The 56,135-nt window shown below is 58.2% G+C and carries 58 protein-coding genes and 1 pseudogene (2 of these 59 cut by a window edge); 20 read left to right on the forward strand and 39 right to left on the reverse strand.

What is annotated here, in order from left to right; translation table 11 throughout:
• The 23 genes and pseudogenes from fliI to flgB all read right to left on the reverse strand — a co-directional run.
• Positions 1-526: the 5' end (the start) of a flagellar protein export ATPase FliI gene (gene fliI / locus G411_RS20570; RefSeq protein WP_022959820.1), read on the reverse strand. Its footprint begins 854 nt before the window's first position; only the first 526 of its 1,380 coding nucleotides appear in the window; it begins with the start codon at positions 524-526; its stop codon lies off the left edge, out of view.
• Positions 504-1,220: a FliH/SctL family protein gene (locus G411_RS0113905; RefSeq protein WP_022959821.1), complete on the reverse strand. Its 717-nt coding sequence runs from the start codon at positions 1,218-1,220 to the stop codon at positions 504-506. The genes fliI and G411_RS0113905 overlap by 23 nt, the downstream gene beginning before the upstream one ends.
• 24 nt (positions 1,221-1,244) lie before the next feature.
• On the reverse strand, positions 1,245-2,270 hold the full coding sequence (gene fliG / locus G411_RS0113910) for a flagellar motor switch protein FliG (RefSeq protein WP_022959822.1): 1,026 nt from the start codon (positions 2,268-2,270) through the stop codon (positions 1,245-1,247).
• A complete protein-coding gene (gene fliF / locus G411_RS0113915; RefSeq protein WP_022959823.1) occupies positions 2,263-3,897 on the reverse strand; it encodes a flagellar basal-body MS-ring/collar protein FliF in 1,635 nt (544 codons plus the stop codon). Before fliF ends, fliG begins: the two co-directional genes overlap by 8 nt.
• Before the next feature lie 36 nt (positions 3,898-3,933).
• Complete coding sequence (fliE, locus tag G411_RS0113920) at positions 3,934-4,272, reverse strand: flagellar hook-basal body complex protein FliE (RefSeq protein ID WP_022959824.1); 339 nt, start codon at positions 4,270-4,272, stop codon at positions 3,934-3,936.
• 12 nt (positions 4,273-4,284) lie between these two features.
• Positions 4,285-5,172: pseudogene (locus G411_RS20575) on the reverse strand (sigma-54 interaction domain-containing protein); the annotation flags it as partial.
• 427 nt (positions 5,173-5,599) lie between these two features.
• Complete coding sequence (locus tag G411_RS20580; protein ID WP_022959826.1) at positions 5,600-6,640, reverse strand: sigma-54 interaction domain-containing protein; 1,041 nt, start codon at positions 6,638-6,640, stop codon at positions 5,600-5,602.
• 268 nt (positions 6,641-6,908) lie between these two features.
• Positions 6,909-7,265 (reverse strand): flagellar protein FliT, encoded by a 357-nt coding sequence (gene fliT, locus G411_RS0113935; protein WP_022959827.1) that lies wholly within the window; start codon positions 7,263-7,265, stop codon positions 6,909-6,911.
• On the reverse strand, positions 7,266-7,712 hold the full coding sequence (fliS, locus tag G411_RS0113940; protein ID WP_022959828.1) for a flagellar export chaperone FliS: 447 nt from the start codon (positions 7,710-7,712) through the stop codon (positions 7,266-7,268).
• A gap of 112 nt (positions 7,713-7,824) precedes the next feature.
• On the reverse strand, positions 7,825-9,222 hold the full coding sequence (fliD, locus tag G411_RS0113945) for a flagellar filament capping protein FliD (RefSeq protein ID WP_022959829.1): 1,398 nt from the start codon (positions 9,220-9,222) through the stop codon (positions 7,825-7,827).
• A gap of 137 nt (positions 9,223-9,359) precedes the next feature.
• Positions 9,360-9,794, reverse strand: coding sequence for a flagellar protein FlaG (locus G411_RS20585; protein ID WP_169530709.1), 435 nt, complete (start codon positions 9,792-9,794; stop codon positions 9,360-9,362).
• Between the two features lie 121 nt (positions 9,795-9,915).
• On the reverse strand, positions 9,916-11,409 hold the full coding sequence (locus G411_RS22530; protein WP_022959831.1) for a flagellin N-terminal helical domain-containing protein: 1,494 nt from the start codon (positions 11,407-11,409) through the stop codon (positions 9,916-9,918).
• 247 nt (positions 11,410-11,656) lie between these two features.
• Entirely contained in the window at positions 11,657-12,850 is a 1,194-nt protein-coding gene (flgL, locus tag G411_RS0113960; protein WP_022959832.1) for a flagellar hook-associated protein FlgL, read from the reverse strand.
• 27 nt (positions 12,851-12,877) lie between these two features.
• Positions 12,878-14,764, reverse strand: coding sequence for a flagellar hook-associated protein FlgK (gene flgK, locus G411_RS0113965; protein ID WP_022959833.1), 1,887 nt, complete (start codon positions 14,762-14,764; stop codon positions 12,878-12,880).
• A gap of 10 nt (positions 14,765-14,774) precedes the next feature.
• On the reverse strand, positions 14,775-15,188 hold the full coding sequence (locus tag G411_RS20590; RefSeq protein WP_022959834.1) for a rod-binding protein: 414 nt from the start codon (positions 15,186-15,188) through the stop codon (positions 14,775-14,777).
• Positions 15,188-16,306 (reverse strand): flagellar basal body P-ring protein FlgI, encoded by a 1,119-nt coding sequence (locus G411_RS0113975; RefSeq protein ID WP_022959835.1) that lies wholly within the window; start codon positions 16,304-16,306, stop codon positions 15,188-15,190. The genes G411_RS20590 and G411_RS0113975 overlap by 1 nt, the downstream gene beginning before the upstream one ends.
• A gap of 10 nt (positions 16,307-16,316) precedes the next feature.
• The gene (gene flgH, locus G411_RS0113980) at positions 16,317-17,000 is read right to left on the reverse strand and encodes a flagellar basal body L-ring protein FlgH (protein ID WP_157581333.1); all 684 of its coding nucleotides are present in this window, start codon (positions 16,998-17,000) and stop codon (positions 16,317-16,319) included.
• A 13-nt stretch (positions 17,001-17,013) separates the two neighbouring features.
• Complete coding sequence (gene flgG, locus G411_RS0113985) at positions 17,014-17,799, reverse strand: flagellar basal-body rod protein FlgG (RefSeq protein ID WP_022959837.1); 786 nt, start codon at positions 17,797-17,799, stop codon at positions 17,014-17,016.
• 13 nt (positions 17,800-17,812) lie between these two features.
• Positions 17,813-18,553: a flagellar basal body rod protein FlgF gene (locus tag G411_RS0113990; RefSeq protein ID WP_022959838.1), complete on the reverse strand. Its 741-nt coding sequence runs from the start codon at positions 18,551-18,553 to the stop codon at positions 17,813-17,815.
• Positions 18,554-18,584: 31 nt separating this feature from the next.
• Complete coding sequence (gene flgE / locus G411_RS0113995) at positions 18,585-19,802, reverse strand: flagellar hook protein FlgE (protein ID WP_022959839.1); 1,218 nt, start codon at positions 19,800-19,802, stop codon at positions 18,585-18,587.
• Positions 19,803-19,853: 51 nt separating this feature from the next.
• On the reverse strand, positions 19,854-20,540 hold the full coding sequence (locus G411_RS0114000; protein ID WP_022959840.1) for a flagellar hook assembly protein FlgD: 687 nt from the start codon (positions 20,538-20,540) through the stop codon (positions 19,854-19,856).
• Between the two features lie 11 nt (positions 20,541-20,551).
• Positions 20,552-20,953: a flagellar basal body rod protein FlgC gene (gene flgC / locus G411_RS0114005; protein ID WP_022959841.1), complete on the reverse strand. Its 402-nt coding sequence runs from the start codon at positions 20,951-20,953 to the stop codon at positions 20,552-20,554.
• Between the two features lie 3 nt (positions 20,954-20,956).
• Entirely contained in the window at positions 20,957-21,361 is a 405-nt protein-coding gene (gene flgB, locus G411_RS0114010; RefSeq protein WP_022959842.1) for a flagellar basal body rod protein FlgB, read from the reverse strand.
• On the opposite strand from flgB, the gene G411_RS22160 reads away from it, so the two are divergent.
• From G411_RS22160 to G411_RS0114025, 4 genes are all read left to right on the forward strand, one after another.
• Entirely contained in the window at positions 21,326-21,646 is a 321-nt protein-coding gene (locus G411_RS22160; RefSeq protein WP_157581335.1) for a hypothetical protein, read from the forward strand. The genes flgB and G411_RS22160 overlap by 36 nt on opposite strands.
• A 73-nt stretch (positions 21,647-21,719) precedes the next feature.
• Positions 21,720-22,427, forward strand: coding sequence for a flagellar basal body P-ring formation chaperone FlgA (gene flgA, locus G411_RS0114015; protein ID WP_022959843.1), 708 nt, complete (start codon positions 21,720-21,722; stop codon positions 22,425-22,427).
• 79 nt (positions 22,428-22,506) lie between these two features.
• Entirely contained in the window at positions 22,507-22,800 is a 294-nt protein-coding gene (flgM, locus tag G411_RS0114020) for a flagellar biosynthesis anti-sigma factor FlgM (RefSeq protein WP_022959844.1), read from the forward strand.
• Positions 22,801-22,805: 5 nt separating this feature from the next.
• A complete protein-coding gene (locus G411_RS0114025; RefSeq protein ID WP_169530711.1) occupies positions 22,806-23,195 on the forward strand; it encodes a flagellar export chaperone FlgN in 390 nt (129 codons plus the stop codon).
• On the opposite strand, the gene dinB is transcribed toward G411_RS0114025, so the two are convergent.
• Complete coding sequence (gene dinB / locus G411_RS0114030; RefSeq protein ID WP_022959846.1) at positions 23,192-24,238, reverse strand: DNA polymerase IV; 1,047 nt, start codon at positions 24,236-24,238, stop codon at positions 23,192-23,194. The two genes, G411_RS0114025 and dinB, sit on opposite strands and share 4 nt — an antisense overlap.
• A 154-nt stretch (positions 24,239-24,392) precedes the next feature.
• Here dinB and G411_RS0114035 point away from each other — a divergent pair, with 154 nt between their 5' ends.
• A complete protein-coding gene (locus G411_RS0114035) occupies positions 24,393-24,794 on the forward strand; it encodes a hypothetical protein (RefSeq protein ID WP_022959847.1) in 402 nt (133 codons plus the stop codon).
• Positions 24,795-24,804: 10 nt separating this feature from the next.
• On the opposite strand, the gene G411_RS0114040 is transcribed toward G411_RS0114035, so the two are convergent.
• Positions 24,805-25,095, reverse strand: coding sequence for a DUF1244 domain-containing protein (locus tag G411_RS0114040; RefSeq protein WP_022959848.1), 291 nt, complete (start codon positions 25,093-25,095; stop codon positions 24,805-24,807).
• Between the two features lie 115 nt (positions 25,096-25,210).
• Between G411_RS0114040 and G411_RS22365 the strand changes: the two genes are divergently transcribed.
• A complete protein-coding gene (locus G411_RS22365) occupies positions 25,211-25,822 on the forward strand; it encodes a hypothetical protein (protein ID WP_022959849.1) in 612 nt (203 codons plus the stop codon).
• A 5-nt stretch (positions 25,823-25,827) separates the two neighbouring features.
• Here the strand turns inward: G411_RS22365 and G411_RS0114050 are convergent, their stop codons facing one another.
• The 3 genes from G411_RS0114050 to G411_RS0114060 form a co-directional block, all read right to left on the reverse strand.
• Positions 25,828-26,970 (reverse strand): helix-turn-helix transcriptional regulator, encoded by a 1,143-nt coding sequence (locus G411_RS0114050; RefSeq protein WP_169530713.1) that lies wholly within the window; start codon positions 26,968-26,970, stop codon positions 25,828-25,830.
• A gap of 104 nt (positions 26,971-27,074) precedes the next feature.
• Positions 27,075-27,863 (reverse strand): SDR family oxidoreductase, encoded by a 789-nt coding sequence (locus G411_RS0114055; protein ID WP_022959851.1) that lies wholly within the window; start codon positions 27,861-27,863, stop codon positions 27,075-27,077.
• Between the two features lie 138 nt (positions 27,864-28,001).
• Positions 28,002-29,534: an acyl-CoA synthetase gene (locus G411_RS0114060; protein WP_022959852.1), complete on the reverse strand. Its 1,533-nt coding sequence runs from the start codon at positions 29,532-29,534 to the stop codon at positions 28,002-28,004.
• Between the two features lie 176 nt (positions 29,535-29,710).
• Here G411_RS0114060 and G411_RS20595 point away from each other — a divergent pair, with 176 nt between their 5' ends.
• The gene (locus G411_RS20595) at positions 29,711-30,517 is read left to right on the forward strand and encodes an acyl-CoA thioesterase (RefSeq protein ID WP_022959853.1); all 807 of its coding nucleotides are present in this window, start codon (positions 29,711-29,713) and stop codon (positions 30,515-30,517) included.
• Between the two features lie 81 nt (positions 30,518-30,598).
• Here the strand turns inward: G411_RS20595 and G411_RS0114070 are convergent, their stop codons facing one another.
• The 3 genes from G411_RS0114070 to G411_RS0114080 all read right to left on the reverse strand — a co-directional run bounded on the left by G411_RS0114070 (position 30,599) and on the right by G411_RS0114080 (position 33,494).
• Entirely contained in the window at positions 30,599-31,039 is a 441-nt protein-coding gene (locus G411_RS0114070; RefSeq protein WP_022959854.1) for a hypothetical protein, read from the reverse strand.
• A gap of 90 nt (positions 31,040-31,129) precedes the next feature.
• Entirely contained in the window at positions 31,130-32,266 is a 1,137-nt protein-coding gene (locus G411_RS0114075) for an acyl-CoA dehydrogenase family protein (RefSeq protein WP_022959855.1), read from the reverse strand.
• Between the two features lie 40 nt (positions 32,267-32,306).
• Positions 32,307-33,494, reverse strand: a complete 1,188-nt coding sequence (locus tag G411_RS0114080; RefSeq protein ID WP_022959856.1) for an acyl-CoA dehydrogenase family protein — start codon at positions 33,492-33,494, stop codon at positions 32,307-32,309.
• Between the two features lie 283 nt (positions 33,495-33,777).
• Here G411_RS0114080 and G411_RS0114085 point away from each other — a divergent pair, with 283 nt between their 5' ends.
• Together G411_RS0114085 and G411_RS0114090 are read left to right on the forward strand one after the other, a co-directional pair.
• Positions 33,778-34,212 carry a Zn-ribbon domain-containing OB-fold protein gene (locus G411_RS0114085; RefSeq protein ID WP_022959857.1) on the forward strand — a complete coding sequence of 145 codons (435 nt, stop codon included), beginning with the start codon at positions 33,778-33,780 and terminating at the stop codon, positions 34,210-34,212.
• Positions 34,213-34,240: 28 nt separating this feature from the next.
• The gene (locus G411_RS0114090; protein ID WP_022959858.1) at positions 34,241-35,428 is read left to right on the forward strand and encodes a lipid-transfer protein; all 1,188 of its coding nucleotides are present in this window, start codon (positions 34,241-34,243) and stop codon (positions 35,426-35,428) included.
• Positions 35,429-35,511: 83 nt separating this feature from the next.
• On the opposite strand, the gene msrA is transcribed toward G411_RS0114090, so the two are convergent.
• Positions 35,512-36,159: a peptide-methionine (S)-S-oxide reductase MsrA gene (gene msrA, locus G411_RS0114095; protein ID WP_022959859.1), complete on the reverse strand. Its 648-nt coding sequence runs from the start codon at positions 36,157-36,159 to the stop codon at positions 35,512-35,514.
• A 204-nt stretch (positions 36,160-36,363) separates the two neighbouring features.
• On the opposite strand from msrA, the gene speD reads away from it, so the two are divergent.
• From speD to G411_RS0114120, 5 genes are all read left to right on the forward strand, one after another.
• Positions 36,364-36,819 (forward strand): adenosylmethionine decarboxylase, encoded by a 456-nt coding sequence (gene speD, locus G411_RS0114100; RefSeq protein WP_022959860.1) that lies wholly within the window; start codon positions 36,364-36,366, stop codon positions 36,817-36,819.
• A complete protein-coding gene (speE, locus tag G411_RS0114105) occupies positions 36,812-37,663 on the forward strand; it encodes a polyamine aminopropyltransferase (RefSeq protein ID WP_022959861.1) in 852 nt (283 codons plus the stop codon). Before speD ends, speE begins: the two co-directional genes overlap by 8 nt.
• A 142-nt stretch (positions 37,664-37,805) precedes the next feature.
• On the forward strand, positions 37,806-40,058 hold the full coding sequence (locus tag G411_RS0114110; RefSeq protein WP_022959862.1) for an arginine/lysine/ornithine decarboxylase: 2,253 nt from the start codon (positions 37,806-37,808) through the stop codon (positions 40,056-40,058).
• A 417-nt stretch (positions 40,059-40,475) separates the two neighbouring features.
• Positions 40,476-42,461 carry an OmpA family protein gene (locus G411_RS21590; RefSeq protein WP_022959863.1) on the forward strand — a complete coding sequence of 662 codons (1,986 nt, stop codon included), beginning with the start codon at positions 40,476-40,478 and terminating at the stop codon, positions 42,459-42,461.
• 57 nt (positions 42,462-42,518) lie between these two features.
• Complete coding sequence (locus tag G411_RS0114120) at positions 42,519-44,180, forward strand: ShlB/FhaC/HecB family hemolysin secretion/activation protein (RefSeq protein ID WP_022959864.1); 1,662 nt, start codon at positions 42,519-42,521, stop codon at positions 44,178-44,180.
• Between the two features lie 68 nt (positions 44,181-44,248).
• Here G411_RS0114120 and G411_RS0114125 read toward each other — a convergent pair whose 3' ends face one another.
• A complete protein-coding gene (locus G411_RS0114125; RefSeq protein ID WP_022959865.1) occupies positions 44,249-45,415 on the reverse strand; it encodes a type III PLP-dependent enzyme in 1,167 nt (388 codons plus the stop codon).
• Between the two features lie 179 nt (positions 45,416-45,594).
• On the opposite strand from G411_RS0114125, the gene G411_RS0114130 reads away from it, so the two are divergent.
• Complete coding sequence (locus G411_RS0114130; protein WP_022959866.1) at positions 45,595-45,777, forward strand: hypothetical protein; 183 nt, start codon at positions 45,595-45,597, stop codon at positions 45,775-45,777.
• On the opposite strand, the gene G411_RS0114135 is transcribed toward G411_RS0114130, so the two are convergent.
• Positions 45,752-46,690, reverse strand: a complete 939-nt coding sequence (locus tag G411_RS0114135) for a type II secretion system F family protein (protein WP_022959867.1) — start codon at positions 46,688-46,690, stop codon at positions 45,752-45,754. The genes G411_RS0114130 and G411_RS0114135 overlap by 26 nt on opposite strands.
• A 141-nt stretch (positions 46,691-46,831) precedes the next feature.
• On the opposite strand from G411_RS0114135, the gene G411_RS0114140 reads away from it, so the two are divergent.
• The 5 genes from G411_RS0114140 (at position 46,832) to G411_RS0114160 (ending at position 50,270) form a co-directional block, all read left to right on the forward strand.
• Positions 46,832-47,311: a J domain-containing protein gene (locus G411_RS0114140; RefSeq protein ID WP_022959868.1), complete on the forward strand. Its 480-nt coding sequence runs from the start codon at positions 46,832-46,834 to the stop codon at positions 47,309-47,311.
• 61 nt (positions 47,312-47,372) lie between these two features.
• Positions 47,373-47,669 (forward strand): hypothetical protein, encoded by a 297-nt coding sequence (locus tag G411_RS0114145; RefSeq protein WP_022959869.1) that lies wholly within the window; start codon positions 47,373-47,375, stop codon positions 47,667-47,669.
• A gap of 62 nt (positions 47,670-47,731) precedes the next feature.
• Complete coding sequence (gene htpX / locus G411_RS0114150) at positions 47,732-48,616, forward strand: protease HtpX (protein WP_349676062.1); 885 nt, start codon at positions 47,732-47,734, stop codon at positions 48,614-48,616.
• The gene (locus G411_RS0114155; protein WP_022959871.1) at positions 48,613-49,272 is read left to right on the forward strand and encodes a class II aldolase/adducin family protein; all 660 of its coding nucleotides are present in this window, start codon (positions 48,613-48,615) and stop codon (positions 49,270-49,272) included. The genes htpX and G411_RS0114155 overlap by 4 nt, the downstream gene beginning before the upstream one ends.
• A 218-nt stretch (positions 49,273-49,490) precedes the next feature.
• Positions 49,491-50,270, forward strand: a complete 780-nt coding sequence (locus G411_RS0114160; RefSeq protein ID WP_022959872.1) for a putative porin — start codon at positions 49,491-49,493, stop codon at positions 50,268-50,270.
• Positions 50,271-50,343: 73 nt separating this feature from the next.
• Here G411_RS0114160 and G411_RS0114165 read toward each other — a convergent pair whose 3' ends face one another.
• The 5 genes in view from G411_RS0114165 to G411_RS0114185 are tightly spaced (at most 25 nt apart) and all read right to left on the reverse strand, a layout consistent with a single transcriptional unit that may run on beyond the window.
• Positions 50,344-51,399 carry an alkene reductase gene (locus tag G411_RS0114165; protein WP_028968454.1) on the reverse strand — a complete coding sequence of 352 codons (1,056 nt, stop codon included), beginning with the start codon at positions 51,397-51,399 and terminating at the stop codon, positions 50,344-50,346.
• On the reverse strand, positions 51,399-52,019 hold the full coding sequence (locus G411_RS0114170; protein ID WP_022959874.1) for a nuclear transport factor 2 family protein: 621 nt from the start codon (positions 52,017-52,019) through the stop codon (positions 51,399-51,401). The genes G411_RS0114165 and G411_RS0114170 overlap by 1 nt, the downstream gene beginning before the upstream one ends.
• Positions 52,016-52,801: an SDR family NAD(P)-dependent oxidoreductase gene (locus tag G411_RS0114175; protein ID WP_022959875.1), complete on the reverse strand. Its 786-nt coding sequence runs from the start codon at positions 52,799-52,801 to the stop codon at positions 52,016-52,018. The genes G411_RS0114170 and G411_RS0114175 overlap by 4 nt, the downstream gene beginning before the upstream one ends.
• Before the next feature lie 13 nt (positions 52,802-52,814).
• The gene (locus tag G411_RS0114180) at positions 52,815-54,548 is read right to left on the reverse strand and encodes an amidohydrolase (RefSeq protein ID WP_022959876.1); all 1,734 of its coding nucleotides are present in this window, start codon (positions 54,546-54,548) and stop codon (positions 52,815-52,817) included.
• A gap of 25 nt (positions 54,549-54,573) precedes the next feature.
• Positions 54,574-56,135, reverse strand: the 3' portion of a protein-coding gene (locus G411_RS0114185) for an oxidoreductase (protein ID WP_022959877.1). Its footprint extends 577 nt past the window's final position; 1,562 of the gene's 2,139 nt are visible here — the last part of the coding sequence; its start codon lies beyond the right edge, outside the window — the gene reads right to left on this strand; the stop codon is at positions 54,574-54,576.

Genomic DNA, 56,135 nt, shown 5'->3' on the forward strand with positions numbered 1-56,135 from the left:
GCCGCTGACCCTGACCCACGGTCAGCAACGCGTTGATCGCACGAACGCCGACATCGAGCGGTTCCCGGATGGGACGGCGCGACAGCGGGTTCAGGGGAGCACCGTTCAACGGGCGGTAATCGTCGGTGCGCAAGGGGCCACGGTTATCCAGCGGCTGGCCGGCGGCATCGATCACGCGGCCCAGCAGGGCCTCGCCCACCGGCACGCTGGATCCCTTGCCGATAGGCCGAACTCTGGCGTGGGGCATGACACCGCGCAGCTCGCCGGTCGGCATCAGCAAAATACAATCACTGGCGAAACCCACAACCTCGGTTTCCAGCCAGTCACCGTCAATGGTTTCCACTTCGCAGTAGGCGCCGATCGCCGCCTTGCAGCCCTCAGCTTCGAGCAAGGTGCCTACAATGCGACGCAACTGACCTTCGGCGGGCACCGGCGGTTCGGCGGCACGTCGGGCGACCTGCTCACTGCGCTGCTGGAGCCGCGAGACCAGATGCCTGCGAGGATTAAATTCCGTGTTCTGGGGCATCCGCCGACTCCTGCGAGGAGGCCAACAGGCGGGCCAGTCGCGTTTCCAGGCGATGATCCACCTGAGACTGGGCATTTCTGATCAGGCTGCCGCCGCGCTGAATATCCGGGTCTTCATGCAGCGTCCAGGCGGGCTCCAGCGGTTCATCCTGCTCGGCCACCTGCCGCAGCAGCGCAGCATCCTCGGGATTCAGGTGCAGGTCGATCCGTCCCTCAGCCACGGGCAACAGCTTCACCGCGTCGTGCAGACGGCTGCGCAACCACTCCGGGTCGGCAGTCAATTCGCGCCCCAACAGGGCCTTCGCCACGGCACAGGCCAACACCTCAAGCTGTTCTGCAACCTCCCCCTCCAGCCAGGCCATGGGCTGACGCAGGGCGGCAATCGCCAACTGCAACTGCTGACTCTGCTGAGCCAGCAATGCCTGTGCGTCGGCTTCACCTTTGGCAAAACCCTGCTGCCGGGCTTCTTCACGCAGGGCGTCGAGTTCACTCTCCAACAGGGGATCGTCTGCTACACGCTCCACATCGCGCTCAGGGGTTTGATCAAAACGCATCAGCGACCCATCGCCGACGGGGCGGGATGTCCCCATACCGGGCGGCTGCCATGCGCGTGGGGACTCCTCCACCGCGTCGACGCTGTCCTGCGGCGGGTGGCCCAGGTCTCGCGGTGTGAAAGCATGAAATCCCTGCGTCATTGGCAATGCTCCCGTCGCCGCGCCTTAGATGTAGTCGTCGCCACCACGGCCGAGGTCAATCTGGCCACTTTCGGCAAGACTGCGGGCAATGGTAAGAATCTCTTTCTGGGCCTGCTCGACCTCGCTGATCTTAATCGGGCCGCGAGCATCCATATCGTCCAGCAGCATTTCGCGGGCACGCTTGGACATGTTCCTCAGGATCTTTTCTTTGACTTCTTCCCCAGCCCCCTTCAATGCAATGGGCAGCAGATCGGAAGAGACCTCACGAAGCAGCTGTTGAACGCCCTTGTCACTGATATTGATGAGGTTGCTGAAGACGAACATCAGGTCCTGAATGCGCGCAGAGAGTTCTTCGTTGTTTTTAGCGAGACTTTCCAGGATGCGGGTTTCTGCATCGCCACCAAGGCCATTGATCAAACCAGCGGCGGTAGCTGCGCCATCGATCTGGCGGTTTTTCAGCTTGGCGCTCACCGACAGCTTTTTCTTGAGAATGCCCTGCAACTGCCTCATTGCAGTATCGGGAATGGTCTTCATGTTCGCGATGCGATAGACCACATCGTTCTGCTGCGCCTCGGGCAGCTTCGCCAACACTTTGGCGGCCTGCTCCGGCTCGAGATGGGCAAGCGTGATAGCGATCATCTGGGGGTGCTCATCTTTTAGCATTTGTGCCAGCGCTTCGGGCTCCACCCAACGCAGCTCTTCCATCTCCTGTCCCGGCTGGTCACCCAGTACCCGTCTCGCCAGACTGCCGCCGGCCTGCTCGCCCAGCGCCGTGGTAAAGACCTTGCGCACGTAGGATTGCACACCTACGGCCAGTGAATTTTCTGACTGCGCGCTGTGCTGGAAATCCTGCACCACCGCCATCGCGCGACTGTTATCGACACGTTTGATACCCGCCATAGCGGTACCGATACGCTCGACATCCTCGGGTGCAACGTGCTGCAGCACTTTGGCGGCGTGGGTTTCTCCCATCATCAACAGCAGCAGTGCTGCCTTCTCACAGCCGGGGATACTGGCGACCGCGGCGTCGCTGCGTTCTGCGTTATCCATTGTCTTCTGTCACCCACTTGTTGACGACTTGTGCGACGCGGCGAGGATCTTCCTCAACCATGCCGCGCACATCACTGAGCTGCTGCTCAAATCCCGGCCTGGAACGACCTCCCCCTTGGGGCGCGCCCAGCGCCGCTACCGGCGGCTGCTGATATTCACCGCTCATCGCGCGGTCGATATCGCCTTGGGCATGCCCCGCATCAAGGGCGGCCGGGCGATGGCTGTGCAGCAGGCTGCGCATACCGGGACGCAGCACCGCAAACACAATCACAATCACCGCGACGCCAATCAGCAACTGCTTGATCAGATTGGCAAACCAGGGCTGTTCCCAGATCGCCGGCTCAACCGTTTGTTCGTCAAACAGGGCTTCATCGCGGAAGTCCGCCGCCATCACCGTCACCCGGTCGCCGCGATCCTGCTCAAAGCCGACGGCGTCTTTAACCAACAGCGTCATGCGCTCGATTTCCGGGTTACTCATCGGCTCGATAACCACTTCACCGCTTTCATTCACCCGGCGGTGGTTATCCACCAGCACCGCCACCGACAGTTTATTGACGCGGCCGCTGGGGTTGTTGCTGTGAGCCAAGACCCGTTCGATCTCATAGTTGCGAATGACCGAGCGATTGCCTAACGCCGCACTCTCCTCGTTGTCCTGCTGAGCCTGTGCACCCGGAGGCTGGTTACTCAACGCCCCCGGTACCCCTCTGGCGGCCGCGCCACCGTCTGCCTGCACCTGCTCGTTTATCTGTTCACTTCTCACCACCTGGCGATCCGGATTCCAGCTCTCGCGGCTTTCCTGCTCGCTGGAGAAATCCACATCGGCCGACACCGTCACCCGAACCCGGCCCGAGCCGGCGATCGGACTGATAAGCTCGGCAATACGATCCTCGTAGGCCTGCTCAATGCGGCGGCGGTAATTGAACTGACGGTCGCTAAGTTCAAGTTGATCATCCTCGCGGTGAGTCTCGCTGAGCTGTCGCCCCTGCTGATCAACGACCGTCACGTTCTCCGCCTGCAGATCACCAATGCTGCCCGCGACCAGATTGACGATTGCCGAGACGTTCTGTTTCGACACATCCCGTCCCGGGTAGATGTCCAGCATAATCGACGCACTTGAGGGCTTGCGATCCCGTACAAATACGGACTGCTTGGGAATCGCCAGGTGCACACGGGCTCGGCGAACCTGCTGCAGACTCTCTATGGTGCTGGCCAGTTCCTGCTCCAGCGCATAGTGATACTTCTTGGATTGCATGAACTCACTGACACCAAAGCCCTGCTCCTGCTCAAGCATGGCCATGCCGGAGCCATCGCGCTCCAGGCCCTGACCGGCGAGCCGGATACGGGCATCGTGTAGCTGCTCGGCCGGCACCAAAATCGCGCCGGTGCTGTCCTGAATCCGGTAGGGAATTTGCGAAGCATTTAAGGCATCGACGACCGCTGACGCGCGCTCGGGCGGCAAGGAGGTATACAGCGTCCGATAATCGCTGCCCTGCGACCACATCACGGCGGCGACGCCGACAGCAACACTGGCGGCAATGCTGACCAAAATCAGCAACTGGCGCAGCACGTCATTTTTTGCAGCGCTGGCCAGCAAAGTATTTACAGACACTGCGCGGGTTTCAGCCATGACAGATTGCCTCACTCAGAATCGGAAAGCCCTGCTTCACATCGACATCCTCATCACTTCCTGATAGGCGTCCACCAGCTTGTTGCGCACTTCCACGGCGGCTTTAAATGACACCTGCGCCTTTTGCATATTCACCATCACTTCAGTGATGCTCACATTCGGATCGCCGCGCTCAAAGGCCGTGGTCAGTTCACTGGCATTCTTCTGGCTGGCATTCACCCCATCCAGCGACTGCTGCAGTAACTGGGAGAAATCGACCCGCGGCGTGGATTCCAGCGCCGTCGACGAGCCGACTTCCTCCATCGACGGCAGCGGGCTCTGCTCACGCAGGGCGCGAATCTGTTGGAGGATCGAGTCCACTTTCATATCCGACATAACGCTCTCCCCTTAGCCTTGCAGGCAGCTTTGTTCACGCATCCGCGCCAGCTTGTAGCGCAGTGTGCGAGGACTGATGCCGAGCAGTTCGGCGGCTTCTTTCTTCGAGCGCCCCTGACGTAAGGCCGCCTGGATACGCTGACTTTCCTGGTCTCGCATAAAGCCTTCCAGCGGTGCCGCTTCTGCCGACACCGGTGCCGAGAACAGTTGCATGCCCTGCTCAAACTGAATGTCGACATCGTCGATTCGCGGCGCGGCGCGCAGAATCAGCGCACGTTGGATCACGTTATCGAGTTCCCGAACATTGCCGGGCCAGGGGTAGCTGAGCAGTTTGTCGGCGGCAGCGGAGCTGAGCACACTGGCTCCGTCGCTGACCGACTCGTCGCGCTCAAGAAAGTGAATGGCCAATGGCAGAATATCGTCGCGACGCTCACGCAGCGGTGCCAGACAAAGGGGGAATACATTGAGGCGATAGAACAGATCTTCACGAAAATCGCCATCGTTAACGGCCTGTCTCAGATCGCGGTTAGTCGTTGCCAGTACACGAACATCCAGCTTGATACTGCGGCGGCTGCCCAAGCGTTCAATTTCCTTTTCCTGCAGGACACGCAGCAGCTTGGCTTGCAAGCCGATATCCATTTCGGAGATTTCATCCAGCAGCAAGGTGCCGCCCTGTGCCTGCTCAAACTTACCGGCGTGACTGTTCACCGCTCCGGTGAAGGCCCCCTTCTCATAGCCGAAAAGCATGGCTTCCAGCATATTCTCGGGAATCGCTGCGCAGTTCAGCGCCACAAACGGGCCGTCTGCACGGCGCGATTGCTGATGGATATAGCGGGCATACACTTCTTTACCCACACCGCTTTCTCCACAAATCAGTACAGTGGCATCGGTGGCCGCTACCCGGGAGGCCAGCGTTTTCAGTGCGCGCGACGCGCGGTCTTCGGCGATCAGGCTCATTGCGACTTACCTCCGCGCAATGCCGTTGAGCGCAGTACACGCTGTTGTTGCTGCAACTGTTTTCTGGCCAGCACCAACTCTCTCTGGCAGCGATTCATTATCGCCACATCCAACGTTACGCTAGCGGAGTTAGAAAGAAGTATATCAGCCATTGTTAACAACCTTTTGTCACTGTTACGGCCTTCAATGCAACCGCCGTACCAATATATTTTTTATAAAAAATTCAATTACTTAATTAATAAAAAACGGGGAATGACAAACTTTTGGCGGCTGTTTTTAAACAAAATAGTCAGGCATAAAAAATGCGGCATAAGCCGCATGGTTAGAAACAATGAATCTGCTAGCTGAAATCAGATTGGGATAAGGCCATTCAAGCCATACCGAGTTTCTTCATTTTCTCGGCCAGCGTAGTCCGCTGCAGGCCAAGCAATTGTGCGGCCCGGGTAATAACACCGCCCTCACGCTCTAGCGCCTGACTGATATATTGCTGCTCCAATTCCTGCAGCAGCGATTTCAGGTCCACACCGTCTGCGGGCAGACTGGCTGGCGCAAGGCTGGCCTCCTCTGTGCTGTCTTCGTCAAATTCGCGGTCCAGCAGCACGGCCATCAGTGCGTCCTGATCCTCACGGCCCGATGGCTCGCTGTCGTCATCGACAACCAGTTCGAAACGGTATTTCGCGGGAAGGTCTTTAACACCGATACGCTGCCCGCCGTGGGTGATCGACAGGCGCTCGATGAGGTTTTCGAGTTCACGAACATTGCCCGGCCAGCCGTAACGCTGCAAAGCCCGCAGGGCATTGGGAGACAGATTCGGCGGCGTCATGCCCCGCTCTTTCAAGCGTGCTGAAAAGCCGCCAACCAGCGTTTCGATATCTTCGGGATGCTCGCGCAGGGAAGGCACTTCGATAGGAAAGACATCGAGACGAAAAAACAGGTCCTGGCGAAAACTGCCTTCGTCCACCATGTCCTCAAGGTTGCGGTGGGTCGCAGCCAGAATACGCACATTGCAACGGCGGGTTTCATTGCTGCCGACACGTTCGTAGCAACGTTCCTGAAGGACGCGCAGCAGTTTGACCTGCATCGGCAGGCTCATGTCACCGATCTCGTCGAGAAACAGCGTACCGCCCTCAGCCATTTCAAAACGGCCTTTGCGCGTTGCCACCGCACCGGTGAACGCGCCTTTTTCGTGGCCGAACAACTCGCTTTCCAGCAGATCAGCCGGAATGGCGCCGCAGTTCACCGGAATAAAGGGATTGCCAGCGCGGTCGGAGTACTCGTGAATTTTTCGGGCAACGACTTCCTTGCCGCTCCCAGACTCGCCGCGAATCAACACCAGCGTGTCGAAGCTGGCGACCTGCTGAATCAGTACATCCAGTGCCCGCATTTTGCGTGAGCAGGGGGCCATACCCATGACTGATTCGCCTTCCTTTGACCGCATCGCATTGCTCATTTTGTTTATACTTTCGTCACTTGAGAGGACATCCCACTCTCTCCCCAAGACCCCTGCAAGGCAAAGCCTTGGCAGCCCCACGACAATCATCAAGCGTGGAATCATTCTGAGAGATCAGCCCATGGCTTGTTAATACGTAGAATCGCTGAGCAGCGTTCGGTATTACCGGCCTGCACAGGGAGGGATAAGAAGAACGGGCAAGCGGGATACCTGCCCTAATGTCGACGGACTACGCGTGACGGAGATAACTACCCAGATTCTCGGCGTTGCGACGCTGCTGAGCATTGCTGTCGACCATGGCACCGCGCTGGCGATGCAGCAACTCGGTTACCCGGTCATCAATCTTCAGTATTTCTTCGATCACAGCGGAAACCAGTCCCGCTTCAGCCGGTGGACAGTCAACCGCAAAGAACTGGTCCATCGCCAGACGTCGCGTCTGCTGCATGGGCAGGGCCGCTGACCAGTCGCCCTGCGAAGCGCTGTCACAGATGCGCTCGCTCAGCGTCAGCAGCTCGCGAAGCTGCTGCTGACGGGGCGTGAGCAACTCTGCGTTTTTCAGCGCGGCTACATCCATCTCTTTCACCATTTACATTACCGCTTCAGCATGGCTTTCGCGTGCACGTTCCAGCGCATCAACACCGCGCAAGGTGTCGGGAATCGCATCCCAGGCTTCTTTCAGTTCCTGCAGCAGCGCCGCAACCTCTTCCAGTGCCGCGTCGTCGTTGTTGATATTGGCCAGCAACAGCCGACGGTTCATGTAGTCATAGAGATTCTCAAGGTTTTCACACAGGGGGTTTTCCACACTGTGATCGATGCTCATACGCAGTCCATCGATAATGGAGATGACCCTGCTGATCGTCGTCGACTTCTGGGCAATTTCCCGGCGCTGCATTTGGCCGCGAGCCACAGCGATACGATCCAGCGCACCATCCATCAGCAATTGAATGAGCCGGTGAGGGCTGGCGGCGTCGACCTGCGTCTGCGTTCCGACACTGGCGTAGGCCTGGCTGACACGACCTGCTGAATAGCTCATGATGAATCCTCTTTTTGTCGATGGTTACTTTATATATCGACGCTGTTCTGTATAGCTTTAGCTGTGTTTTTAACGCTTTCGCTGCGGAATCTACTTACCTGTTCCGCCAGCCTTATTTGTCGCTTTTCACCATGCCCGGCAGGTTCGCCAACTGCTCGGTGAGGAAATCGCCCGTGGTACTGAGTTCGCCCAACAGCGTATCCAGGGCGTTAAACTGCGCGGTATAGCGCGCCTCAATCGCGGCGATGCGCCGATCCAGCGCTTCCCGCTGCGACGTAATTCTGTCGATCTGGGTGTTGTAGCCTTCGGTGCGGATATCAATAATCCCGCCCGCCTCGGTGTAGCGGTTCAGTAGCGTGTCGAGGCGCACCGCGTAGCCATCCTCACTGGAGAAAATATCGGCAACGGCGGAGAAATTATCGGCAATGGCGTCGGTGAGCAGCTCGTCGTCTATTTCCAGCACCGAGTTGTCACCGGTGCGAATGCCCAACTGGGCCAGCGAGTTAAAGTCGCCGCTCAGCCCATCAACGACATTACCCATTTCGCTACGCAGGCTGAAGGCAATCTGCCTGACTGTCGCATCGCCCTGCAGCAGCCCGGCAGTGTTTGCCTCCGGATCATAGGCAGTCAAATCATTCAGCGTTGCATTCAGGCTGTTGTAAGCGGTTACAAAGCCTTCAACGGCCTTCTTCACCGAGCTGGTATTCAGACTGACATCGAGGGTGAAATTTTCGCCGGGCTTGGCCTTACTCAGGTTCAGGGTAAGCCCCTCGATCATGCCCTCGACGGTCAAATTCGCGCTGGTTTGGGTAAAGCCGTCCACAATAACGATGGAATCGAGCGCCTCGACTTTTTCGGTCATCGGATTGCTCGCCGCATTGGGGTCGAAGCTCAACTGACTGAGATCGCCAGTGTCCCCGGCTCCGGTGCTGACGCTGACGGCGATGGCGTTATCGGCGCCGCTCTCATCACTGGTCAGCACCAGCCGCGCGCCGTCCTGGTCGGTAACGATGCTGGCGGTCACGCCGACATTATCGTCGGCCTCATTAATGGCATTTCGAATGCTCTCCAGCGAATCCTCGCCCGACAGCACGTCGAGACTGAAGCTTTCGCCGTTAACGGTAATGGTGAGCTGGCCGGTGCCCACCGAGGTCTGGGCATCGGTATAGCCCGCAGAAGCGATTTTGTGTCGGCTTGCCAATTGTTCAACGCTGACCTCGTGACTGCCGGCAGCGGCTTGCGTATCGGCCGTGGCGGTAAATCCGGCATCGCTTTCTACCGAGACCTTGCGACCGCTGAATGTCTCGGGATCTTGGAGGGTTTCAAGCTTGCTCTGGAAGTTTTCCAGCGCTGACTTCAGTGCGCCAAAGGCGGAGACTTTTGACTCGGCCAGATACGCCTTGGAGTTCAGGCGATTTTCGGCAGGCGCACGCTCAGCCTCAACAAGCTGCTCGACAATGCTGCCGATATTCAGCCCGGATCCGATGCCTGTAGAGATTATCGACGCCATTTCGTTTTCCGCCCTTTCGTATGTCTCGCCGCCAGTCCCTGCAACGGCTCTCAAACCCAGAGTTTATCGCCTGTTCAAACCGGCAAACACCACTGATTTTCAGCAAAGAGAGCAAGCTCCATGCCACGGCATGACGACTACGCTTCCGCCTGAATCAGACTGCCGGTTCCCTCGATAAACGTCCGAGTGATCTGCAGCAGTTCTTCCGGCGGAATTTGCCGGATCACCTCGCCAGACTCGGCATGAATGACCTTGAGTATGGTTCTGCCCGTCGTCTCATCCACCGAGAACTCTAGGTCTCGCTCACGGTCACGCAGTATTTCGTTAAGCTTCGCCACCGCCTGCTCGGTTTTCTCGATGCGGTCGGCGGGGTCAAATTCGGCAACCAGTGCCTTGGCAATCCGGCTGACTTCTTCCTGTGCCACGGCATCGTCGTTCTGCATCGGCACCGATGAGGCCTTGGCCGATATCGGCAATTCCTCTCCAGAGGAAGGCAAACTCTTGCCGCTTGTCTGGGTGACCGGAACGCGGGTCGGCAGAGAAGCACTTTTTACGCTAAGACTGTTATCCATAAACATTCACCTTCTCACCCCATTTTCGTAGACCAGCAGCAAAAGGGCCTATTGGCCCTTGCTACTGATGACTCTCTGTTTGGGCCGAGGTGCCCGCCCCGAGGGGCGGACGGGTTCCGGCTTACTGCAGCAGGCTGAGTGCCGCCTGGGGCAGAGAGTTGGCCTGGGCCAGAATTGCAGTACCTGCCTGTTGGAGGATCTGCGCCTTGGTCAGGTTAGCCGTCTCAGCAGCAAAGTCCGCGTCGAGAATCCGACCCCGCGATGCAGACAGGTTCTCAGAGATGGTCTGCAGGTTGGTGATGGTGGATTCGAAGCGGTTCTGTACCGCACCGAAGTCGCTGCGCATGTCACTCACGCTGGTCAGCGCAGAATCAATGCGGCGCAGCATGTCGTTGGAGCTGTCGACAGTCAGTACGTTGACGGCGGTCAGGTCACCGGATGCCGCGGCATCGCTCAGACCCAGCGTCGCTTCCAGGCCACCGCTGAAGGCGATCGCTTCAGAGGCGTGGATGGTCAGGGTGCCGTCATCGTTCAACTCGGCGCTGCCGTTGTTGCCCAGTGCCGTATTGATGGCATCCACCAGGTCCTGGGTCGAGGTGTAGGTCCCGTCAGCCACATCTACCGCGTCAGCGTCGCCGATCGCAATGCTGAGGTCACCCGCTACCGTAACACCGCCTGCGACAGCCGCGACCGCATCGTCACCATCAGTACCGGTTACCGCCGGGAAGGAGGTGACGCCGCTGTCAGTGGTGTTGTTATCGGCATCTGCGTCGAAGTTCGCAACAGACACTTCAGTACCGGTGCCAGTCAGGGCGCTGGTGATGGTGACGTCGTTGCCGTCATTGCTCACCACAAAGTCTGCACCCAGAGCCGTGCCCAGATCCGTCACCAAGGCGTCGATGCCACCGGCACCGGAGTAGTCAGCACTCAGGGTAACGCCAGTAGTCGTGGTGCCATCGGTCACATCAAAGCTGACCGTTTCGCTACTGAAGTCCGCCAGCAAAGAGGAGGCATCAAACACGCCCGAGCCCGAGGTAGCAGGAACCGCATCGGAGCCCGCCATGATCGCTGTCAGATCAGACGAAGTCGCCGCGGTGGTAGCACCCAGTGAGTCCAGACGCATGCTGTTTTGCAGATCCAGACTGATGGTCTCGCCCACATTCGCGCCTACTTGGAAGACAGCGCTGCCGAAGGAGCCATCAAGGATCTTGCGACCGTTGAAGGAGGTCTGGTTGGCAATCCGGTCGATCTCGGCCAGACGCTGCTGGACTTCTGCATCCAGTGCTGCGCGGTCGGAATCAGAGTAAGTCGCGTTGGCAGACTGCACCGCCAGTTCGCGAATACGCTGCAGGTTGTTGGTCATTTCGTCCAGCGCCGCTTCACCGGTTTGCGCCAGTGAGATACCGTCGTTGGCGTTGCGAACTGCCTGGTTCAGACCGTTGATCTGAGTGGTAAAGCGAGTGGTGATGGCCATGCCGGCAGCATCATCTTTCGCGCTGTTGATACGCAGACCTGTAGACAGGCGCTGCAGTGAGGTGTTCAGGGTTTCCTGTGAGCGCTGCAGGTTACGCTGGGCGTTCAACGAGGCAACATTGGTGTTGATGCTAAGTGCCATGGTGAATCTCCTTCCACTGTGTCATTCGCTAAAGGCGCTGGCCTTTTTTCAAGCTTCAGCCAAAATGGCCGAGGTTTGCTTTCACCCCATATAACGGCATGACCATGGCGAACTTTACGAATAATTTTGCGCTCTACGGGTAATTACCTAAACAAGCCTGCAAACCCCGAAGCAATGACCCGCTGCGGGGCCAGAAGATACAAAAACGCCCGCGGCGAGGCGGGCGTTAACAGCGGAAAGAATGTCGTTACAGATAGTTGAACAAGGATAAACCCTGAACTTTGGCAAACGCCTGCTGGGCGGCCTGCAAGCCCAATTGTTGTTGCTGGAAACGCGAGATGGCTTCGGCGTAGTCGAGGTCAGTAATGCTCCCCAGATTTTCCTCCACCTGAAGAGCAATATTCTCGTTCACGTCTTTTTGACGCTCCAGCGCCTGCATCCGTGTGCCGCTCTCCGACTGACGGGCAATCAGTCTGTCCAATGCCTGATCGATATTCACCAGGGCACTGTTAATATCGCTGGTCTGCTGGGCGCGCTGTGCAGCGCCGGTTCGCGGCTGCATCAGCGTGTCGCGTAACTGGGCAACCATGCTGAACACATCTTCGGCTTCACTGGGGCGCAGTGAAAACTGATCGCCAGCCGCGGGCGTCCCGTCCACGGTTACCATCATGCCGTTGACGTTAATACTGCCACCGCTCTGATAAGCACCGCCGCCAATCACCACACCACTGGCATCGCGCAGCTCATAGTCACTGGCGCTGGTGAAGACGATATCCACCGCGTCGCCATTGAAAGCGGCGATATCGGTAATCGCTCCGGCGTCAATCACTGCATCGCCGGTATTGCTGTCCGCCGCGCGGGTTTGAAAATGGCCATTGCCATTCACCACGCCCATAAACACCTCTGAGCCCGGGCTGGTGTCGGCCAACTGCCGGTTTGTACCCACCTGCAGCATGCGCTGTCCGTCATCGCCGTTGTAGGTCACCGCCCCATTGGTCAGCGTGAATGCCTGCACATCCTGCTGGTAACCGGCAAAAATCGAGCGCCCTTCCGCATCCCGGGTATTGGCGATAGTAAGCAAGGCATCGAGCTGCTGATCCAGCTCACGGGATATCGCCAGCCGCGTTTCATTGGTCTGCGTCGCGTTGTTGGCCTCCAGTGCACGCTCACGCACCTGCTGGAGAATCTGTACACTCTCGCTCAACGCCGATTCCTCCAATCGCAGGCGACTGTCGAGCAGATTGACATTGGTCTGAAACTGGTCGGTCTTGGCCAGCGCCCGCTGCAACTCCAGACTGCGCACTGCGCCAACGGGGTCGTCAGAAGGGCTGAGTAGCCGCTTGCCGGTGGAAAGCTGATTCTGGGTTTCCAGCAGTTTGCCCTGCTGATCGAGCATGCCGCTGATTGCCGCGCTGTATATCTGTGCCGTCGAAATTCTCACTGCCGCACTCCCCAAAACCTGGATGGATTAGCTGATCGCACCGATCAGGCTTTGAAACAGTTGATTGGCCACGCTGGCCGCTTGCGCCGCCGCCTGATAGGCCTGTTGAAACTTGAGCAGGTTGGACGCCTCTTCATCGAGGTTGACGCCGGAGATTGACTCGACCGTCGCCTGCGCCTGTGTCAGCAGATTCTGCTGTGCATCGCGATTCAGTTCCGCACTGCGGGTAGCCACGGCGATATCACCGACCAGACCACTGACGGCATCCTTCACGCTGGCGCTGCCGCCGCTGAGAATTCCCAGACTCTCGACATCCGCCATCGCCAGCATATTGCGGTTATCGCCGCTGGCGCCGGTGTTTTCGGTAATACTGAAAACATCGCCGGCGGCGGGCGTGCCGGTAATGGTGACGGTGTTGCCATTGATGGTGATGGCTTCGCCGGGCGCATAACTGTAACTGCCCGCGCCATTAATACTGTAGGTGGAGGCGTCGAGAAAGCTGATGCTGACCGCATCCGTTAAATTGGGGTGATTCGGATCGACAACGAGCGTTTCTGAAATCGACGCCGAGCCGGTATTGGCCGAGCTGGCACCGCTGCGCGTGGCCGCGGCGGCGGCGAGTTGCGCCGGATCACTCATGACCACCGTCAAATTGGCCGAGGCCGACTCCGTGGGCTTGACCAAGAAGCGGTCGCCGGCGACGACCGATCCCGAGAGACTGATGCTGACACCGTCAATCACAAAGGGGTCGGCTGCCGTTCCACTGCCCGTCCAGTTACTGAGCGACTGCCCTGTTCCGGCATCGTTGAACTGCCAGTTCGTGCCATCAAAACGCATGGCAATATTGCGCCCGTCCAGCGCGGATACATCATTGAGGCTGGCAGCGATCGTCGCGTCACCGTCGTTGGTGGTCGCGGCAATCGACGTGGGCGCGGGCTGGGCGAAGATTGCCGAACCGCGCTGGCCGTAGAGATCCAGTCCCGCCGCATTCTGGTCATTCAGCGAGCTGGCCACCGCCGAGGCGATGCGTCCCAGCTCATTGCGGGTATCGCTCAGCAAGCCATCGCGGAAACTCAGCGACGCGCCCAAACTGCCGCCGTTGATCACATCGCTGATAATGCCGGTTTCGCTGGTGCTGGTAGAGACCTCCAGCCGGTCGGCCTCAAAGGCACTGCGCACCGTGTGCAGGCTATTACTCTTCTCGCCGAGTACCAGTGATTGCCCATTGCCGATGAAGACGTTCACCGAGCCATCGTCCTGCTCAACGGTAGAAATATTCACCAACTCATTGAGTTTGAGCAGCGCCTGGTCCCGCTGGTCCAGCAAATCACCGGGTACGCTGCCAAATTTCCCCTGCGCCTCGGCAATACTGCTGTTGATCTTGGCGACTTGCCCCGCCAGATCATTGATATCGTTAACGCTGGCCTGAATACGGTTGTTGATATCGGTATCCAGCGTATCCAACTGAGAGGCAAACTGCGAAAAGCGACCGCTCAGGCTTTCCGCTTCCGACAGCAGCAACTGGCGGGCAGAAAGAGACGCGGGGTCGTTCGCCAGATTCTGTACGCTGTCGTAAAAGTCCGAGAGCGCGGCACTGAGCCCGAGCTCCGAGTCTGACAGGGTGTTATCAAGCTGGCTGGCCAACTGATAATAGTTGTCGAGCTGACTGAAGGCACCACTGGCACTGCGCAACTGCTGACCGGCAAATTCGTCGTAGACCCGGCGCACATCGCTCAACGTGACGCCGGAGCCAATCGACAGGTCGCCCATCTGCTGAGGCACCCGCGTGGCAAAATCCACCCGCTGGCGGCTGTAGCCTTCGGTGTCGGCATTGGCAATATTATGACTGGTCGTCGCCAGTGCTCGCTGGTACGACGTCAGCGCCGACAGGGCATTGCCAAGCATGTCTGCCATGATGCGCTCCTCACTCTACAGAATCAGTATCGGCCGCAGGCCGTAAATCTTTAGTCGTACCCATCGTCAGTTGCTGGCGCAGGGCCGCCCCCGACTCGCTCAGTGCGCTGTCATCCGCGCCGCCCTGCCCGGCCGGGCTGAGCTGGCGAACAATGGTATCGGCCAGACCAATACCCCCCTGCGCGGCCAGCGACACCGCCAACTGTTTGTCGTGCATGTCCTGATACATGTCGCGACCACTGTCTTCAAACAGACCGCCATCGGGCACCGCGTCGCGCATGCTTTTCAGCATCATCTGCAAGAAGATGCCCTCGAACTGACGCGCTACCGGCTCAATGGCGTCTTCACTGTTCTGCTGGGCATCGAGCCGCAGCTTCGCCAGCCCGGAGAAATCGTGGTAGTTGGCAGCTTTGCTGACGTCCATCAGATCACCACCAGTTCGGCGCGCAGGGCACCGGCTTGATTGAGCGCTTGCAGAATCGCCACCAGATCACCGGGGGCTGCCCCCACCTGATTGATGGCTTTGACAATCTCTTCCAGCGTCACACCGGCATCGAGCAGGAACATCCGCGAACCGCTCTCGGTCACATCGATACTCGATTCCTGCGCCGCCACCGTCTGTCCTGCCGCAAAGGCATTAGGCTGACTGATATCCACCCGCTCGGTCACCGACACGGTCAGACTGCCATGGGTCACGGCAGTGGGCATCACTCTGACGTTGCCGCCGATCACAATGGTGCCGGTGCGTGAATTGACCACAACCCTTGCGCGCCCTTCAGCGGGCTCAATTTCCAGCTCTTCCAGCATTGAGATAAAGGTCACTCGGCGATCCGCTTGCGGCGGCCCAAGCACTTTCACGCTGGTAGGGTCCATGGCACTGGCGGTGCCGGCACCGAAGAATTCATTAATTTTCTGCGACAGGCGATGCGCAGTGGTGAAGTCGGGAGACTTCAGGTTGAGAATAATCTCGCCGTTGCTGGCCATCGCACTGGGCGCCGCGCGCTCGATAATCGCGCCGTTGGGAATGCGGCCTGCGCTGGGGATATTCACCGTCACCCGCGAGCCATCTTTGCCCTCCACACCCAGACCACTGACCAGCAGGCTGCCCTGAGCGATCGCATAGACCTGTCCATCGGCCCCCATCAGAGGCGCCATCAACAGGCTCCCGCCACGCAGGCTGGCCGCATTACCGATAGATGAGACCGTGACGTCGATCGTCTGGCCGGGCTTGGCAAAGGCCGGCAGACGCGCATGTACGGTCACCGCGGCCACGTTTTTGAGCTGTGGGTTAACGTTATCTGGCACTTTTACGCCAAAGCCGGTGAGCATATTGCGAATACTCTGGATGGTGAACGGCGCCTGACTGGTCTGGTCACCGGTGCCACTGAGGCCGACCACCAGGCCGTAGCCCACGAGCTGGTTGTCGCGTACGCCGGACACATCCACCAAGTCCTTCACCCGGTCGCCCCAGGCCGCCGGTGCCAGCAGTGACAGCGCCAACAGCGCTGCACTCAGAGGTTTACACAGAGAAATTCGCATCATGATGATGTCCTCAGAATGGCGACAGCACAGACTGGAACAGACGTCCCAGCCAGCCCATGCTGTTGGCGTCAGCCAGCGCGCCCTTGCCGCTGTAGGTAATGCGGGCATCGGCGACTTTGTAGGAGGCCACCGAGTTATCGGCGGCAATATCTTCGGGGCGCACAATGCCTTGAATGCGGATAAATTCATCGCCCTGATTGATGGTCACCCATTTCTCGCCACGGACCCGCAAGCTGCCGTTACGCAGCACTTCCGACACGGTCACAGTGATGGAGCCGGTCAGGCTGTTGCTCTGACTGCTGCTGCCCTGCCCGGCAAAATCCTGATCGCTGCTGACGCCGGTATCGAGCACCGGCACGCCATTGTGAGTGACACCCCGCCCCAACAGGGTGACGGTCGGCACCGAGATATTGCTCTCTTTGGCCGTACTGGTATTGGACTGTTTGGTGGCGTCGGTTTTTTCCGACAGGATAATGGTGATCACATCCCCCACCTGCCGCGCGCGGCGGTCGAGGAACAAGCTCATGCCGTAACCGGCCTGATAAATAGAGCCGGGGTTTTCATTCACGCCCACCTGCTGAGGTGGCAACTGTGATTCCCAGGCCTGAGCATCACGCTCTGGGGCCTGCGCGCAGGCTACCAGCCAGGCGCAACACAGCAGGGTCATCAGTAAGCGTATCGGGCGCATCATCATGGCTCTACCCCGGTTACAGGTTGTTATTGACGTACTGCATCATTTGATCGCTGGTGGAGATCGCCTTGGAGTTCATCTCGTAGGCGCGCTGGGTCTCGATCATGTTCACCAGCTCTTCCACCACATTGACGTTGGACGATTCCAGCGAGCCCTGAGTAATGGTGCCCAGACCGCTCAAACCGGGAGTGCCGGTTTGCGGCGCGCCACTGGAGGCCGACTCAATGTAGAGGTTTTCACCCCGCGCCTGCAGACCGGCGGGGTTAATGAAATCGGCCAGTTGGAAGCTGCCTAGCTGTATCACACTGGCATCACCGGCCAGGGTCGCCGAGACCACACCGTCGTTGCCCACAGTAATGCTTTGCGTGCCCTGGGGAACGGTAATCCCCGGCTCCACCACATAACCGCTGTTGGTCACGATCTGGCCCTGATCATCGAGCTGGAAGGAACCGTCGCGGGTGTAGGCCAGCGTGCCGTCAGGCATCTGCACCTGAAAGAAGCCCTTGCCGTTCACCGCCATATCCAGATTACTGTTGGTTTGGGTCATCGTTCCCTGATTGAAAATCTTCTCGGTCGAAACCACCCGCACGCCGGTACCCACCTGCATACCGCTGGGCAGACGCGTTTGCTGGGACGACTGACCACCCACCTGACGGTGGTTCTGGTACAGCAGATCTTCAAAGGAGGCGCGGTCGCGCTTGAACCCGGTGGTATTGGCATTTGCCAGGTTGTTGCTGACTACCTGCATGCGGGTGTTCTGCGCATCCAGTCCGGTTTTTGCTACCCAAAGAGATGAGTTCATGTGCTAATCCTCGTTATTCCACTCGCATCAGGCGCGCGCCGGTTTCCGACACGGTGTTGGCGGTGCTCATCACCTTCACCTGCATTTCGTAACGTCGTGCCAGTTCAATCATGGTGACCATGGCGTCGACCGTATTCACATTGGAGCCTTCCAGATTGCCAGAGCGCACCCGCACATCGGCATCAGCGGGCGGCGTGGCGCCGTCTACAGTGCGAATCAGCCCGTCCTCCCCCTTGCGCAGCTGCGCGGGGTCGGCACTGACCAGGCGAATGCGATCCACAATAATTGACGACTCTGGTCCCAGCCCTTTCGGAACCACGGACACCGTGCCATCGCTACCGATCGTCAGGCTGTCATGCTCGGGAACCGCCAGCGGACCACCGTCGCCCATCACCGGCTGTCCGGCACCGTTGATCAATTGTCCGTCGGCCGTCAGGTGCAGGTCGCCGCGGCGGCTCAGGGCTTCACCGCCCTGAGCGTCCTGCACCACAAACCAGCCCTCTCCCTGAATCGCCACGTCCAGCGAACGACCGGTGCTCATAATGCTGCCCTCGCTGAAATCACTCAGCTTGGCATCAAGCACGGCATTCACCCGCGTGGCCTGCCCCGGCCCTTCGATGGGCTGAGACATCAGGGCGTGGAAGTCGGCACGAAAACCCGCCGTGCTCGCGTTTGCCAGATTATTGGCATTCGCGGTCTGTGCCATCTCGGTGTGCTTCGCAGCGGTCATGCCGAGATACAGTAAGCGGTCCATAGTTGCCTCCTTCCTATCTGCCAGTCAGTGCTTAGCGGATATTGATGATGGCCTGGGTCACCGCATCAGCGGTGGAGATCATCTGTGTGTTTGCCTGGAAGTTACGCTGCGCGGTGATCATTTCCACCAGCTGCTCAGTCAGATCGACGTTAGAGCTTTCCAGCGCACCCGCCTGCAACAGGCCGAAGTTAGAGCTTCCGGGCTCGCCCACACGCGGGCTGCCAGAGCTGAAGGTCTCAGCCCATGAGGTATCACCCTGTTGCTGCAGGCCGTTGGGGTTGGAGAAGTTGGCCAGCGCCACCTTACCCAGCTCGGCTGACTGGCCGTTGGTAAAGCGTGCCGACACGACGCCGGAGGCATCCACTTCAATACCCGTCAGTCGACCGGTAGTGAAACCGTCCTGCTGCAGGGTATTCACCCCGAACTCATTGCCGTATTGGGTCGAGTTGTTGTAATCAAAGGTCAACTGAATGTCCGCAGAGCCGGTCGTGGTCGCATAGGCCGGATAGCCGACTGCGCCGGAGGCCGGGCTCACCAGTTCCCCGGTATCGCTGAACGTCAGAGTGTTGGCACCACCCACCGCGTTATCATCCACGTACAGATGTTGCTGCCAGGTATTGGCGGCCGCATCTTTCACGAAGTACAGGGTGGCGGTGTGAGAGGTACCCAGCGAGTCGTAAACCGTCATCGAGGTGGCGTGGTTGTAGCTGGTCGCCACGGAAGGATCAAACGGTGTCGACGTCGGCAGCGGCGCATCGCCGGGCAGGTTCACACCGATATCCGCCTTGGTGCTGGCTTTGGGCGCATTCTCGGTAATCTGAAGTTGCAGATCCGTCATTGAGCCGGTCGCAAAAGAGCCATTTGACGTCGGCGGAAACACCTGCAGGCGCTCATTGTTGTTGTTCACCACATAGCCCTCGCGGTCAACACTGAACGCGCCGGAGCGAGTGTAGGTCACACCACTGTTGCCCTTCATGGTGAAGAAGCCCTCGCCACTGATCGCCAGGTCGAGGTTGTTGTCGGTAAAGTCGATATTGCCCTGGGAGAACTGCTGAACGATGGTGTTCAGGCGCACCCCGGCACCCGGCGTGGTTTTGGTCACGTCGTTGTTGGCGGTGGCATAGACATCCGCAAACGACGCGCGCGAGCTTTTAAACCCCGTGGTGTTAACGTTGGCAATATTGTGAGCGGTCACATCCAGATGCGACGACGCGGCGTTCAATCCACTCAATGCAATTTTAAAGCTCATCGTATTACTCCTGCTGCGATCTTTCGCGGGCTAGTACCGGCGCCGTGGCGCTCAGCGAATTTGTTGTACCTCAGACAGCGCGAAGCTGCCCAAACCATCAATATTCAATGCGGGAACGCCATAGGCCAGGCTCACGCTTTCCACCGGACTGCGGACTTGCGTCGCTATTGCCTCGACCGAGCCGCCGTTCATGAACTGGGCTCGAATCTCGTAGTTACCGGGCGGCAGACGCTCGCCATTCAAACCTTCACCGTTCCATTCAAACTCGACATCACCGGCGGACTGGGGACCCAGCGCTAGCTTCGCCAGCACTTCTCCAGAGGGTGCCAGCACCTCGACATCAACCGCCGACGTGCTGCTGGGAAGGGTGAGACGACCGCTGACCCCACCCTCGTCGGGCAACACCACCACGTCGGAATCAACCAGCACGTCTTTGCCGATCAGCGACGAGGCATCCAGCATTTGCGTGCTGTACATCGAGCTGGTCAGCGCGGCCAGATTGCTGTTCATTTCACTGATGCCGCTCACCGAGGTGAGCTGCGCCATCTGGCTGATGAACTGGGTGTTGTCGGTGGGATTGAAGGGGTCCTGATTCTGCAGCTGTTCCATCATCAGCTTGAGGAAATCATCCTGCCCCAGCGAGCTGGCGTCGGAACGAGTGTTACTGTTGCTGCTGTAGGCCGTGGTGCTGGTGCCATTCGCCTGCAGGCTTGCCAGGGCATTGTTACTTAAGGTCATCGCAATAACTCCTACTCTTTGCCAAGCTGCAATGCCCGCAGCGTCAGGGTCTTAACCGTTGAAAACACTTCGGCATTGTTCTGGTAGGAGCGCGATGCCGACATCATGTTCGCCATCTCCTCTACCGTATTCACGTTTGAGCCGTAGACATAACCATCGGCATCGGCCAGCGGATTACCGGGCTCGTAGCGCTTGGGAATGGCCGCATCGCTCTCCACAATGCCTGCCACTTCAACCCCCGCTGCATTGCGTTGGGCATCAAGCACGGTGGAAAACACCGTCTGCCGCGCGCGGTAAGCTTGGTCGGCACTGCTGGCAATCGTGTCGGCATTCGCGAGATTGCTGGCCGTGGTATTGAGCCGCAGCATCTGGGCATTCATTGCCCGCGCAGCAACATCCAGCGGATTAGCCATGGCTTACTGCCCTCCCGACAACACCGACTTCATGCCGGCAAAACGACTGCTGAGAAAACTCATGGTGGCTTGATAGCGCAGGGTGTTATCGGCAAAGGCGGTTTGCTCGACACTTTCCTCTACGGTATTACCATCCAGGGACGGCTGCTGCGGGACCCGGTACATCACCTCGGCCGTGCCGCTACCCGCCGTCGCGCTGTTGGCAATATGGGCGCCATTACTCAGACTCAGCGACAACTGTTGCCCCGCACTGACCTCGCCCATTGCCTGTTTGAAATCGATATCCCTTGCCTTGTATCCGGGGGTATCCGCATTGGCGATATTGTTGGCCAGCAACTCCATGCGCTGCTGGCGCAGCATCAGCGCTTGCTGATGAACACCGAGAGCTTTGTCGAAATTGATTGCCATATTTATTTACCGTTTCCTGCTAAAGGTTTTCGCGTTGTGGCCGTTAGATGTGTAGAGAATGTTTCTAACGACACGCCTTATCTCCGCTTTGCCCTTCCCAACGCAAACGCCGTGCCATATTTTTTTATTGTTATTTTTCAAATAGATAAAGAAAAACGACACTGCCAGCGCCAGATTTCCGGCAAGGCTTTGCCGCCTTTTCCGAAAGGAACCGGCAAGACTTTGGCAGCGACCGGCAATCGCGTTTTCTCACCACTGGCACGCCCCTTGCTCAATCCCTGTTAGAAGACGGTCTGACGCCAATTTTTTGGCGGGCACCACAGGCGGGAAACGAAGCAGAGAATAAGGAGGGCAGACGATGGCGACATGGCATAAAGCAGTGCTGATGCTGTGCACTGCCCTGCTTATTGGTCCGCCGGTATCGGCGAGCACCAGCAGCATCGAGTCAGCGCAACGGATCAGCGATACCGCCCGACAGTACATTGCCAAGCGCCATCCCTGGCAGTCGCAAACCACCCGCGTCAGTGTCGGCAAGCTGGACCCGCGGACTCGTCTGCCGCGATGCAGTCAGGCACTGGAAGCTTTTTTACCGCCAGGCGCCCAGATTCGCCGACGTACCACCGTCGGGGTTCGCTGCAGTGGCCAACAGCCGTGGAAAATCTACCTGCCGGTTACCGTCGCGGCCTATGCCAAGGTCATGGTGAGCAAACGCCCCATCGCGCCCGGTGAGACTGTCACGCCCGCGGATGTAAGCTGGGTGGAGCGGGAAGTATCGACGCTCTCTTACGGCTACCTGCGCTCGCTGCAGCAGCCGGGTGGCATGCGCAGCCGACGCAGCATTGCTCAAGGTGCCGTGATTACCGCCAATATGCTGGAAGCCGGTACGCTGATCAGCAAAGGCCAGCAGGTCACTTTGCGCAGCGACAGCGGAGCGATTTCGGTCAGCATGCGTGGCCTGGCACTGGAAGACGGCGCCGTGGGCTCGCTGATCAACGTCCGAAACGTGAGCTCGGGCAAGCAGCTGGAAGGCCGTGTGGAAAACGCCAACACGGTAATACTGAAATAGTTCTAAAGTTTTTTCGATCGCTGCCGTTAGAGAGGTAAGGCAGCGTCAACGCCACAGACAGAAAGGATGAGGAATCAACATGGTCGAACGCATTAATGGCAGCCCGGTAGGCCAGCCGCGTCGGATCGACAGCGGCAATGCCAGCCAGAAAGCCGAAGACAGCAAAGACGTCACGACGTCGGCGAACCTTGCCTCAAGCGCTGAAACCAGCCTGCTGGAACGCGCCCGTGCGGGCATTGAAGCCAGCGACGGCGTGGATCGCCAGAAGGTCGAAGCGATTAAAACCGCGATTCGCAACGGTGAATTCAGCATCGATGCCGATCAGGTCGCCCGCGCCTTTATTGACCTGGAACTGCAAACCAACCCGGCGTAATGGTGATGAGCGATCTTCAACAGGAACTGCTCAGTCACAGCCAGCGCTTTGAAGCCCTGCTGCAGGAAGAGCTGGACACCCTGCGTAATGGCGGCGATGCCGATCGCCTGCGCGAACTGGCAGAGCAAAAGATGGATTGCAGCCAGAGTCTGGAGAACCTCGACCGCTATCGTCGCCAACAGCCAGACAGCCCCGCGCCCGACAGCGAGGTACTGGAGAGCCTGCGACGCTGCCGCGATCTGAATGAACGCATCGGGCATTTGCTGGAGCGGCGGGCAGACTACAATGAACAGGCCATGCAGGTTCTCGGTCTCAGTACCGTTCCACTGCGGACCTACGACGCCGAAGGACGTCGCGGCGCCAATGCGTACAGCCGCAACCTCGGCGAGGCTTAGAACAGACTCAGCTGACTGGCCTCATCCTCCTCCGCAAACCTTACACCGACCCCCATTAATCGCACCGGGCTTTCGAGTCTCGCCCAAGCTTCCTGCATCAGCGGCGCGTAACAGGCCGTGTCCAGCCCCTGTGGCAAGCGCCGATCGACCGTGGTAATGCGAAACTCCCGGCTTTTCATTTTCACGAAAGCACCGACTATCGGCAGTCCCGTCACCTGACCCAGCCGTTTCTGGAGTTCCTCGATCAACTGCACCAGCGCCGCATCGGCCTCGGCCCCCGGCACCACATCAGTGGCAAAGGTACGCTCGACACTCAGTGACTTGCGACGGCGTTCAGGCTTAACCTGGCGCTGATCCTCTCCGCGCGCGTAGCCATAAAGCTGGCGCCCAAAACGCCCGAAGCGTTCTACCAATGCCAGCTCCGACCACGCCTGTAACTGCTCACAGCTTTCGATACCAAGTGCCGACATTTTGGCGGCCATGACTTTACCCACACCGTGGATTTTGGACACCGGCAAATCGCGAACAAACGCCGCGACCTGGTCGGGCCGAATCACCGTCAGACCATCGGGTTTCTGCCAGTCACTGGCAATTTTGGCGAGAAACTTGTTCGGCGCCACACCGGCGGAAATGCCAATGCCCACTTCGGTTTTCACCTCGTGGCGGATCGCTTCGGCGATACGGCTGGCACTGCCCTGAAAATGCGGTGACTCACTCACGTCCAGGTAGGCTTCATCCAGCGACAAGGGTTCAATGCAATCGCTGTAGCGCTCAAAAATCTCCCGTACCTGCATGGCTACCGCTTTGTACTTCGCCATGTTCGGCGGCATCAAAATCAAATCGGGGCAACGCTGCACAGCAATTGCCGTGGGCAAGGCCGAGTGCACACCATAGGCGCGGGCTTCATAGTTACAGGTTGCGATCACCCCTCGACGCGAGGACGCCCCGCCGATTGCCAGTGGCCGACCACGCAGCGATGGGTCATCCCGCATCTCAACCGAGGCGTAGAAACAGTCGCAATCACAATGAATGATTTTTCGCATGAAGAGGAACGCAAGCCAGCGGCGCCGAACCACGCCAAACCCGATACTGTATAAACATACAGAAATTACCTGAAGCGGACGGCATTGTCACGCCCGCAACTCCGGTATACTGTGCGCCCTTAACATCAATGGCAGTAGTAAAGGACATCACTGAATGAGTATTGGCAGCTGGACACCCGAAACCGAAAAAGCCGCGATCAGTATCGACAAGGCTTGGTTGAAGCGTTGTATCACGCTTAGCGACGAAGCCTCGTTGTCAGCACTCCCTGCTCCGTTTACCGATGAAGAGCTGCAACGTTACAGCCCGGTCATGCGGCTGACTCTCGCGCCCTGGCAGGAAGCCGTTGCTGATTTGAGTAACGACGAACTCATTGCACTCATTCGCTTTTTCACCGTTGCTGAAGAACGTATCAGCGGCTGGGATGCCGGTGCGGAATCCCCCGCCATCTGGATCAATAAAGTGCTGCGTCAACGTGGCGAAAAACTGTCGGTAGAGACGCTTCGCTGGATTCGCGCCAACAGCAGCAACCGCTTTATTCCCAACGGCGGATTATAGTCGTCGTTTATCAGGTATTTTTATTATTGAAGGCGGCCAGTTGCTCAGCGCTGGCCTCACGCTGATACTTATCTTTCCACTCGCCGTAGGGCACGCCATAGACCCGCTCACGGGCGGCATCGTAGTCAACACTCTCACCCATCTCCTCAGCGGCGGCAACATACCACTTCGACAGGCAGTTGCGGCAGAAGCCCGCCAGGTTCATCAGCTCGATATTCTGCACGTCTTTGCGACTGTCGAGATGCTCTAGCAGACGTCTGAAAACAGCGGCTTCAATCGCATCAGTTCGTGTTTTTTCCATAACAATGTCTCTTCTTGTGCTCAGTTTGTGTTCATTATCAGAAAATTTGCTATGTTAAGCCAACGAACAGACTTCCTGCTCGCGAAGCCCTAACCCAATAAATGGAGTCATTAGCATGGCTAAACAGAAACTGGACCCTGTAGCACTCATCAGTAAAGAGATCGAATCTCTCGAAAGCAAAGTGGAAAAACTGCGTGACCGGCTTATCAGCGATGCAGAGAAAGCGATGGATCGCGCGAAAGCCCAGGCTGAAAAAGCCAAGGTCAAAATGAAGGCAGAGCAGGACAAACTGCGCGAGCTTCAGCAAAAGGCCAAGAGCAATATGGACAAAACGGTTGAGCGTCAGCTTGAGCGTGCACACAAGGCGATTGATGCCGCCAAGGAACTGGAAGTCGATGCCAAGGCGCTGGTCATTATGGCCCGCGACCAGATCAAAGAACTGAAGTCGGATTATCAGCGTGCTCGCGCCATGGCGAAGGCCGCGCATACTGCCGCTAAAGATTTCGACAAGAAAAACCCCGCGCCGAAGAAGGCTCCCGCAAAGAAAGCCGCGGTGAAGAAGGCACCAGCCAAAAAAGCCCCCGCCAAGAAAGCACCGGCTAAAAAGGCTCCCGCAAAGAAAGCGGCAGTGAAGAAAGCACCGGCTAAAAAAGCCCCCGCCAAGAAAGCGGCAGCCAAAAAAGCGCCGGCTAAAGCTGCGGCGCCCTCACCGAGCAACGGTAGCTGATCACCCTACTCGTCGCTGGCCGGTGACCCGGCCAGCGTCACCACACTGTTCAATATCAACTGAATCAGCTGCGTCTGTCTGGCCACTCCCGTTTTGGAGAACACCGAGCTCAGGTGCGACTTGGCCGTATTCCTGGAAATATTCAGACTCTCCGACGCTTCATCCAGGCTCTGCCCGTTAACCAGACGAATAGCCAATTTGGATTCCGCCGGCGTCAAACCGAACAGCGCAATCAACACATCACTGGGTGCCTGACGCGGCGCCATGGGGTCACTGATAAATACCGCGACGGCCGGACTGGGTTCACTGCCGTGATCGCTTAACGGCAATGGCCGCAACAGCAGACTCAGGCCGCTGATCGCATTCGCCGCAGCGCTAATACGAAAGGCGCGAACACAACCCGCTTCACGATGATGGTGAGCGTCGATCACCTCGGCCAGTAATTCACGGAATGCCTGCTGCTCACGAGCATCGCTGAACTTGAGGCGCTGTCCCAGCGACGATTGCACGCTGTGCTGTTCCAGCAGGCGCGCCGCAATAGGGTTGCCCTGAATGACACGCCCCTCGGCATCCAGAGTGAGTACACCAACAGACAGGCTGTCGATCGTGTCCGCATAAAAGGCTCGCTCACTTTCGCTTTCCCGCAAGCGTGAATAGATTTCCACGGCTTGCTTAATATGCGGCAGCACCGACTTACAGAGTTGCTTTTCCCGCTCGCCGAAATCGTCCCGGCTCGCCGGGCGCGTCACCCTCAAGCGGGCCAGCAAGCGATTGCCATCCCACAAGTCCGCGCCGAGAATATGCCGCACATTGGCAGGTTGAATGTAGTTGCGGTAGTACTCGCTGGCCTCAAATTCGGCCGACGATACATACTCCGCCACGGTCACAACTTCCCCATCCGGCAGGTTCACAAAGGGGTCTAGCGCAAAATAGGTTTCGTTGTAGGCGTGGTAGATTTCAGGCGACACAACCAGCGCATTGAGGATCACACCGGGGTCGTGCTCATTGGGGGGTCTCAGCAGCAAGGTCGCGTAATTGCCGCCCAGCAGATCGCGCAGCTGATCGAGAAAACGCTGCCATGGCGGCGTCTCCAGCGTACCGCCATACAGCGCGTAGAGCAGCGCATCCATACGCGGTGGAACTGACATATCTGTCGACATAGCAAACCGGGACCGTTGTGAAGCACCAGCCCCGATTCTAATGGCTGAGTAGCGTGAATTCACCTCTGCACTGCTAATTCGTCTGCCGCGACTTAATGCGGCAGATATTCACCACCGTTCACATCCAGTGCCGCGCCGGTAACGGCATGAGCATAGTCGGAGCCAAGAAAAATGGCCGCTTTGGCACAGTCAGCATCGTCGGGAATCCGGCGCAGCGGGATATTGGCCGCCACCGCCGCCTTTTGTTGTTCTACCGTCGGGCCGCCCGCCTCTTCGGCCATTTTGAAGTAGCCCTCGACAGACGGCCCCCACATCCACCCCATAAACGCGGAGTTAACGCGAATATTGTCGGGCCCCAGCTCCAGAGCCAGGTGCGAAGTCGCATTGGCCAATGCCGCTTTCGACGCGCCATAACCCGCCTGGCTGGGCATCGGTTTGCGGGTGACCATGGTGTTGATCATGACAACCGCACCACCGCCCTGCTTTCTCATATGGGGCACGGCTTCCAGTGTCAGCCCCATGGTGCCAAAGAAATTGACATCCATCGCTTCCCGCCAGCTGCCCAGATCAGCCTCGGCAATGGGCGTAAACGCGCCGGGAACATAGGCGCTGTTGAACAGTACATCGATACGACCGAAACGCTCGACGGTGGCAGCAACCAGTGCAGCACACTGCTCGCGGCTGCTGATATCTGTCGGCACCTTCAGCAACTCATTGCTCAGCCCGGCCTCCCGAATCAGCTTTTCTGCATCATCGAGCTTCGCTGGCGTGCGCGCGCACATGGCAACTTTGGCTCCCTGACGAGCCGCTTCCAGAGCGAGTTCCTGCCCCAGTCCAGGACCGATTCCCGATACAATGACCACTTTATCTTTCAGCAACATCTGACTTTCCTGTTATTTTTCTGCGGTGTAAGAGATGGAAGAAAGACTATCCGACGACTGCCCCGGCAGCACCACCCGTTCGGGTGGCGGACAGCGAGCCGCCCGCCGCGGTTCATTAAGCCAACCGCCCCCTGGCCTTCAAGCGTAGCGCTGGCGATACTTTTCCTGCAGCGGCTTTTTATACATCTTGCCGTTGTCCTTTCTCGGCAGACGTTTTTCTACATAGAACGCTTTGGGGCATTTCACCGACGACATACGTTCGTGGCACCAGCGATTGAGACGCTCACAGAGATCGCCCTCATCCACACTGTCTGATGCGGGCTGAACCACTGCCACCACGCGCTGCCCGAATTCCTCATCGGGCAGACCGAAGACCGCCACATCCGCAAGTTCAGGATGGGCTATCAACAGGCTTTCTATTTCCTGCGGGTAGATATTTACGCCACCGGAAATCACCATGAAATCCTTGCGATCAGCGAGATAGAGAAAGCCCTCATCATCGACATACCCCATATCGCCCACTGTGGCCCAGCCTGCAGGGTGATGAGCCCCGGCCGTTTTCTCCGGTTCGTTGTGGTACTCGAAGCCTGCGAAGCCGGAAAAGTAGATCATGCCGGTTTCGCCCTGAGGTAACTCCTCGCCGTCATCATCGACGATGTGCAGGTCTCCCATTAACGGCAGTCCCACCGATCCCGGATGCGATAACCACTGGGTGCTGTTAATGGCCGTCATCCCAATACCTTCGCTGGCGGCGTAGTACTCATTGATGATCGGTCCCCACCAGGCAATCATCTCGCGCTTAACCGACGTGGGACAGGGTGCCGCCGCATGCGTTGCCACTTTCAGGCTGCCCAGGTCATACGCCTCTCGGACATTCTGAGGCAGCTTCAGCAGGCGAACAAACATGATCGGCACCCACTGGCTGCAGGTCACTCGGTAGCGCTCAATAGCCGCCAGCGAACGCTCGGGGTCAAAGCCATCCATAATCACCACCGTGCCCCCCAGCGCCATCGCTGCCATGGCACTGTGCATGGGCGCGGCGTGGTACAGCGGTGCCGGAGTGAGGTAGACAGAATCCGCCTCGATACCCAGAAACGCGGCTATGCCCATAAGCAGTGGCGACAGTTCGTCAAAGGCCAGCTCCGGGCGGTTGGGCTTGATGCCTTTAGGTTTGCCGGTAGTCCCGGAGGAATAGAGCATGGGGATACCGGCTAGCTGCCGCGCCATCGGCGTGCCGGGTTGAGCCGCCATAGCAGCGTCGAGACTTTCAAAGTCATCGGTCTGCCCCTCGCTGACATACCAATGTTCAACAGGCAGCGCCTGGCGATCCAACTGACGGGCAATATGAAGGTAACGCGGCGAACTGATAAACAACTTCGCCCCGGAGTTCTCCAGAATATAGGCCACCTCATCTGCAAGCAGATGACTGTGCAAGGGTGTAAACACCAAGCCACAACGTTGCGCCGCCCAGGCAATTTCAATAAACCGTAGACAGTTTTCCAACTGGAAGGCAATGTGGTCGCCAGCGCTCAGGCCACATTGATAAAAGTGTCTCGCCAACTGGTTTGACGCCGCATCCAGCTGTGCATAGGTGAGCGATTCACCACTGTCAGCGAGGATACAAGCGGCTTTGTCGGGGGTCGATTGGGCATGGTGGTGAGGATGCAGCACAGTAATACTCCCGTGTGATTATTATTGTTGCCCACAAGACGCCGGGCGTGTCATCGACAATAAGCGCTTCCTCCCCGCGCATCAAGATTGCGATGACGACATTCCAAGACGGGCGTTGTTAGCAGCGAACACATTAACCTATACTGCAAAAATTGAATCGACTACGAGGACAGACGATGAGTGCATTCTCCGCGCTGATGCAAACGGTAACCGCCGAGGGTGAGGGACAATTCAAGGCGTCGATCACCGACAGCTGGCTACAGGGAAGAACCGCCTTCGGAGGGCTTAGCACCGCACTGGTCACGGCGGCCATGCGCCAGCAGGTCGCCTCAGAACGCCGCTTGCGCGCATTGTCTGTCAGCTTCGTCGGCCCGGCGCCGGCCGGTGACCATCAGGTATTGCTGAGACCGCTGCGCGAAGGCGGTTCCGTAACGCATATTCAAGGCGAACTGCAATGCGACGGCGAGGTCGCCACGATGGTAACGGCCGCCTACGGCAAGGATCGCGCCTCGGCCATCGTCACCCCCTCAGCCCCTCGCCCGGCAAATATCACATCGCCGGAAGACAGCGAGTCGATGCCGTATATCGAAGGCATTACCCCAGCATTTACCCAGCATTTTGATATGCGTCTCGCCAGCGGCTCACTGCCCTTCAGCGGCGCTGACTCGGCAGACTTTGCCATGTGGCTCGCCTACAAGGACGCCACAGTCATGGATGAAAACGCCATGATCGGCCTCGCCGATGCTCCGCCAATGCCCGGACTGAATCAGGTCAAAGGACTCGGTGTGGGCAGTTCATTAAGCTGGTATCTGGAGTTTCCGGAGCTGTCTGCCGATGCGCAGCACAGCGAAGGTTTGTGGTATCTGGATTATCGCTGCCAGGCGGGCAGCAAGGGTTACTTCAGCAACTACGCCACCATCTATGCGCCCAACGGCGAAGCCGCAATGTTCAGCCGGCAGGTCGCCACGGTGTTCGAAAAATAGTGTACGAGAAATCAAGCGCCCAATAAAAAACGCCCCTTCCGGGGCGTTTTTTATTGGCTATCGCGATCAGCGCATCAGCAATCAGGGCCGACTCTCCTGAACACTGCCCGCGGGTACATCTTTGAAGTACAAACGGAACGGCAAGCTTTTCTGGTTACCCAGATAGATATAAAAACCGTAGCGGTCGTTGGCGTAGTCTTTAACAAACTCGTAGCGCGGTTTCACAACCGGGGCATCCGGCTCGACTCGCGGCGCCGTTACGAGGACTTCCTCAATTTCCCGCGCCGGGGTATCGCCATCGGCTGGCAGTGATACCAGCACACGGTATTCCCCGTTGCCATGCGGCTCCACCGACTCAACACGTGCACCGGACACGCTATCGACAAAACCTTCACGGCTCTCGATGACGCCACTTTCCATCACATACAGCGGCTTGGGCGCGGGTGCTTGGGGCTGCTGCGCACAGGCGCTAAGCAGAACGGCTGCTGCAACAGACAGCAGGGAAGAACGTCGTAGAGACATGGGCGTATCCTTTACCTGTGTTTACTGCGATGCATGCTACCACCTGACCGCCACAATAGCAGCCAGGTGATGCCGCGAAAGCACAGCGACTCAGGCGCAGAAGGCCTCGCCAGCCGCTATTTTTTCGCCCAGCGCAGCCAGGTTGCGAGCGGAACCGCCCAGCATCATCTCGTTGTGACGCAGCCAGGTGCAGTAACGCCACAGTGGGTAATCACGATCAATACCGGTGCCGCCATGGAGGTGCTGCGCCGCATAGCTGACACGGTGGCCCACGTCACCGGCCCAGACTTTGGCGATCTGCACTTCCACAGACGACTCCACACCGTCGTCAAGACGGCTGATCGCCTGATAGCAGTTCAGACGCAGACATTCCACATCGATAAAACAGTTTGCCGCGCGGTGACCCACCGCCTGAAACGTGGCGATCGGCACACCGAACTGCTGACGCTCCGCCGTGTAGGAAGCCGTCATGCGCATGGCCTTGTCCGCCGCACCGAGCTGATGAGCACACAGTGCTGCCGTCGTCGTTTCGCTGAGCTGCTTGAGCAAGGCTGCGGCCTGATCACCGCTTGCCAGCACATTGTCGCTACTCACGCTCACGTCGTTTAAGGTCAGACGATATTGAGGCTCGTAGGTGCTGACTTCCATCGCCTCGAGGCTCAACCCCGGCATCCCGGCTTGCAGCAATACCACCACGGGTCCCGCTTCGCCCGCCGCGGCCAACAGAATGTGGTCGGCCTGTTCAGCAAACGGTACGCAGAGCTTTTCACCGCTGATTTGTACCCCCTCTGCCGACGCCTGTGCACGGCACAACAGCGGCTGAGTCGGGTCTTCATTATTCGCTTCCATCAGAGCTGCCGTCAGCAGAACGTCTCCACTGACCGCGCCGGGCAGCAGTCGCGCCTTCTGCTCATCGCTGCCGAATTGCTGAATGGGCAGTGCCGCTGATATGCAGTGGGAAATATAGGGCAGCGGTGCGATATTGCGCCCCACTTCTTCCGCGATCAGGCCTGCCTCAAAAAAGCCAAAACCCATCCCGCCATACTGTTCGTCAATCGCCACTCCCAGCAAGCCAGCCTGGGCAATCTGCGCCCAGAGTTCGCGATCAAAACGCGGGGCCTGGTAGCGGTCATATTGCGCGAGTTTTTCCGGGGTCACCTGCTCGCCGAGAATTTCCCGTGCCAGGTTCTGTACATCGCGCTGCTGTTCTGAAAATCCGAAGTCCATAGCTGTTCTCTCTCAAAGTCGTTTACGGGGTCTGTTGCGCTCAGCGCGATGCACGTGGCATCCACAGACCAGCAGCCGAAATAATGTCGCGTTGAATTTCGTTGGTACCGCCACCAAAGGTGATGATGGACGCCGTACGATAAAGCCGCTCGATGCGCGCCGCATGGGGATCTGCCCCCGGCGTACGACGGTTGATCATGGACGCCTGGCCAATGATCTCCCCCAGCAGTCGATACACTTCAATAAAGAATTCAGAACCGTAAACCTTGGCGGCAGAAGCATCGGCCATTTCCAGCTGCCCCTCAGACATCGCCCAGGCCTGCTTGTAGCAAACCAGCTTCAACGCCTCGATACCCGCACGGACTTTGGCCAGATTCATTTGAATCCAGGGTTGATCAACCAGTTTGCCGCCTGTCGGCGCATCAGTCTTGCTGGCCCAGCGCACGACGTTATTAAACAGTTCTGCGGTAGGGCCGAAGTTCACCAGACTCAGGCGCTCGCGATTAAGCTGGCTGGTAATCAGCTTCCAGCCGCCATTCAACTCACCGACCAGTGCATCGTCACCGACCCGGATGTTGTCGTAGAAGGTGGCATTGGTCCGCACACCGCCAAGCGTAATCACCGGGCTGCAGGACCAGCCGGGATCACTGGTCGGCACCATGAACATGGAAATGCCTTTGTGGGGCTTGGGGGCATCGGGGTCAGTGCGACAGGCCAGCCACACGTAGTCGCAGAAATGCGCCAGACTGGTCCACATTTTCTGGCCGTTAATCAGCCAGCCATCACCCTCTCGAACGGCCGTCGTCTTCAGGCTCGCCAGATCGGTGCCCGACCCCGGCTCTGAATAGCCGATAGCAATCAGGCACTCGCCCGCCAGAATCTTCGGCACGATTTCGCGCTTCTGCCACTCGTTGCCATGCTCGGCCAGCATCGGGCCGACAGATTCGGTAGTCAGGAAGGGGAAGGGATAGCCCGCACGCATAACTTCTTCCACAAAGATGAACTGCTCAATCGGGCTCAGTCCACGGCCACCCAATTCCTTGGGCCAACCCACACCAATCCAACCATCGCGCCCCATCTGCTTGAGCGCCTCGCGCCACAGGGGACCGCCGCCCTCGCCCATATTTTCATCGCACTCAGCCTTGAGCTCTGGCGTCATCAACGCCTCGAAGTAGGCGCGAAGTTCCTTGCGCAGCGCGTTCTGCTCGGCGCTAAACTCAACTTTCATTATTGTCGTCCTCGTGATCGCAAGCGGTTGCGTGGTTGGGCACCATCGATAGTGCCCGTTTTTGACATGTCGTCATCATAAATTCCCCCGGTGCACCAGCAATTGCAAAAGTTCTCATTGCGATGACATATGCGGTCATCACTGGTCACTGAGCCGATACGCGAGCGGCAACGCAGCTCCACCATTCAGACGATAGCTGTGCCACAGGCGCCCTGAGATCATTGGCGGCTGTTTTTTCTCTCACTCAGTGGTGCCCTCAGGCATCCTCAAGCGGAGACTCGGCATGAGTGACAAAGCTGTACAGGCGGCGATTGAGGGCTGGTATACCCTCGACACCGACACCCCTCACCTGATCGGCGCCCAATGCGATGCCTGTGGCACCTATTATTTCCCCAAGAAGCTCAGCTTCTGCCGCAACCCGAATTGCGACGGGGAGAGTTTCACCGAAGTGGAACTGAGCCGCAGCGGCAAGATCTGGTCCTACACTAACGCCTGCTACAAACCCCCGGCGCCCTTCGTGGCAGAAGAGCCGTTCGAGCCTTACGCGATTGCTGCGGTAGAGCTGGAAAAAGAGCAGATGATTATTCTCGGCCAGGTTGTTAAAGGCGTGGGTACTGAGTCGCTGAAAGTCGGTCAGGAGGTCGAGCTGGTTCTCGAGCCCCTGTTCGAAGATGACGAGTCGGTAAAAATTACCTGGAAGTGGAAGCCGCAGGGCTGAGACCGCCGCGCAAGAATTGGAGAAAGCAATGAGTAACGATATCGCGATCCTCGGCGTCGGCATGCACCCCTGGGGTAAGTGGGGCCGAAACTTTACTGAATACGGCGTACACGCCGCCCGCGCCGCACTTAAAGATGCCGGCATTCCCTGGCAGGACGTGCAGTACGTGTCCGGTGCCGCCACCATGCGCTGCGGCTATCCCGGCTATGTCGCCGGGGCGACCTTTGCCCAGGCCCTCGGCTGGCAGGGCGCACAAGTGAATACATCTTATGCCGCCTGCGCCTCCGGCTCACAAGCACTGGCAGCGGCCCAAGCCAAGATTCTGGCAGGCGAGTGTGAAGTCGCACTGGTCGTCGGCGCCGACACCACCCCCAAGGGTTTCCTCGCCCCTGCTGGCGGCTACCGCCCCGACGACCCGGACTGGGTACGCTTTTACCTCGGTATCACCAACCCGACCTATTTCGCACTGTATGCCCGTCGCCGCATCGACTTGTACGGCGATACCGAGGAAGACTTCGGCCTGGTCAAAATCAAGAACAGCGAGCACGGGTTCACCAACCCGAATGCACGCTATAAAAAGAAATTCACCATGGAAGACGTTAAAAACTCCGCCATGGTGGCCGACCCACTGCGCCTGTTGAATATCTGCGCGACCTCCGATGGCGGCGCGGCGATGATCGTATCGAGCATGGATTACGCCAAGCGCATCGGCAAAGGGGATGCGGTGCGTGTCGCCGCGGTCTCTACCGTGACCCCGACCTTTGCCAGTGCCGTGGTGGAAATGCCCGACATTGCCACCGATTCTGCGGCCGCCGCCGGTGTTGAAGCACATCGCTTCCGCGCCGCCCTGCCCGCCAAAGCCTATGAGCAGGCGGGCATCGGCCCCGAAGACGTCAGCGTGGCCGAGGTGTACGACCTGTCATCGGCGCTGGAAATGGACTGGTACGAAGACCTGCAGTTCTGCGCCCGCGGTGAAGCCGCGCAGTTGGTCCGCAATGGCGACACCAAACTCGGTGGCCGCCTGCCAGTGAATCCCTCCGGCGGTCTCGCCTGTTTCGGTGAAGCGGTTCCGGCCCAAGCACTGGCCCAGGTTTGCGAACTGACCTGGCAGCTGCGCGGCCAGGCTGGCGAGCGTCAGGTAGACGGCGCCAAGGTCGGCATTACCGCCAACCAGGGCCTGTTCGGCCACGGCTCATCAGTGATCGTGAAAAAATAAGCCCGACACTGACAGGAAAACAAAAGGGGCCGTTATGGCCCCTTTTTTATACGCGCAGATATCCACTTAACTCCCCTATCCACTTAACTCCCCGAGCACAGAACCCCGGTTCCTCCCAGCCCACAGTAGCCGCCGGGATTCTTATCCAGATACTGCTGATGATAAGGCTCGGCATAATAGAACGGCCCGGCGGGCTGAATCTCGGTGGTAATTGTTCCCAAGCCAGCCTTACTCAGCGCCGCCTGATACTGGTCGCGGCTCTGCTCGGCCTGCGCCTGCTGAGCGGCGGAAAAGGTATAAATGCCAGAGCGATACTGGGTACCGACATCGTTGCCCTGGCGCATCCCCTGTGTCGGATCGTGACTCTCCCAGAAACAGCGCAGCAGCGCATCGAGTTCGATGTCCGCAGGCCGATATACCACCAGCACCACTTCGTTGTGTCCGGTCATCCCCGAACAAACTTCCTCATATAGCGGGTTGGGCGTGTGTCCGGCACTGTAGCCAACTGCCGTGGTGTAGACGCCCGGCAACTGCCAGAATTTGCGTTCGGCTCCCCAAAAGCAGCCCAAGCCCACAATGAGCTGCTCACAGTCTTCCGGCCAGGGGCCGAGCAATGGCGTGCCCAGCACCGTATGCGTCTCCGGCACCGTCATGGTCGCATCTCGTCCGGGCAAAGCCTGTTCTGCGCTGGGAATAACGGCAGGCTTACGAAGGCGGTCAAAGAGGTTCATGGCGGCGCTCCTGTTGTGGTTGGCGAGACAACTGCTACTATGCCCTGATTCACCGCTCAGGTGCCAGTGCCGCAAAGCTATACGCGGCGCGGTATTCGCGGCGATTTCGCAGCATAAAAAATCACTGGGATTTTTTATTGCTATTTGCCGACAAACACGTTTAAATCGCCGCCTCTTTTAACCCTCGCGGAGGATTTATGCTAGATGAAAAGCTTGGATCTTATGCCCTCTCTGGAGGCTGGCGCTGCCAAAACTAATCCGATCACTTCTTCGGACGAAAATCTCGATCATTTCATCGTGCGCGACGGCGTCGCCTACGCTGGCACGCATCTGATCATCGACCTCTGGGGTGCTTCTCACCTCGACGATATCCCCCGCATGGAAAAAGCCTTTCTGGACTGCGTGAAAGAATGTGGCGCTACCCTGCTGCATATTCACATGCACCACTTCACCCCCAATGGCGGCGTCTCCGGTGTCGCGGTTCTGGCTGAGTCCCATATCAGTGTCCACACCTGGCCCGAACGTGATTACGCCGCTTTCGACGTTTTCATGTGCGGCGATGCCAAGCCTGAATTGGCGGTCGGCATCCTGCAAAAGGCCTTCAACCCCTCGCGCATCGAAGTTGGCGAAAATCTGCGCGGGAGAATGGACGATGTCTGAGTGGTTTGACGAAACCCTCCACAGTGGTTATCACCAGGGCTTCCGCGTGAAGGAAGTCCTGTTTGAAAGCAAAACCGAACACCAGCACCTGGTCATTTTTGAGTCTGTCGACTTCGGCCGAGTCATGGCGCTGGACGGTGTGATTCAAACCACTGAACGCGATGAGTTCGTCTACCACGAAATGCTCGCCCACGTGCCGCTGTTTGCCCACGGCGCCGCCAAAGACGTGCTGATTATCGGTGGCGGCGATGGCGGCCTGCTGCGCGAAGTGCTGCACCACCCCGAAGTAGAGCGCGCGGTTCAAGTGGAAATCGATCAGGCGGTTATCGACATGTGCGTCGAGTATCTGCCCCGCCATTCCAATGGCGCCTACGAGAACCCCAAAGCGGAAATCGTCATCGGCGATGGCATCGACTACGTGCGCAACTGCGATCGTCAGTTCGATGTGATTCTGTCGGACAGCACCGACCCCATCGGTCCCGGCGAAGTCTTGTTCACCTCACCGTTCTATGAAGGCATCAAGCGCTGCCTGAAGCCCGGTGGCGTCTTCGCTGCACAAAATGGCGTCGCCTTCATGCAGCCAGACGAAGTCAGCACGACGCACAAGCGCCTGTCGCCACTGTTTGACGACTGCCACTTCTATGCAGCGGCAGTGCCCACCTACGTCGGCGGCATCATGACCTTTGCCTGGGCCAGCGACAATGCCGCGCTGCGCAGCGTTCCCGCAGAGACCATTGCGCAGCGGGTCAAAGACAGCGGCATCAAAACCCGCTACTACACCCCCGCATTGCACAGCGGCAGCTTTGCTCTTCCCCAGTACATCCTCGATACGCTGAGCGAGTAAGCCTCCCTGAACACAGCTCTGCGCAATCTGCGAAGGCGTGCCCAAGCCGGCACGCCTGAACTCACATTTTTCATCTGTTTACGCTAGGCTAGGACCACGTCACCTAGGGCATCCTTATTTTATTTCGAGTGAGCATTTCGCCATGAAATTTCGTTTTCCCGTTGTGGTTATCGATGAAGACTTCCGCTCCGAAAACATCTCCGGCTCAGGCATTCGCGATCTGGCCGACGCCATTGGTCGCGAGGGCATGGAAGTTGTCGGCTTTACCAGCTACGGCGACCTGACTGCCTTCGCGCAGCAGGCAAGCCGGGCCTCCTGTTTTATCGTTTCCATCGATGACGAAGAATTTGGCGACGGCAGTGATGATGGCGCCAGTCAATCCCTGGAAGCCATTCAGGATTTTCTGCAAGCCGTAAGGCAACGCAACACCGATATTCCGGTCTTCCTGTACGGCGAAACCCGCACCTCGCGCCATATCCCCAACGAAATTCTGCGGGAGCTGCACGGCTTCATTCACATGTTCGAGGACACGCCGGAGTTTGTGGCGCGCCATATCATCCGCGAAGCCAACAAATACCTGGAATCGCTCGCACCGCCGTTTTTCGACGCCCTGATGAACTACGCCAGCGACAGCTCCTACAGCTGGCACTGCCCCGGCCATTCCGGCGGTGTCGCGTTTCTGAAAAGCCCGGTGGGGCAAATGTTCCACCAGTTTTTTGGCGAGAACATGTTGCGCGCCGACGTCTGCAACGCCGTCGAGGAACTGGGCCAACTGCTGGACCACACCGGCCCGGTCAGCGCCAGTGAGCACAATGCCGCACGCATCTTTGGCTGCGACCACCTGTTCTTTGTCACCAACGGCACCTCCACCTCAAACAAGGTCGTGTGGCACTCCGTGGTCGCGCCGGGCGATATCGTGGTGGTCGACCGCAACTGCCATAAGTCGATATTGCACAGCATCATCATGACCGGCGCGATTCCGGTCTTCCTGACACCTACGCGCAACCACTACGGCATTATCGGACCGATTCCCAAAAGCGAATTCGATCCCGAGTCAATCCGCCGAAAAATCGAGAACCACCCCTTTGCCCGGCATGCCGAAGAGAAGAAGCCGCGTATTCTGACCATCACCCAGAGTACCTACGACGGCATTGTGTACAACGTCGAGGAAATCAAGAGCATCCTCAACGCCAGTATCGACACCCTGCATTTTGACGAAGCCTGGCTGCCCCACGCGGCCTTCCACCCCTTCTACAAAAACATGCACGCCATCGCCAGCGACCGCCCTCGCGCCGATGACACACTGGTATTTGCCACACAGTCCACCCACAAGCTGCTGGCCGGACTGTCTCAGGCCTCACAGATTCTGGTGCAGAACGCCAACAACCGCGAGCTGGACACGCACCGCTTTAACGAGTCCTACCTGATGCACTCGTCGACCAGCCCGCAGTACGCCATCATTGCTTCCTGTGACGTCGCGGCGGCGATGATGGAGCCTCCGGGCGGCGCAGCACTGGTCGAAGAATCCATCATGGAAGCGATCGACTTCCGCCGTGCCATGCGCAAGGTCGATGCCGACCATGGCGACGATTGGTGGTTCAAGGTATGGGGACCGGAAGAGCTCGCCGAAGAAGGTATGGGCGAACGCGATGACTGGGTGATTCACTCCGATGACCGCTGGCACGGCTTTGGCGATATTGACTCGGGCTTCAATATGCTCGACCCGATCAAGGCGACGATTATTACCCCCGGACTGGATGTCGACGGCAATTTCGACGAAGCCGGTATCCCCGCATCCATCGTCAGCAAGTACCTCGCCGAGCACGGCATCATCATTGAGAAGACAGGGCTCTACTCCTTCTTCATCATGTTTACCATCGGCATTACCAAAGGCCGCTGGAACTCCATGGTGACCGAGCTGCAGCAGTTCAAAGATGACTACGACAACAACCTGCCCCTGTGGCGGGTCATGCCGGAGTTTGCCCGCAAGCACCCGCAATATGACAAAGTTGGGCTGCGCGATCTGTGCAATGGCATCCACAGCGTTTATAAAGAGTACGATCTGGCGCGCATCACCACCGAGATGTATCTCTCAGACATCGAGCCTGCGATGATTCCCGCCGATGCCTGGGCAAAAATGGCACACCGAAAAATCGAGCGGGTGCCCATTGATGAACTGGAAGGCCGCACCACCGCAATGCTGGTTACGCCCTATCCGCCCGGTATTCCACTGCTGATTCCCGGTGAGCGATTCAACGCCACCATCGTGCGCTACCTGCAATTTGTCAGGGACTTCAACGAACGCTTCCCCGGCTTTGAAACAGACTGTCACGGTCTGGTGAAAGAAAACGTCGACGGCCGCGACGAGTATTTCGTTGACGCCGTCATTGACTAGCTCCTATCAGCCCCGGAGACATCCGGGGCGCCTCCCTTCAGCAACACCGCCTACCCGAACTAACAAACTGCCTATGTGAGCATGATCACAGTTCGAGGGTTCTCGATCTGTGCAAAATCACTATGTCACATTAAGTAACACGCAAGTAGGTATTTTTCACAGCAAGGCTTCCTTTTCTTGCGGGATGTACTTATAACGCTCAGTAATATTCGCGGTGCAGCAGGCGCGTCGCTCAGTGAGCGCCCACACCCGCAAAACGATTAGCAAACCCTCGGGCACCGAACGTGCGCAATCAACGCACGAAGCCAGACAGACGCCTTGACCGGAATATCGCGTCTTTCAGCCACTCCCCGAGACGGCAAAGTTTCCCAGCAACGACACGTATCAATCATGCGTAAATTTATAGAGGCAAAGGATATGCAACGTCCGACATCTTCAATTCTGCCCGCAGTTGCCACCAGCCTGGCAATCACTTTTGGCGGCGTTCAGAGTGCCAATGCCCAACTGCTTGGCCTTCTGGGGATCGGTGCCACCACCGACGATCAGGCGCAGCTTATCGATCTGCCGTCGCTGCTCGGCCCGATCACACAACCGCTCGGCGAGTCGCTGACGCCACTCATCGATACGCTGAACACCACCCTAGACCCGCTTACCGACCCCATCGACCAGCAGTTGCTGTCGCCGCTGCTGGGTGGACTGGACCCACTGACCAGCCCGCTGTTGGACGCACTGGACCCGGTACTGATGCCCGTTGATGGCGTGGTATTCGATCTGACTGGCGGCTCATTGCGCGACGCCTTAACCGTTGACGACCAGTTTAATCCTGCCGACGGCGATGGCACAGTGAATGACCTTCTCGGTGGCCCGACCGACCCCAACAGCGGCACAGAAGCTGGCGAAGCGTCGCCGTTACCGCTGGTTACAGGACCGCTGGGTGATTCACTGACGCCGCTGATCGATGCGCTGGATACCACACTGGATCCCCTTACGGATGCGCTGGACTCCTTCGTCCTCGATCCCTTGCTGATGGCACTGACGCCTGTTACCGACCCCTTGCTCAGCGCACTTGAGCCGGTTACCGATCCGGTCGACGGCCTGGTATCGGACCTGACGGGCGGCAGCCTGGAAGACGCCCTGTCACGCATCGACGACAATGTTGATGATGGCAATGGTCTGGTCAACGACCTGCTCGGTGGCGAGCAGGACCCCGACAGTGGCACCGAGGCTGGCGAAGCGTCTCCTCTTCCTCTTGCAACATCGCCCCTCGGGCAGGGCCTGACCCCGCTCATTGATGCACTGGATTCGACATTGGATCCCGTGACGGATGCACTCGACTCGTTTGTTTTTGATCCGCTGCTGCTCGTACTGACGCCCGTTACCGATCCGCTGCTAAGCACATTGTCCCCCGTCACCGACCCGGTCGACGGCCTGGTTCAAGACCTTACCGGTGGCAGCCTCGAAGATGCGCTGTCGCGTATCGATACCAATGTCGATGACGGCAATGGCTTGGTCAACGACTTGCTGGGCGGTGACCAGAACCCCGATAGCGGCACCGAAGATGGGGAAACCACCATTCTGCCGCTGACCGGCGAATTGGGCGACGCTGCTGGCGACCTGCTGGATGCACTCGACACCACGCTCGACCCACTGACCGACGTGATTGACGAGAATATTGGCGAACCTCTGCTCGCCGCACTCGACCCCGTTCTAGACCCGGTGACCAGCCTGATTGAGCCCGTCACTGACCCGATTGACGGCGTGCTGAGCGACGTGACTGGTGGCAGCCTGGAAGATGCCCTGACCAACAACGACGATAACCTCGACGATGGCAACGGTCTGGTTAACGACCTGCTCGGCGGCGGTAGCGGCAATGGCGGCAGCGATCTCGATGGCGGCCTGGACGACAACAACAACCCCGCACTGGTCGGCCTGCTTGCCGCCACAGAGCTGGACGGCGCATGTAGTGATGCCGATGCCGACGGCGTGTGCGATGATCAGGACCGTTGCGCAGACACCCCTGCTGGCGCCCTCGTACTGCCGAACGGCTGTCACCTGGACGGCATCAATCCACTGCGCCTCGACGGCGTCTTCTTCGAGTTCGACAAAGCGACACTGACAGCGGAGTCAGTGACGACGCTGGATAAGGCCGTCGAAGTCATCAATGCCTCTGCTGCTGAGCGCCTGGAAATCGCTGGCCATACCGACTCGAAAGGCAGCGACGAATACAACCAGGAGCTCTCTCAACGCCGCGCAGAAGCCGTAAAAGCCTACTTCGTTGAGCACGGTATCGACGCCGCTCGACTGGAAGCTCGCGGCTATGGCGAAGGCCAGCCCACGCATGACAATAGCAGTGACGAAGGACGCGCCATGAACCGTCGCGTCGAACTCAAGGTATTGGACTGATTCAACAGCATCAGCACATTCTTCTAACGAATTGGACACTTATTCAGGAGACAAAACATGGCAATTGATCTGCCACCGGTAATCCCGCCCGCTGCAGCCAGCGCGGATGCTGTGATAGAAGCCCGCCGCAATGAAAGCGGTGTTCAGGCCACCATCGATGGCGTAGCCGTCAAGGTGTATGGCAACCAATACCTCAGCGACAGCGATCTGGTTGCGGTACTGGAAAGCGCCGCCACACCGGCGGAAGCGGTCATTAAACTGGCCAAGCGTTACTACGAAGACGGCCACCTGCTGGTCAGCGTGAACTATGCCCGCCTGCTCGACAGCATCGCCATCATCGTCCACCAGAAATCCCTGAACCAGGTAGTTGGTGCAGAGGAACTTTCAAGCTATTTCAAAGGCCTGGAAGGCGACAGCGATCTGAAGATGAGTGAATTTCATCGCGCCAAAGTTCTGGCAGATCTGCGCAGCCGCCGCGCTGGCTACAACTACGAAATCAGCTACACCGAGCAGGGGCTGAACGCGGTAGATATGGTCCTCACCCGCACAGCCGTAGAAAATCACAAGGCCACCGAGTTTATTGTTGAAGCCAACAACAAAGGCAGCCGCTTTCTGGGCCGCTACTTCGGCCTGGCTGGCGTGAAGCACAAAACGGAATCCGGTACGCAAATCAGCGCGTCATACCAGACCGCATTCACCGATCTGGGTGAATCCCGCGACGGTGAAGAGCTGAATCAAGTCAGCGTCAGCGTTGACCACCCCTTTGCACAGGGCCTGTATGGTATCGACCTGAACTATGTGGACTACCTGCGCGAACCGACTATCTCTGCAACAAGCCCCGCCAGCTGCCCTCTGGGCGGCACTCCACTTTCATTCCTTTCTGACCCATTATTCGCCTTATTTGGTCAGTGCACACCAAGCACTACTAGCCTTGTTGGTGTCGAGCTTGATGCAGAAATCATTCAGGCCACCCTCCGTGGCGAGCAGGTACTTTACAGTACCCCCTGGAAACAGTTCAGCCTGACCCAACGCGTTGAGTTTGTGGATTCCACCATCGAGCGTAAAGATACCGGCGAGATGATTCTGGATGAGAATTATCAGGTACTGGAATTGGGTGCGCGTTACAGCCAAAACCGCTACCAAAGCGCAGACACCAATGCCTCCCGCTTTGCTACCAATCTGCGCCTGCGAGGTGGCCTTGGTGACGATAGCGGAACATTGGGCCGAAATGGCAGTGCACGTACTGCTGAATTCATCGCGCTGTTGCCCTCGGCCAGCTACGAACAACGCATTGCCGATGGTTTGACCTTCAAGGCCAACGCCCGAGGCCAGCTCAGCGACTCACAGCTGCCTCAGCAGCAGCAATTTGTATTGGGTGGCATGGATACCCTGAGCGCTTACCTGCCCGGCGTATTGATTGGTGACGAGGGTTACCACCTGAGCATGGCACTGGATAAGGCCATCGGCGAACTGGCCGGTATCCGTATTACGCCGTCGGTATTTGCCGAAATGGGTGCCAGCCGTTATCAAGACGCCAGCGGCGAGCTGGGCGACATGCAGTCACTGGCTGATGCGGGTCTTCGCGTGAAATTTGAATACGGCAAATGGCTGTACTCTGAAGTGGTTGCCGCGGCTCCCGTCTACGACGATGTTGCCGATGAAGACTTCATCGAGCGCCTGGAAGCCGACTTCTACTGGCGTCTGCGCATGACCTTTTAAATCGCCGCGCCCCGAATGGGGCAAGGCATTGTTTTCGAGCCGCCCTGCTCCGCAGTTGGCGGCTTTTTTTATTCCTCGGTGTCCAGCATGTAGCTGCGAAGCGGCGGAATGCCATTGAACTCCACCGAGCTGTAGCTGGTGGTATACGCGCCCGTCGACAGCCAGTACAGGCGATCCCCCTCCTGCAGGTTCAAGGGCAGGCGGTAGCGATGATCCTCGTAGAGAATATCCATGCTATCGCAGGTCGGCCCGGCGATAATCACTTCTTCATCCTCACCGCCCTCGCGATCCCAACGCAGCGGATACTGTATTGCTTCGCCAATAGCCTCTATCAGGCCACCGAACAAGCCCACGTCGAGATACACCCAGCGATCCAGGGAATCCTGTGACTTGGTGGAAATCTGCACCACCTCGCTCACCAGCACCCCGGCCTCGGCAACAAGCGACCGACCCGGTTCGATAATCACCCGCGGCGGCGTGTCACCAAAGTCCTCCTCAAGGAAGCGTCTAATCGCGCTGCCGTAGGCGTCGATATCCTGTTGTCGCTGCTTGTAATGCGCAGGCATCCCTCCGCCCATATTCATCATCTGCAGCTGGATACCCGCATCAGCCAACTGGTCAAAAATAAAACGGACCTTGCCAATCGCTGCGTCCCAGCTACTGATATCCCGCTGCTGCGAGCCGACATGAAAGGAAATGCCGTAGGGTTCCAGTCCCAGCTCCCGTGCCAGCAGTATCAGCTCCACGGCCATATCGCGCTGACAGCCAAATTTTCGCGACAGCGGCCAGTCGGCGGTTTCCGAGCCTTCTGTCAGTACCCGGATGTACACCTTGCTGCCTGGCGCGAACTTTGCAAGCTTTCTGATGTCTGACTCACAGTCACTGGCAAACAGCCGCAGTCCCTGCTCGTAGGCAAAGGCAATATCCGAGGCTTTCTTAATGGTATTGCCGTAGCTCATCCGCTCCGCGGGTATCCCCAGGGTTTGCAGCTTTTGCAGCTCGAAGATGGAAGCAATGTCGAAATTGGCTCCCAACGACGCCAGACAGCGAATCACCGCCTCATCGGGGTTCGCCTTTACGGCGTAGTAAATATCGGCGAACGGAAAGGCCCGCTCCAGCTCCGCATACTTCTCGCGCAGGGTTGGCAGATCAAAGATCAGGCAAGGCGTGGGCTTATCCGCCGAAAACTGGTGTATACGCTGCCAGGCAGCACTGGACAGCAAATCTTGTGACATGTCGTCGCCTCTATAGTGGCCGGGGCGAAAAAACGCGCAGTCTAGCGCAATGCGCAGTAATTTGCGCGGCTGTCACAAGCCTGCAATGCAGTAACGCCACTATTAACGGGCAAGAGGATACAGACAAAAGAGAAAACATCAGGAGATGTAACGTGCCAGCGGGCACGAAGGAGAAAAAGATGAACAATCAACAGACTGAAATTAACGTAAAAAATCTGTGCAGCCGCAAGCTGTGGGAACTACTGAAAAACGCCGAGTGGCAGACAGCCAGCGAGCGCTTCGCCATTGAACAGGAGCTGTCAGGGCGCCGCCACTACCTCGAAGAGCTGCAAACGCTCAGCGTGAAAGAAACCATGCATTAAGCAATACCAGATAGGGGATCAGTCCCAGCAGCGTATAGGGCAATATCGATGCCCAAAACTGCAACTGATCCTCGCAGGCACGGTGCAGGGCCAGACTCAAACTGGCCGGCACCTGCCGAGGCTCAAGACCGCTCTCCGGCACCGACAACGCCACCCCCGCCAAAATCCCGCTCTTCAGCAGCGCTGACGAGAAACTCTCTCCCCCATCCACAGCCCTCGACAATTTGTCGTAGCGAGGTTTGATCGGTGATTCCGGCATACGCCGGGCAGACTGTTTCAACGCCTGAGGCAGAGAGAACCCGGCTGCAAGACACTCGCCCAAATGATTGACGTAGTGATAGTGCTGATAGCGCTCCAACGCCCCCCCGATTCCCGGTACGGCGTACAACATATTTAGGGCTTTCTCCCGTCCGGCATTCCAGCGGTTAATCGCGGCCAGCACCACCGCCCCCAGTAATAGCGGCAGCATCGCCAGCACCGCAGACGTCAAGGCAGCCACCGCCGGCAGAAATCCGGTAAGAAACAGCACCAGTGGCACTAGCAGGGCAAAACCGACCACCAGGATCAGCGGTAAGCGGGCAGCCCGACGCAGTCGCTGTTGAAACTCCGTCTGCAGGCGATAGTGTTCAGCCAACCGCAGGTACACATTACCAAGCTTGCCGACCGCCAGGCCCAGCCGCATGAAACGCAATTCCCACTCGCGAAACAGTCCACCATCGCGCAGCTCGTCAAACAACAGCTGTTGACCGTCAGCGAACTGATTCGCCAGCGCATCCAGTTGCGCCCGCTGCGCGGCCAGCTCTCCCTTGCTGAGCAAGCCAATCAGTTGTTCCCAGTTGCTGCCCTCAGCCTGGCTGGCGTCATACAAGGACTGGAAAAGCACAAAGCGCTGGGCGGAGGAGTCGGCAGCCATAGGTCTCCAAAAATCGGATATTGTCCGTGCCAGATGACAGTTTAGGTGGGGTTGGCGACGGGAAAGCCCTATACTCTAGCACAGCTTATTTGACTCACCGTACGCTCGCTGGAAACGTGTGTACGACTGCCGGAAGCCATCATGATCATCCGCCTGATAATTGCCGCCGCCGTTCTCTATGGTTTGTTCCGTTTCGTAAAATACGTGCAGAGCAAACCCGAAAACGAACGCCGTTCCTATTACATCACACTGCTGATTGGCCTTGCTGCCGCCGGTTTGGTACTGCTGTCTGTGACCGGCCGCGTGCACTGGCTGGCGGGCCTTATCGGCGGCGCCATGCCCTTCGTCCGCCAGTATGTAATGAATCATGTCTACAAAAAACTGAGCGCCTCGAATGGGAATGAGCAGCAGGAAGCGCCCCGCAAAGAAACTCCGGCGGTTGATATGAACGAATCTCAGGCCCTGGCAATACTCGGTCTGAAAGCCGGAGCAAGCGCCGACGATATTGTCCGCGCCCACCGTAGTCTGATGCAGAAACTCCACCCGGATCGCGGCGGCAACGACTACCTGGCCAGCCAGCTCAATGCCGCCAAAGAACTGCTGCTGAAAAACCACGCCTGAGCCTCTTGCCCGTCCCCGAGAGCAGGCTAAAATGCCGACATTGCCACAGTAGAGAGGCCCCATGAGTCAGGTATTTGTTATTCAGAATCAGCACGGACACTTCTTCGGTAAGCAGAAGGACTGGGTAGATGGCCGCGACCGTCGGCTGCTCTATCGCACACCTCATCGAGATGAAGCGGTCAATCACGTATTTGAGCAGAGCAGCAAGGATATCGAGCTGCGCGCCAGCGTGCTGGAGTGCGAACTGGACGACAATGCTCAGCCGCAGGTCGAGGCAGGGCCACCCCTGCTCAAGGAGGCGGAGGACAGCGTTGCTGACACGCCAGAAAGCCACGAGGAGAATTCCCCCGGCGCTTGAAACCTGGCGACAAAAGCCCCATCTAATACAACGATTCAATTACTCGGGACACCCTGAACATGATGCGCATTCTGCTTTTCCTGGCAACGAACTTGGCGGTTCTGGCCGTAGCCAGTGTCACCCTGAGCCTGCTGGGCGTCAGCAGTTACATGGCCAGCAACGGCGTTGATCTTGACCTGCGCGCCCTACTGATTTTCTGTGCCGTTTTCGGCATGAGCGGTTCACTGATTTCACTGCTGCTGTCCAAGTGGATGGCCAAGCGTGCCACCCGTACACAAATCATTACGCAGCCCCGCAATCAGCACGAGCGCTGGCTGATGGAAACCGTCGCGGAGCTTTCCCAGAAGGCTGGCATCAAAATGCCGGAAGTCGGCATCTTCCCGTCGCCAGCCGCCAACGCCTTCGCCACCGGCTGGAACAAAAATGCCGCGCTGGTCGCCGTGTCTGAGGGCTTGCTGCAACAAATGCGTCCCAATGAAGTAAAAGCGGTGCTCGGTCACGAAATCGGTCACGTTGCCAACGGCGATATGATTACCCTCAGCCTCGTTCAAGGGGTGGTCAACACCTTCGTGATGTTCTTCGCCCGAATCATCGGCCACACCGTTGATCGCGTCGTATTCAAAACCGAGCGCGGACACGGCATCGGCTTCTATATCACCACGTTTATCGCTGAAATGGTGCTGGGCCTGCTGGCGTCAATGATCGTTATGTGGTTCTCCCGCTTCCGGGAATTCCGCGCGGATGCGGCCGGTGCCAGCCTGACCAGCAAGGGCGATATGATTGCCGCCCTGCAGCGTCTGCAAGCCCAGCAGGGACTTCCCAATGACATGCCAGACGAATTGACCGCCTTCGGTATTCGCACCGGACAGAAGCGCGACTTCGCCGCGCTGTTCAGCTCGCACCCGCCGCTGGAGAAACGCATCCAGGCGCTGCGCGAAGGCCAATGAGCCGACAGGCTGCCGCGACCGATCTGCTGCGCACCCTCCACGATATGGGGGCGGCGCAGCTCAGCCCTGGTGCCTCCGGCAACATCTCTGTGCGTGTCGAGGGCGGCATGCTGATCAGTGCCAGCGGCGCGGTGGCCGCCACTGCCAGCAACGACGACCTTGCCTTTGTCCCCACCCACTGCCGCTCTCTCGAACACTGGCCTGACGATCAACCCCGCCCATCCAGTGAGTGGCGTATGCACCAGGCCCTGTACAGCAGCCACCCAGAGGCCATGGCCGTGGTTCACTGCCACTCCCTTCACGCCACCGCGCTTGCCTGTCAGCGACGCCGTATCCCGCCCTTTCACTATATGGTTTCTATTGCCGGCGGCGACGATATTCCCTGCGCCGACTACGCCTTATTCGGCAGCGAGGAACTCAGTCAGATTGTCTGCAAGACCCTGCAACAACGACGCGCCTGCCTCATGGCCAACCACGGCCAGATCTGCATCGGCGACTCCCCGGCAACCGCCCTCGCCCTCGCCAGAGAAGTGGAGTCACTGGCGGCCTGTTACCTCGCCAGCCTCCAGAGTGGCGAACCGGTTTTGCTCACCCCGCAAGAAATGGACGACGTCTATCAGGCCTTCTCCCATTACGGCCAGCGCCTCAAAGACTAAAGACCGGCTCGACCCTGAAAAACGTAACTATTAGCCACGCATTATGTCGACTGCCGCTATTGTCCGTCACGAAAACAATGGTAATCTCTGGTGCAACGCACTAATTGCGTGCAACAGCCGCACTGTAATAATGCGTTAACGGCGAAGCCGTTATAACAACAAGGATCTTTTAAACAGTTTGCCCAGAGCGGGCACTATGGAAATTTCGGGGAAAAGCTATGAAGAAAACGATTCTCGCCATCGCCGTTGCTGCTGCCAGCGCCGCCGCGACAGCCGACTACCAAGGTGAAGTGGGTGTTGTATACGGCCAAGGTGAAGTTGCAGGCGCCATTGACTATGACACTGTCGGCTTCGCTGGCCGTTACAACTTTGAAATGGTCGACACCAGCAAAGGCCCTCACGCAGAAGCTGCCTTCCTGGACAAGAGCTCTTCTGTCGGCTTCAGCTACAGCACCCTTGAGCCCGATGTCAGCGGTGCAGACGATATCGATAGCATGGGTGTCGACGTGCGCGTTGTTACTGACACCAACCTGATCATCGAAGCGGCCTACAGCCAACTGGACGATGGCAGCGACGATGCTGATACCTTCGCTATCGGCGTGGGTACCTACCTGAACGACACCACAGATATCGTGGCTACCTACTCAACCGTAGATGATGACGGTGACGACTTGGACGCCCTGAATCTGGATCTGCACAGCGTTATGAAGCTGCAAGGTACCGCCAGCCTGGCCTACGATCTGGGTATCGCTTACCTCGACGCCGATGAAGATGACGGCTACAGCCTGAACGCCGGTGCGACTTACTACATCGACAACAACCTGGGCATCAGCCTGGCTGCTGATATGATGGATGTTGGTGATGTCGACAGCAATACTGTGTCGATTGGCGTTAGCTACTTCCCCATGCCTGAAGTCGAACTGGCCGCAAACTACTTCGACCAAGGCGGTGACATCGAAGCTGACGGCATCCTGCTGGGTGCCGCTGTACGCTTCTAAGCACTTGCCAAGAAATATGGCGTAAAACGCAAAAGGGCCGCTATAGCGGCCCTTTTTTATTGTCTGCCACCCGTCAATCCACAGCGGGATAGTCGGTGTACCCCTCTGGGCCGGGCGTATACAAGGTGCTGAGATTGATCTCTGTCAGCGGCAGCCCCTGTTTGAAGCGCTTTGGCAAATCCGGGTTAGCAATAAACGCTCGCCCAAAAGATACGGCCGCGATCGCAGCGCCATCAATCGCCTGCTCGGCCTCGTCGAGTGAATAACTGTCATTCACCATCAGCGGCCCATCAAAATGCGCTTTGGCCAGCGCAATATTGTCCTGCAAGGCCGGCATGCGAATAACATGGAGATACGCCAGCCCCATAGGGCTGACAGCCTCCAGTAAGGCCCCAAACGTTTCTGCCGGATCGTCATCATGCAGATCGTTGAAGGGATTACCCGGACAGATACGCATTCCGACCCGATCCGCGCCATCGACAGCCGCCATTGCCGCCAGCAGTTCCAGTACAAAACGCAGGCGATTCTCAAGACTCCCGCCGTAACGGTCGTCACGCTGGTTGGTGCCTGTCGACAGAAACTGGGCAGGCAGATAGCCGCTGGTGCAGTGCAGCTCAACACCATCGAAACCCGCGGCATAAGCGCGGCGTGTCGCGTCGGCATAGTCGGCGATGGTTTGCTGAATATCGGCCTCGGTCATGGCTTCAGGCTCTGCAAACCCCTGCATGCCGCCTTCCGTGTATATCTTGCCCTTGGCCGCAATAGCCGACGGCGCAACAGTTCTCGCTCCCTCCGCCTTGTTGTCGGGGTGAGCAACGCGCCCACAGTGCATCAACTGTAAGACGATCTTGCCGCCACGCTGATGAACGGAATCACAGATATCGGCCCAGGCCGCCTGCTGCGCATCGGTGTACAGGCCCGGCGTTCGGCAATAACCTTTGCCTTCCGCATTCGGATGCGTGCCTTCGGTAATAATCAGCCCAGCCGACGCCCGCTGAGTGTAGTACTCGCGCATCAGGGCATTGGGCATATCATTGCCCGACTCCGCCCGCGAGCGCGTCATCGGCGCCATAACAATACGATTGTCCAACACCAGGCGCCCCAGTGTGACCGGTTCAAATAACGTCATCAGCGCACCCGAATTCGTGGCGCGGGGGTACCCCGGCGCATACATTTTAAAAACTCATCTACCGGCGCAGGCGCTGCTACTTCCGGCAAGCCCTCGGGGCGCTGTTGCCAGAACTCCTGCCAGCTTGGAAAGAGGTCGTGGAAGGCACCGTGATACGGTTCCCGTCCGGGCCACCGCATCTTCATGTCGCCGATTGGGGGCTTGTTCAGATCGGTGGCATACCAATAACACGGCAGGCGACGGCGGAAATACCAGCGGCCATCAATGCGCTCGTAATCGTCCCAGTACAGCATCTGCATGATCACCCATTCACCGCCGCACTCGTGTTCATTTTTGGAATACACCACGCCCACCGCGTGATCGACATCCTCAAACTCAATAATGTGATTACCAAGATGGTGAGACGTACCGGTAAATTGCAGACGCAGCGTATCGTCAAGCCAGGCTTTCAGGTGGGCACGCCCACTCTGTTCGCGACTGACTTTGATATCCGCAGCAAAGAGGTTCACATGAGCATCGAGATCACGCATGTCCAGCGACAGCGCATACTTGGCGACGAGCTGACGAATCTCATCCAGTGACTCGAGGCGGTCAATTCGGGCTTCCAGTATCTCGCTCACGCCTTGTCCTCCCAGCGTGCACTGCCGGTGTTCAACTCGGCCATGCGTCCGCCATCCACATTCAGCTCTGTGCCGGTAATGTAGGAAGCCTCATCGCTCGCCAAAAACAGAATCGCATTGGCGCACTCGCGCGGGTCGCCGATTCGACCCAGCGGAATGGTCTTACCGGTGGCATCCTGTGCCTCTTTATCCGGATTGACGCTTTCCAGCGCGGGCGTCAGAAAGGCCCCCGGCAATACCGTATTCACCCGAATATTCGGCGCCCATTCAATTGCCGCACTTTTGCTCAATGCGATCACAGCTGCCTTGGAGGCACTGTAAGCGGCCGTGGCCACGGCCCCGGCCAGTGCACAGACGGAGGAGACATTCACCACCGCGCCGCGATTTTTCTTCAATTCTGGATAGGCCTCTCGCATCAGAAACATCGCACCATCGAGAGACACCGAGAAATTTTGACGCCAAGCTTTCGTGCTGTGACTCGACAGCATACCCGGCACCATAAGCACAGCGTTGTTCACGACAATATCGAGACGGCCGTATGCAGCCAGCGTCTCGGCCACCAGCGCTTTAACGGCCTCTTCATCGCTGACGTCGACAGACAGGGGCAGACATTCCCCCCCCTGCGCCCGTATCGCCTGCGCAACACCCTCCAGCGGCTCCATGCGGCGGCTGCAAATCACCACCTTCGCCCCTTCTTCGGCAAAGCGCATGGCTGTTGCCGCGCCAATCCCCTGTCCGCCACCCGTCACAATGGCCACTTTCCCATCCAAGCGTTTGTTCATTGTCTCTCCTGATTTATTCCGTCAGTTCGCAGTCGTCACGCCCGCGCTGGTACACGCAGCGACCGCCTATCCAGGTTCGCTCCACCTTGAATGCCAGCAGTGCCTCGGCCCCCTCGGTGGGGTCGCGATCCAGTTGCACAAGGTCGGCTTGCTTACCCACTTCCAGCGAGCCCAGTCGCTGCTCCTCAAAACTTTGCCAGGCCGCATCAATGGTGACCGACCTCAGCGCCTGCCAAATATCCACCCGTTGCTCTTCACCCAAAACGGCGCCACTGCGCGTCTGACGGGTGGTCGCCGACCACAGCAATCGCCCGATATCCATCGGCACCACCGGCGAGTCCAGATGCACAGTAAAACGCAGGTCTTCATCCAGCGCGTCCTGCAAAGGGCTTATACGCGAGGCGCGCGCCGGTCCGAGGAATCGGTCGCGATGACGATCCCCCCAGAAAAAGGTATGAGCCACAAAGAAGCTGGGCGTCATCCCCAGAGCCTTCATACGCTGCAACTGGGCTGGCGTTGCCGTTTGTGCGTGGACGACAATCGCCCTTGGGTCATCGCGGGGACAGCGCTGCTGCGCCTCGGCAAAGGCGTTCAGAATGCTTTCTATCGCCTCGTCACCGTTCCCGTGAATGGCAAGCTGATAAGCCTCGCAGTGGTATTTCACCAGTTGCTCAGTCAGCGACTGATCAGAAAGCCGCGGAAAGCCGCGAAAGCTCGGGTCGGGATGCCGGTAATACGGCTGATGCAGATGCGCGGTGTATCCCTGAATAGAACCATCGGCAATCAGTTTCACCGCCTTCATATCAAAGCGCGCCGTGTGCAGGGATTCGGCATTGAGCAGACCGCTGTCCAAATCTTCTGCCGACTTGTCCGCCAACGGCCAGACAATCAATCGCTGAGGAATGCGTCCCAAATCAGACAGCAGTTTGAGTCCGCGCAAAAAACGCGTATCCACGCCACCGCTCTGCGCCGTCGTCACCCCGGCCGCCAGATACTGCTGCGCAGCGAGATCACTCATTGCAATAAAATCGAAGAAGGAAAAGTCCATCGCCAGCGGCGCAACCAGATCCGTGGCATGCTCAAGCAGCAGCCCGGTCGCCATGCCGTCAGCATCACGTACGATCTCGCCGCCCTCCGGGTCTGGCGTATCGAGCGTAATCCCCGCCGCGTTCAAGCCAGCCGTATTGCTCATACCCAGATGACCAGAGCTGTGCATCAAATAAATCGGCCGCGTTGCCGAGACCGCATCGAGTTCTTCGCGTGTGGGGTGCCGCTGTTCAGCCAGCAGAGAGTCATCGTAGCCAAAGCCGAACAGCCACGCCCCCTCGTCAAGCGCTGATTCCGCCTGACGTAACTGCGCCTGCAAATCGGCGATACGTCGTACTGAGCCAATCGGCGGGCTGCTCAGATCCACACCTCTTGCGGCGAGGCCGGTGCCGGGAAAATGACCGTGAGCGTCAATAAACCCAGGCAAGAGTGTCTTCCCCTCAAGGTCGATCACTACCGCATTCTCGTCCGCCAGTGCTCGCAGGCGATCCCCATCACCCACAGCGGCAATCTGCTCACCCTCCAACAACAGCGCATTCACCACGCGGTTGTCGCTATCCATCGTCAGAATTCGACCGTTGACGAACAACTGCTGCGTCGGCAGGGCTGGCCGAAACTCATACAGCGAGAACCACAGCCCTCCTGCTAGCAAAAGTGCCAGGACCACCAGCACAGCAACACTTTTGAAAATCAGGCGCATTCCGCCCTCCCGTCGTTATTGTTATTCAGAGCGTCGCTGCCAGTGCCCGCGCACTGTGTATTGCCCCTTCGATGTAAGCAATCTCGGCGCTGTCACCAATGTTATGGACGCTCAGCCCTTTTTCCTCCAACTGCCGCTGGAGCGATGTACTGGGAACGGCGCCCTGGGCAATGATCACATTGTCCGCGTGCACCCGCTGCGAGGTCTCCGCATGTTCGTAGTGAACCCCTTGGGCATCGATACGGCTCACCGTCGCCTTGTTAATCAAGGCAACAGAATGCGAGCGCAAACCATGCAGCACCCGCCAGCGGCGAACAACACTCAGCTCGGCACCAAAATCGCGTCCCGGTTCCAGCACGCTGACCTCCCGCCCACGCTCAGCGAGAAGCTCGGCCACCTCAAGCCCCACCAGACCGCCACCGATAATCACGATGCGCTTGCCCAATGGCATATACAGTTTGCTGAGCATCCGCATGCGATCAATATTGCGATTTATGCCCAAGCCATTCATCAGTTTCAGCAGTACACGCTGAACAACGCCCAGCTTTCCTCGTGCATCGCCCTTGAACAGCATGTCGCGCAGTTCTTCGCCATCCAGCACATGAGGCAACTCTTTACCGGGCAGCGCCGGGGCACGGCGATCAGCGCCCAGTGCCAGTACGACGTCATCGCACCCCGCATTCACCAGCGCCTCAACGGTGGCTTCGCGCTCCAGGCATACCTCGACACCGGAAGCGTAAAGCCCCTGCTCAAGGTAGGAAATCAAACGCCCATTGGGCTCGTAAGCCAGAGCCGCAACCCGCAGCGTACCGCCTAACTGGGGCTCTCGCTCCCACAATTGAACGCAGTGCCCTCGCTCGGCCAGGACTCGTGCCGCTTCCATCCCCGCCGGACCACCGCCGACAACCAGAATCCGCTTGGGATTTTCCGCCATCGGTAGGTGACGCTGATCCTGCTCGTAGCCTGTCTCGGGATTCACCGCGCAGCGCAGTGATTTATTGATAAAAATCTGGCTGACACAGACATAGCAATAGATACAGGGCCGGATCGTCTCCGCGCGCCCGTCCTTCAACTTATTCGGTAAATCCGGATCAGCCAGCAGCTTGCGGCCCATGGCCAGAAAGTCGAAATCGCCATGCGCAATATGACGCTCGGCCACGTCCGGTTCGATGCGCCCCACCGCAATGACAGGGATCGACACAGCGGCCTTGATCGCCTTGGCAAAATCGATATAGCCACCGGGCTGATGTACCAGCGGCCCCTCGGTAAAACCAATAGCGCTGTTGTTGGAATAGGCGCTCACGTCAATGGCGTGACACCCGGCTTGCTCCAAGAGCGCCGCCACCCGCACCGCGTCATCGAGGGTAATGCCGCCCTCAGTGCGATATTCATGGGCATCGAGGCGAACGACAATCGGAAAGTCGTCGCCGATTTCCCGCTTGATCGCCGCCACGACATTGAGAAGCAGCCGTGCACGGTTCTCAAGATTACCGCCGTAGTCATCGTCGCGACGGTTCGCATACGGCGACAGGAAGGAGGACAACAGATAGCCGTGTCCAGCGTGCAGTTCAATGGCATCGAAGCCCG

The sequence above is a fragment of the Spongiibacter tropicus DSM 19543 genome, assembly GCF_000420325.1.
GTDB classification, from domain to species: Bacteria; Pseudomonadota; Gammaproteobacteria; order Pseudomonadales; family Spongiibacteraceae; genus Spongiibacter; species Spongiibacter tropicus.

What these genes read in the sequence shown, in the direction of transcription:
- G411_RS0114135 (WP_022959867.1), bottom strand. Translation starts at nt 46,690, where the DNA reads ATGGCTGCCGACTCCTCCGCCCAGCGCTTTGTGCTTTTCCAGTCCTTG.
- G411_RS0114175 (WP_022959875.1), bottom strand. Translation starts at nt 52,801, where the DNA reads ATGAACAAACGCTTGGATGGGAAAGTGGCCATTGTGACGGGTGGCGGA.
- msrA (WP_022959859.1), bottom strand. Translation starts at nt 36,159, where the DNA reads ATGAACCTCTTTGACCGCCTTCGTAAGCCTGCCGTTATTCCCAGCGCA.
- G411_RS0114110 (WP_022959862.1), top strand. Translation starts at nt 37,806, where the DNA reads ATGAAATTTCGTTTTCCCGTTGTGGTTATCGATGAAGACTTCCGCTCC.
- G411_RS0114050 (WP_169530713.1), bottom strand. Translation starts at nt 26,970, where the DNA reads ATGTCAGTTCCACCGCGTATGGATGCGCTGCTCTACGCGCTGTATGGC.
- fliT (WP_022959827.1), bottom strand. Translation starts at nt 7,265, where the DNA reads ATGGTGAAAGAGATGGATGTAGCCGCGCTGAAAAACGCAGAGTTGCTC.
- G411_RS22160 (WP_157581335.1), top strand. Translation starts at nt 21,326, where the DNA reads ATGAACACCGAGAGCTTTGTCGAAATTGATTGCCATATTTATTTACCG.
- htpX (WP_349676062.1), top strand. Translation starts at nt 47,732, where the DNA reads ATGCGCATTCTGCTTTTCCTGGCAACGAACTTGGCGGTTCTGGCCGTA.
- G411_RS0114080 (WP_022959856.1), bottom strand. Translation starts at nt 33,494, where the DNA reads ATGAAAGTTGAGTTTAGCGCCGAGCAGAACGCGCTGCGCAAGGAACTT.
- G411_RS0114160 (WP_022959872.1), top strand. Translation starts at nt 49,491, where the DNA reads ATGAAGAAAACGATTCTCGCCATCGCCGTTGCTGCTGCCAGCGCCGCC.
- fliS (WP_022959828.1), bottom strand. Translation starts at nt 7,712, where the DNA reads ATGAGCTATTCAGCAGGTCGTGTCAGCCAGGCCTACGCCAGTGTCGGA.
- G411_RS0114040 (WP_022959848.1), bottom strand. Translation starts at nt 25,095, where the DNA reads ATGGAAAAAACACGAACTGATGCGATTGAAGCCGCTGTTTTCAGACGT.
- G411_RS22365 (WP_022959849.1), top strand. Translation starts at nt 25,211, where the DNA reads ATGGCTAAACAGAAACTGGACCCTGTAGCACTCATCAGTAAAGAGATC.
- G411_RS22530 (WP_022959831.1), bottom strand. Translation starts at nt 11,409, where the DNA reads ATGGCACTTAGCATCAACACCAATGTTGCCTCGTTGAACGCCCAGCGT.
- G411_RS0114145 (WP_022959869.1), top strand. Translation starts at nt 47,373, where the DNA reads ATGAGTCAGGTATTTGTTATTCAGAATCAGCACGGACACTTCTTCGGT.
- G411_RS0114120 (WP_022959864.1), top strand. Translation starts at nt 42,519, where the DNA reads ATGGCAATTGATCTGCCACCGGTAATCCCGCCCGCTGCAGCCAGCGCG.
- G411_RS0114125 (WP_022959865.1), bottom strand. Translation starts at nt 45,415, where the DNA reads ATGTCACAAGATTTGCTGTCCAGTGCTGCCTGGCAGCGTATACACCAG.
- G411_RS20590 (WP_022959834.1), bottom strand. Translation starts at nt 15,188, where the DNA reads ATGGACGTCAGCAAAGCTGCCAACTACCACGATTTCTCCGGGCTGGCG.
- G411_RS21590 (WP_022959863.1), top strand. Translation starts at nt 40,476, where the DNA reads ATGCAACGTCCGACATCTTCAATTCTGCCCGCAGTTGCCACCAGCCTG.
- G411_RS20585 (WP_169530709.1), bottom strand. Translation starts at nt 9,794, where the DNA reads ATGGATAACAGTCTTAGCGTAAAAAGTGCTTCTCTGCCGACCCGCGTT.
- G411_RS0114090 (WP_022959858.1), top strand. Translation starts at nt 34,241, where the DNA reads ATGAGTAACGATATCGCGATCCTCGGCGTCGGCATGCACCCCTGGGGT.
- G411_RS0114140 (WP_022959868.1), top strand. Translation starts at nt 46,832, where the DNA reads ATGATCATCCGCCTGATAATTGCCGCCGCCGTTCTCTATGGTTTGTTC.
- G411_RS0114075 (WP_022959855.1), bottom strand. Translation starts at nt 32,266, where the DNA reads ATGGACTTCGGATTTTCAGAACAGCAGCGCGATGTACAGAACCTGGCA.
- flgH (WP_157581333.1), bottom strand. Translation starts at nt 17,000, where the DNA reads ATGATGATGCGCCCGATACGCTTACTGATGACCCTGCTGTGTTGCGCC.
- G411_RS0114000 (WP_022959840.1), bottom strand. Translation starts at nt 20,540, where the DNA reads ATGACCTTAAGTAACAATGCCCTGGCAAGCCTGCAGGCGAATGGCACC.
- speE (WP_022959861.1), top strand. Translation starts at nt 36,812, where the DNA reads ATGTCTGAGTGGTTTGACGAAACCCTCCACAGTGGTTATCACCAGGGC.
- flgK (WP_022959833.1), bottom strand. Translation starts at nt 14,764, where the DNA reads ATGGCAGACATGCTTGGCAATGCCCTGTCGGCGCTGACGTCGTACCAG.
- flgM (WP_022959844.1), top strand. Translation starts at nt 22,507, where the DNA reads ATGGTCGAACGCATTAATGGCAGCCCGGTAGGCCAGCCGCGTCGGATC.
- G411_RS0114180 (WP_022959876.1), bottom strand. Translation starts at nt 54,548, where the DNA reads ATGCGCCTGATTTTCAAAAGTGTTGCTGTGCTGGTGGTCCTGGCACTT.
- fliD (WP_022959829.1), bottom strand. Translation starts at nt 9,222, where the DNA reads ATGGCGTCGATAATCTCTACAGGCATCGGATCCGGGCTGAATATCGGC.
- fliF (WP_022959823.1), bottom strand. Translation starts at nt 3,897, where the DNA reads ATGGCTGAAACCCGCGCAGTGTCTGTAAATACTTTGCTGGCCAGCGCT.
- G411_RS0114155 (WP_022959871.1), top strand. Translation starts at nt 48,613, where the DNA reads ATGAGCCGACAGGCTGCCGCGACCGATCTGCTGCGCACCCTCCACGAT.
- fliE (WP_022959824.1), bottom strand. Translation starts at nt 4,272, where the DNA reads ATGTCGGATATGAAAGTGGACTCGATCCTCCAACAGATTCGCGCCCTG.
- flgG (WP_022959837.1), bottom strand. Translation starts at nt 17,799, where the DNA reads ATGAACTCATCTCTTTGGGTAGCAAAAACCGGACTGGATGCGCAGAAC.
- G411_RS0114070 (WP_022959854.1), bottom strand. Translation starts at nt 31,039, where the DNA reads ATGTCTCTACGACGTTCTTCCCTGCTGTCTGTTGCAGCAGCCGTTCTG.
- flgC (WP_022959841.1), bottom strand. Translation starts at nt 20,953, where the DNA reads ATGGCTAATCCGCTGGATGTTGCTGCGCGGGCAATGAATGCCCAGATG.
- G411_RS0114035 (WP_022959847.1), top strand. Translation starts at nt 24,393, where the DNA reads ATGAGTATTGGCAGCTGGACACCCGAAACCGAAAAAGCCGCGATCAGT.
- G411_RS0113990 (WP_022959838.1), bottom strand. Translation starts at nt 18,553, where the DNA reads ATGGACCGCTTACTGTATCTCGGCATGACCGCTGCGAAGCACACCGAG.
- G411_RS20580 (WP_022959826.1), bottom strand. Translation starts at nt 6,640, where the DNA reads ATGGGTATGGCCCCCTGCTCACGCAAAATGCGGGCACTGGATGTACTG.
- speD (WP_022959860.1), top strand. Translation starts at nt 36,364, where the DNA reads ATGAAAAGCTTGGATCTTATGCCCTCTCTGGAGGCTGGCGCTGCCAAA.
- G411_RS0114130 (WP_022959866.1), top strand. Translation starts at nt 45,595, where the DNA reads ATGAACAATCAACAGACTGAAATTAACGTAAAAAATCTGTGCAGCCGC.
- G411_RS0114025 (WP_169530711.1), top strand. Translation starts at nt 22,806, where the DNA reads ATGAGCGATCTTCAACAGGAACTGCTCAGTCACAGCCAGCGCTTTGAA.
- flgA (WP_022959843.1), top strand. Translation starts at nt 21,720, where the DNA reads ATGGCGACATGGCATAAAGCAGTGCTGATGCTGTGCACTGCCCTGCTT.
- dinB (WP_022959846.1), bottom strand. Translation starts at nt 24,238, where the DNA reads ATGCGAAAAATCATTCATTGTGATTGCGACTGTTTCTACGCCTCGGTT.
- fliG (WP_022959822.1), bottom strand. Translation starts at nt 2,270, where the DNA reads ATGGATAACGCAGAACGCAGCGACGCCGCGGTCGCCAGTATCCCCGGC.
- G411_RS0114085 (WP_022959857.1), top strand. Translation starts at nt 33,778, where the DNA reads ATGAGTGACAAAGCTGTACAGGCGGCGATTGAGGGCTGGTATACCCTC.
- G411_RS0113905 (WP_022959821.1), bottom strand. Translation starts at nt 1,220, where the DNA reads ATGACGCAGGGATTTCATGCTTTCACACCGCGAGACCTGGGCCACCCG.
- flgB (WP_022959842.1), bottom strand. Translation starts at nt 21,361, where the DNA reads ATGGCAATCAATTTCGACAAAGCTCTCGGTGTTCATCAGCAAGCGCTG.
- G411_RS0114055 (WP_022959851.1), bottom strand. Translation starts at nt 27,863, where the DNA reads ATGTTGCTGAAAGATAAAGTGGTCATTGTATCGGGAATCGGTCCTGGA.
- G411_RS0114165 (WP_028968454.1), bottom strand. Translation starts at nt 51,399, where the DNA reads ATGACGTTATTTGAACCGGTCACACTGGGGCGCCTGGTGTTGGACAAT.
- G411_RS20595 (WP_022959853.1), top strand. Translation starts at nt 29,711, where the DNA reads ATGAGTGCATTCTCCGCGCTGATGCAAACGGTAACCGCCGAGGGTGAG.
- G411_RS0113975 (WP_022959835.1), bottom strand. Translation starts at nt 16,306, where the DNA reads ATGATGCGAATTTCTCTGTGTAAACCTCTGAGTGCAGCGCTGTTGGCG.
- flgE (WP_022959839.1), bottom strand. Translation starts at nt 19,802, where the DNA reads ATGAGCTTTAAAATTGCATTGAGTGGATTGAACGCCGCGTCGTCGCAT.